The sequence below is a fragment of the Pseudomonas sp. NPDC099000 genome (assembly GCF_044759925.1).
Classification (GTDB): domain Bacteria; phylum Pseudomonadota; class Gammaproteobacteria; order Pseudomonadales; family Pseudomonadaceae; genus Aquipseudomonas.
Genome location: NZ_JBIWAF010000023.1, coordinates 1 through 56,880, shown reverse-complemented (window position 1 = coordinate 56,880; position 56,880 = coordinate 1). Strand labels below are relative to the sequence as shown.

At 60.3% G+C, this 56,880-nt stretch carries 53 protein-coding genes and 1 pseudogene (1 of these 54 only partly in view); 22 read left to right on the top strand and 32 right to left on the bottom strand.

All coding sequences use genetic code 11. The annotated features are described in order from the left end of the window. The 3 genes from ACIQV9_RS22400 to xopAW form a co-directional block, all read left to right on the top strand. Positions 1-497 carry the 3' portion of a response regulator gene (locus ACIQV9_RS22400; RefSeq protein ID WP_403106047.1) on the top strand. The gene continues 262 nt to the left of window position 1, outside the view, so the window shows 497 of its 759 coding nt (coding positions 263-759); the start codon falls outside the window, past its left edge; it ends in the stop codon at positions 495-497. Then, the gene (locus ACIQV9_RS22395) at positions 497-1,546 is read left to right on the top strand and encodes a sensor histidine kinase (RefSeq protein ID WP_403106045.1); all 1,050 of its coding nucleotides are present in this window, start codon (positions 497-499) and stop codon (positions 1,544-1,546) included. Before ACIQV9_RS22400 ends, ACIQV9_RS22395 begins: the two co-directional genes overlap by 1 nt. 277 nt (positions 1,547-1,823) lie before the next feature. After that, a complete protein-coding gene (gene xopAW, locus ACIQV9_RS22390; protein ID WP_403106042.1) occupies positions 1,824-2,672 on the top strand; it encodes a XopAW family type III secretion system calcium-binding effector in 849 nt (282 codons plus the stop codon). Between the two features lie 126 nt (positions 2,673-2,798). Here xopAW and ACIQV9_RS22385 read toward each other — a convergent pair whose 3' ends face one another. The 10 genes from ACIQV9_RS22385 to ACIQV9_RS22340 form a co-directional block, all read right to left on the bottom strand. Then, positions 2,799-3,854, bottom strand: a complete 1,056-nt coding sequence (locus tag ACIQV9_RS22385; protein WP_403106039.1) for an AI-2E family transporter — start codon at positions 3,852-3,854, stop codon at positions 2,799-2,801. 68 nt (positions 3,855-3,922) lie between these two features. Then, positions 3,923-4,729: a DUF4892 domain-containing protein gene (locus tag ACIQV9_RS22380; RefSeq protein WP_403106036.1), complete on the bottom strand. Its 807-nt coding sequence runs from the start codon at positions 4,727-4,729 to the stop codon at positions 3,923-3,925. 8 nt (positions 4,730-4,737) lie between these two features. Continuing rightward, positions 4,738-5,397, bottom strand: coding sequence for a glutathione S-transferase family protein (locus ACIQV9_RS22375; RefSeq protein ID WP_403106033.1), 660 nt, complete (start codon positions 5,395-5,397; stop codon positions 4,738-4,740). A gap of 50 nt (positions 5,398-5,447) precedes the next feature. Continuing rightward, the gene (locus ACIQV9_RS22370) at positions 5,448-6,302 is read right to left on the bottom strand and encodes an alpha/beta hydrolase (RefSeq protein ID WP_403106031.1); all 855 of its coding nucleotides are present in this window, start codon (positions 6,300-6,302) and stop codon (positions 5,448-5,450) included. Then, entirely contained in the window at positions 6,299-7,105 is an 807-nt protein-coding gene (locus ACIQV9_RS22365; protein ID WP_403106028.1) for an alpha/beta fold hydrolase, read from the bottom strand. The genes ACIQV9_RS22370 and ACIQV9_RS22365 overlap by 4 nt, the downstream gene beginning before the upstream one ends. A gap of 199 nt (positions 7,106-7,304) precedes the next feature. Beyond that, positions 7,305-7,748: a hotdog fold thioesterase gene (locus ACIQV9_RS22360; protein ID WP_403106026.1), complete on the bottom strand. Its 444-nt coding sequence runs from the start codon at positions 7,746-7,748 to the stop codon at positions 7,305-7,307. Positions 7,749-7,779: 31 nt separating this feature from the next. Continuing rightward, a complete protein-coding gene (locus ACIQV9_RS22355; RefSeq protein ID WP_403106023.1) occupies positions 7,780-9,447 on the bottom strand; it encodes an AMP-binding protein in 1,668 nt (555 codons plus the stop codon). A 192-nt stretch (positions 9,448-9,639) separates the two neighbouring features. After that, on the bottom strand, positions 9,640-10,095 hold the full coding sequence (gene sixA / locus ACIQV9_RS22350; RefSeq protein WP_403106021.1) for a phosphohistidine phosphatase SixA: 456 nt from the start codon (positions 10,093-10,095) through the stop codon (positions 9,640-9,642). Continuing rightward, positions 10,092-10,439 carry a DUF4389 domain-containing protein gene (locus ACIQV9_RS22345; protein WP_403106018.1) on the bottom strand — a complete coding sequence of 116 codons (348 nt, stop codon included), beginning with the start codon at positions 10,437-10,439 and terminating at the stop codon, positions 10,092-10,094. Before ACIQV9_RS22345 ends, sixA begins: the two co-directional genes overlap by 4 nt. Positions 10,440-10,462: 23 nt before the next feature. Continuing rightward, positions 10,463-11,488: an NAD(P)H-dependent glycerol-3-phosphate dehydrogenase gene (locus tag ACIQV9_RS22340; protein ID WP_403106015.1), complete on the bottom strand. Its 1,026-nt coding sequence runs from the start codon at positions 11,486-11,488 to the stop codon at positions 10,463-10,465. Between the two features lie 196 nt (positions 11,489-11,684). Between ACIQV9_RS22340 and ACIQV9_RS22335 the strand changes: the two genes are divergently transcribed. The 6 genes from ACIQV9_RS22335 (at position 11,685) to ACIQV9_RS22310 (ending at position 19,204) form a co-directional block, all read left to right on the top strand. Next, the gene (locus ACIQV9_RS22335; RefSeq protein WP_403106012.1) at positions 11,685-13,808 is read left to right on the top strand and encodes a TonB-dependent receptor plug domain-containing protein; all 2,124 of its coding nucleotides are present in this window, start codon (positions 11,685-11,687) and stop codon (positions 13,806-13,808) included. Next, on the top strand, positions 13,809-14,741 hold the full coding sequence (locus ACIQV9_RS22330) for an ABC transporter substrate-binding protein (protein ID WP_403106009.1): 933 nt from the start codon (positions 13,809-13,811) through the stop codon (positions 14,739-14,741). It abuts the gene before it with no gap. After that, complete coding sequence (locus ACIQV9_RS22325; RefSeq protein WP_403106007.1) at positions 14,738-16,639, top strand: ATP-binding protein; 1,902 nt, start codon at positions 14,738-14,740, stop codon at positions 16,637-16,639. The genes ACIQV9_RS22330 and ACIQV9_RS22325 overlap by 4 nt, the downstream gene beginning before the upstream one ends. Before the next feature lie 248 nt (positions 16,640-16,887). Beyond that, on the top strand, positions 16,888-17,403 hold the full coding sequence (gene fabA, locus ACIQV9_RS22320; RefSeq protein WP_008148022.1) for a 3-hydroxyacyl-[acyl-carrier-protein] dehydratase FabA: 516 nt from the start codon (positions 16,888-16,890) through the stop codon (positions 17,401-17,403). A gap of 11 nt (positions 17,404-17,414) precedes the next feature. Then, on the top strand, positions 17,415-18,635 hold the full coding sequence (fabB, locus tag ACIQV9_RS22315; protein ID WP_134419046.1) for a beta-ketoacyl-ACP synthase I: 1,221 nt from the start codon (positions 17,415-17,417) through the stop codon (positions 18,633-18,635). Between the two features lie 380 nt (positions 18,636-19,015). Continuing rightward, positions 19,016-19,204 carry a hypothetical protein gene (locus ACIQV9_RS22310; RefSeq protein WP_010457086.1) on the top strand — a complete coding sequence of 63 codons (189 nt, stop codon included), beginning with the start codon at positions 19,016-19,018 and terminating at the stop codon, positions 19,202-19,204. Between the two features lie 70 nt (positions 19,205-19,274). Here ACIQV9_RS22310 and ACIQV9_RS22305 read toward each other — a convergent pair whose 3' ends face one another. The 7 genes from ACIQV9_RS22305 to ACIQV9_RS22275 all read right to left on the bottom strand — a co-directional run bounded on the left by ACIQV9_RS22305 (position 19,275) and on the right by ACIQV9_RS22275 (position 27,709). After that, entirely contained in the window at positions 19,275-19,817 is a 543-nt protein-coding gene (locus ACIQV9_RS22305; RefSeq protein ID WP_403106002.1) for a DUF2058 domain-containing protein, read from the bottom strand. Between the two features lie 28 nt (positions 19,818-19,845). Beyond that, positions 19,846-20,679, bottom strand: a complete 834-nt coding sequence (gene mazG / locus ACIQV9_RS22300; RefSeq protein ID WP_403105999.1) for a nucleoside triphosphate pyrophosphohydrolase — start codon at positions 20,677-20,679, stop codon at positions 19,846-19,848. A 132-nt stretch (positions 20,680-20,811) separates the two neighbouring features. After that, positions 20,812-23,055, bottom strand: coding sequence for a GTP diphosphokinase (gene relA / locus ACIQV9_RS22295; protein WP_403105997.1), 2,244 nt, complete (start codon positions 23,053-23,055; stop codon positions 20,812-20,814). Between the two features lie 122 nt (positions 23,056-23,177). Beyond that, positions 23,178-24,530, bottom strand: a complete 1,353-nt coding sequence (rlmD, locus tag ACIQV9_RS22290; protein WP_403105994.1) for a 23S rRNA (uracil(1939)-C(5))-methyltransferase RlmD — start codon at positions 24,528-24,530, stop codon at positions 23,178-23,180. Further along, on the bottom strand, positions 24,530-25,432 hold the full coding sequence (gene cysM / locus ACIQV9_RS22285; protein ID WP_403105992.1) for a cysteine synthase CysM: 903 nt from the start codon (positions 25,430-25,432) through the stop codon (positions 24,530-24,532). Before cysM ends, rlmD begins: the two co-directional genes overlap by 1 nt. Positions 25,433-25,512: 80 nt before the next feature. Beyond that, positions 25,513-27,000 (bottom strand): histidine kinase sensor domain-containing protein, encoded by a 1,488-nt coding sequence (locus ACIQV9_RS22280; RefSeq protein ID WP_403105989.1) that lies wholly within the window; start codon positions 26,998-27,000, stop codon positions 25,513-25,515. Further along, on the bottom strand, positions 26,987-27,709 hold the full coding sequence (locus ACIQV9_RS22275; protein ID WP_403105987.1) for a response regulator transcription factor: 723 nt from the start codon (positions 27,707-27,709) through the stop codon (positions 26,987-26,989). The genes ACIQV9_RS22280 and ACIQV9_RS22275 overlap by 14 nt, the downstream gene beginning before the upstream one ends. Positions 27,710-27,923: 214 nt before the next feature. Here ACIQV9_RS22275 and ACIQV9_RS22270 point away from each other — a divergent pair, with 214 nt between their 5' ends. Next, entirely contained in the window at positions 27,924-30,677 is a 2,754-nt protein-coding gene (locus ACIQV9_RS22270; RefSeq protein WP_403105984.1) for a response regulator, read from the top strand. Between the two features lie 254 nt (positions 30,678-30,931). Continuing rightward, positions 30,932-31,921 carry a 2-hydroxyacid dehydrogenase gene (locus ACIQV9_RS22265; RefSeq protein WP_403105982.1) on the top strand — a complete coding sequence of 330 codons (990 nt, stop codon included), beginning with the start codon at positions 30,932-30,934 and terminating at the stop codon, positions 31,919-31,921. Between the two features lie 5 nt (positions 31,922-31,926). On the opposite strand, the gene ACIQV9_RS22260 is transcribed toward ACIQV9_RS22265, so the two are convergent. Further along, positions 31,927-32,328: a hypothetical protein gene (locus ACIQV9_RS22260; RefSeq protein ID WP_403105979.1), complete on the bottom strand. Its 402-nt coding sequence runs from the start codon at positions 32,326-32,328 to the stop codon at positions 31,927-31,929. Positions 32,329-32,462: 134 nt separating this feature from the next. On the opposite strand from ACIQV9_RS22260, the gene ACIQV9_RS22255 reads away from it, so the two are divergent. Next, positions 32,463-32,897: a hypothetical protein gene (locus ACIQV9_RS22255; protein WP_403105976.1), complete on the top strand. Its 435-nt coding sequence runs from the start codon at positions 32,463-32,465 to the stop codon at positions 32,895-32,897. Next, positions 32,897-33,301: an META domain-containing protein gene (locus ACIQV9_RS22250; RefSeq protein WP_010457111.1), complete on the top strand. Its 405-nt coding sequence runs from the start codon at positions 32,897-32,899 to the stop codon at positions 33,299-33,301. The genes ACIQV9_RS22255 and ACIQV9_RS22250 overlap by 1 nt, the downstream gene beginning before the upstream one ends. A 196-nt stretch (positions 33,302-33,497) precedes the next feature. On the opposite strand, the gene ACIQV9_RS22245 is transcribed toward ACIQV9_RS22250, so the two are convergent. Further along, positions 33,498-33,965 (bottom strand): TlpA disulfide reductase family protein, encoded by a 468-nt coding sequence (locus ACIQV9_RS22245; protein ID WP_403105973.1) that lies wholly within the window; start codon positions 33,963-33,965, stop codon positions 33,498-33,500. A gap of 114 nt (positions 33,966-34,079) precedes the next feature. On the opposite strand from ACIQV9_RS22245, the gene arsC reads away from it, so the two are divergent. From arsC to ACIQV9_RS22230, 3 genes are read left to right on the top strand one after another with little or no spacing between them, the layout of a single operon-like run. After that, positions 34,080-34,433 carry an arsenate reductase (glutaredoxin) gene (gene arsC, locus ACIQV9_RS22240; protein ID WP_403105971.1) on the top strand — a complete coding sequence of 118 codons (354 nt, stop codon included), beginning with the start codon at positions 34,080-34,082 and terminating at the stop codon, positions 34,431-34,433. After that, entirely contained in the window at positions 34,430-35,026 is a 597-nt protein-coding gene (gene wrbA, locus ACIQV9_RS22235) for an NAD(P)H:quinone oxidoreductase (RefSeq protein WP_403105968.1), read from the top strand. Before arsC ends, wrbA begins: the two co-directional genes overlap by 4 nt. Before the next feature lies 1 nt (position 35,027). Next, complete coding sequence (locus ACIQV9_RS22230; RefSeq protein ID WP_010457118.1) at positions 35,028-35,453, top strand: DUF2069 domain-containing protein; 426 nt, start codon at positions 35,028-35,030, stop codon at positions 35,451-35,453. A gap of 90 nt (positions 35,454-35,543) precedes the next feature. Here the strand turns inward: ACIQV9_RS22230 and ACIQV9_RS22225 are convergent, their stop codons facing one another. Then, positions 35,544-36,218 carry a DNA-3-methyladenine glycosylase I gene (locus ACIQV9_RS22225; RefSeq protein ID WP_403105965.1) on the bottom strand — a complete coding sequence of 225 codons (675 nt, stop codon included), beginning with the start codon at positions 36,216-36,218 and terminating at the stop codon, positions 35,544-35,546. A gap of 69 nt (positions 36,219-36,287) precedes the next feature. Further along, a complete protein-coding gene (gene ttcA / locus ACIQV9_RS22220; RefSeq protein WP_403105963.1) occupies positions 36,288-37,112 on the bottom strand; it encodes a tRNA 2-thiocytidine(32) synthetase TtcA in 825 nt (274 codons plus the stop codon). A gap of 440 nt (positions 37,113-37,552) precedes the next feature. Between ttcA and ACIQV9_RS22215 the strand changes: the two genes are divergently transcribed. Together ACIQV9_RS22215 and ACIQV9_RS22210 are read left to right on the top strand one after the other, a co-directional pair. After that, positions 37,553-38,155 carry a Yip1 family protein gene (locus ACIQV9_RS22215; protein WP_010457124.1) on the top strand — a complete coding sequence of 201 codons (603 nt, stop codon included), beginning with the start codon at positions 37,553-37,555 and terminating at the stop codon, positions 38,153-38,155. Positions 38,156-38,304: 149 nt separating this feature from the next. Then, positions 38,305-38,799: a SprT family zinc-dependent metalloprotease gene (locus ACIQV9_RS22210; RefSeq protein ID WP_403105959.1), complete on the top strand. Its 495-nt coding sequence runs from the start codon at positions 38,305-38,307 to the stop codon at positions 38,797-38,799. 121 nt (positions 38,800-38,920) lie between these two features. Here ACIQV9_RS22210 and ACIQV9_RS22205 read toward each other — a convergent pair whose 3' ends face one another. Together ACIQV9_RS22205 and ACIQV9_RS22200 are read right to left on the bottom strand one after the other, a co-directional pair. Further along, a complete protein-coding gene (locus ACIQV9_RS22205; protein WP_403105955.1) occupies positions 38,921-40,102 on the bottom strand; it encodes a CaiB/BaiF CoA transferase family protein in 1,182 nt (393 codons plus the stop codon). Between the two features lie 144 nt (positions 40,103-40,246). Further along, positions 40,247-41,581, bottom strand: coding sequence for a dicarboxylate/amino acid:cation symporter (locus ACIQV9_RS22200; RefSeq protein WP_403105952.1), 1,335 nt, complete (start codon positions 41,579-41,581; stop codon positions 40,247-40,249). A 339-nt stretch (positions 41,582-41,920) separates the two neighbouring features. Here ACIQV9_RS22200 and ACIQV9_RS22195 point away from each other — a divergent pair, with 339 nt between their 5' ends. Beyond that, positions 41,921-42,919 carry an AraC family transcriptional regulator gene (locus ACIQV9_RS22195; RefSeq protein ID WP_403105949.1) on the top strand — a complete coding sequence of 333 codons (999 nt, stop codon included), beginning with the start codon at positions 41,921-41,923 and terminating at the stop codon, positions 42,917-42,919. Positions 42,920-43,048: 129 nt separating this feature from the next. On the opposite strand, the gene ACIQV9_RS22190 is transcribed toward ACIQV9_RS22195, so the two are convergent. The 6 genes and pseudogenes from ACIQV9_RS22190 to ACIQV9_RS22165 all read right to left on the bottom strand — a co-directional run bounded on the left by ACIQV9_RS22190 (position 43,049) and on the right by ACIQV9_RS22165 (position 50,164). Continuing rightward, entirely contained in the window at positions 43,049-43,408 is a 360-nt protein-coding gene (locus tag ACIQV9_RS22190) for a DUF6124 family protein (protein WP_403105946.1), read from the bottom strand. Between the two features lie 599 nt (positions 43,409-44,007). Further along, positions 44,008-44,359: pseudogene (locus tag ACIQV9_RS22185) on the bottom strand (DUF6124 family protein). Positions 44,360-45,027: 668 nt separating this feature from the next. After that, positions 45,028-47,064, bottom strand: coding sequence for a hypothetical protein (locus ACIQV9_RS22180; protein ID WP_403105943.1), 2,037 nt, complete (start codon positions 47,062-47,064; stop codon positions 45,028-45,030). A gap of 312 nt (positions 47,065-47,376) precedes the next feature. Then, entirely contained in the window at positions 47,377-48,723 is a 1,347-nt protein-coding gene (locus tag ACIQV9_RS22175; RefSeq protein ID WP_403105941.1) for an ATP-binding protein, read from the bottom strand. Next, the gene (locus ACIQV9_RS22170; RefSeq protein WP_403105938.1) at positions 48,720-49,397 is read right to left on the bottom strand and encodes a response regulator; all 678 of its coding nucleotides are present in this window, start codon (positions 49,395-49,397) and stop codon (positions 48,720-48,722) included. Before ACIQV9_RS22170 ends, ACIQV9_RS22175 begins: the two co-directional genes overlap by 4 nt. A gap of 164 nt (positions 49,398-49,561) precedes the next feature. Beyond that, positions 49,562-50,164, bottom strand: a complete 603-nt coding sequence (locus ACIQV9_RS22165) for a hypothetical protein (protein WP_403105936.1) — start codon at positions 50,162-50,164, stop codon at positions 49,562-49,564. Positions 50,165-50,311: 147 nt separating this feature from the next. Here ACIQV9_RS22165 and ACIQV9_RS22160 point away from each other — a divergent pair, with 147 nt between their 5' ends. Together ACIQV9_RS22160 and ACIQV9_RS22155 are read left to right on the top strand one after the other, a co-directional pair. Then, positions 50,312-51,103, top strand: coding sequence for a dienelactone hydrolase family protein (locus ACIQV9_RS22160; RefSeq protein ID WP_403105933.1), 792 nt, complete (start codon positions 50,312-50,314; stop codon positions 51,101-51,103). Positions 51,104-51,260: 157 nt separating this feature from the next. Further along, complete coding sequence (locus ACIQV9_RS22155) at positions 51,261-51,986, top strand: 4'-phosphopantetheinyl transferase (protein WP_403105930.1); 726 nt, start codon at positions 51,261-51,263, stop codon at positions 51,984-51,986. 126 nt (positions 51,987-52,112) lie between these two features. Here ACIQV9_RS22155 and ACIQV9_RS22150 read toward each other — a convergent pair whose 3' ends face one another. From ACIQV9_RS22150 to ACIQV9_RS22140, 3 genes are all read right to left on the bottom strand, one after another. Beyond that, positions 52,113-53,723: an ATP-binding protein gene (locus tag ACIQV9_RS22150; RefSeq protein ID WP_403105927.1), complete on the bottom strand. Its 1,611-nt coding sequence runs from the start codon at positions 53,721-53,723 to the stop codon at positions 52,113-52,115. Further along, positions 53,720-54,433: a response regulator gene (locus tag ACIQV9_RS22145; protein WP_403105924.1), complete on the bottom strand. Its 714-nt coding sequence runs from the start codon at positions 54,431-54,433 to the stop codon at positions 53,720-53,722. The genes ACIQV9_RS22150 and ACIQV9_RS22145 overlap by 4 nt, the downstream gene beginning before the upstream one ends. 398 nt (positions 54,434-54,831) lie before the next feature. Then, positions 54,832-54,966, bottom strand: coding sequence for a hypothetical protein (locus tag ACIQV9_RS22140; protein ID WP_403105921.1), 135 nt, complete (start codon positions 54,964-54,966; stop codon positions 54,832-54,834). Between the two features lie 198 nt (positions 54,967-55,164). On the opposite strand from ACIQV9_RS22140, the gene ACIQV9_RS22135 reads away from it, so the two are divergent. Continuing rightward, positions 55,165-56,880 (top strand): ribonucleoside-diphosphate reductase subunit alpha (locus ACIQV9_RS22135; protein ID WP_403105918.1); only part of this gene is annotated, 1,716 nt, incomplete at its 3' end.

The window sequence follows — 56,880 nt, the reverse complement described above, 5'->3', positions numbered from 1 at the left end:
TGCGGGCCGAATCGGACATTCCGATCCTGATGCTCACCGCGCGCTGTGAACCCACCGACCGGATCATCGGTCTGGAACTGGGCGCCGACGACTACATGGCCAAGCCGTTCGAACCAAGGGAACTGGTGGCGCGGATACAGACCATTCTGCGTCGAGTGCGCGATGATCGCACCGAACAGCGTGGGAATATTCGCTTCGACAACTGGCGCCTGAACAGCGTGCTGCGCCAATTGATCGCCGCCGATGGTTTGGTGGTGCCGTTGTCGAACGCGGAATTCCGCCTGCTCTGGGTGTTCATCGAACGTCCGCGTCGGGTGCTCAGCCGTGAACAACTGCTGGACGCCGCCCGTGGTCGTTCGATCGAAGCGTTTGATCGCAGCATTGACCTGCTGGTCTCGCGCCTGCGCCAGAAGCTCGGTGATGACCCGAAAGCCCCGCAGTTGATCAAGACCGTTCGCGGCGAGGGTTATCTATTCGACGCAAGAGACATCGGCTGATGCGGGCGCGCTTCGATACGCTGTTCGGCCGCCTGTTTGGCGTGCTGCTGCTGGCGATCATCCTGGCGCACTTGTTGGCGTTTGCCTGGTTTCACCATTACGGCCCACCGCCTCCGCCGCCGCCACCGGAGTTTTCCGAAGGCATGGACGGACAGCGTCCGCCGATGGACCCGCGTTTCGAAAACCGGCCGCCGCGACCGTGGTTTGGCGGACCGTTGGTGCCGCTGACGTTCCAGTTTGTCTCGCTGATCATCGCCGCCTGGTATGGCGCCAAGCTGCTCAGCCGGCCGATCCAGCGGCTGAGCGACGCCGCCGAACGCTTGAGCGAAAACCTCGACAGCCCGCCGCTGGATGAGTCCGGCCCACGGGAAGCCCGGCAAGCGGCCTACACCTTCAATTTGATGCAGAAGCGAATTATCGAGCAGGTGCAGCAGCGCTCGCGGATGCTCGGCGCGGTGTCCCACGACCTGCGCACGCCGCTCTCTCGCCTCAAGCTGCGGCTGGAGCAGATTGAGGACGACAAGCTGCAAGGTCAGATGCGCCAGGATCTGGACGACATGATCAGCATGCTCGACGCCACCCTCACCTACTTGCACGAACAGCGCACCAGCGAAGCCGGGCAATGGATGGATGTGCAAGCACTGGTGGAATCCTTGAGCGAAAACGCCCAGGACCAGGGGGCCGACGTCCAGGCCAGCGGCCACTGCGCGCCGCTGCAAGTGCAGCCGATGGCTTTGCGCTCATGCATCAATAACCTGCTGGACAATGCCCTGCGCTATGCCGGGCACGCGCTGATCACCCTCGAAGACAACCGTGAGCAACTGGTGATCCGGGTCATCGACCACGGGCCGGGTATTGCGGCGGACAAACGTGAGGCGGTGTTCGAGCCGTTCTTTCGGCTGGAAGGTTCGCGTAATCGCAATTCGGGCGGCGTCGGGCTCGGTATGACTATCGCCCGCGAGGCGGCGGAACGATTGGGTGGGCAGTTGAGCCTGGAAGAAACGCCCGGCGGCGGCCTCACCGCCGTCATCCGCCTGCCCCGCACCTGAGCCACACACCAATCCCTGAGTGAGCCTTTGTGGCGAGGGGGCTTGCCCCCGTTGGGCAGCGAAGCGGCCCCGGCATTTTACTTGCAAACTGCATTTACAGATTTTGCGACTGCTTCGCAGCCGAACGGGGGCAAGCCCCCTCGCCACAAAAGCAACCTTTGCACTTCCTGCACATGTGTACCGAACGGTACAAACCTCACACACCCACGACACCTTGCTCCTTGACGCTGCATAAGCCGGTGCACCCGCCGGTTTTCCATTCCAGGGAGTGAGCCCAATGATTGGTAGCGTCAGCAACTACACGAGCTATACCAGCACCAACAGCACCTCGACCAACAGCGCCCGCAGCCAGCAATTCCAGAAAGAACTGTTCGCCAAGCTCGACAGCAACAGCGACGGCGCGGTGGATCAGGACGAGCTGAAGAGCGCTCTGTCGCAGAAAACCGATGATGGTCTCCTGGTCAGCCTGAGCAAGAACTTTGGCGACCTGGACAGCGACGACAGTGGCAGCCTGAGCAGTGATGAAATGGCCGCAATGGCACCGCCGCCACCGCCGCATGACCAGGCACCCAACACCGAACTGGCCGACGCGCTGATCAACGCCCTGGACGCTGACGGTGACGGCGCCATCAGCAGCGACGAATTGAGCAACGGCCTGACTAATGCCGGCAACAGTGCCGACAGCACAGAAATCTTCTCGGCCCTGGACAAGAACGAAGACGGCATCGTCAGCAAGGACGAACTCGCCGCCAGCCTCACCCCTCCGCCACCGCCACCACAGCAGGTATCCAGCGAAGAACTGTTCAGCCAGCTCGATACGGACAGCGATGGCAGCGTGACCGCTACCGAATTGAGCAGCGCGCTGCAGGCCAGCAACAGCACCTCATCAACCAGCACCGACACCAGCGCTGCGTTGCTCAAAGTGCTGGACAGTGACAGCAGCGGTGGCGTCAGCAGTGATGAACTGAACGCGGCGCTGCAAGCGGGTCGCGAAAAATCCAGCGACAGCTCCACCGACCAGTTCAACGTCAATGAAGCGCTGAACAAAATGATCGCCAACCTGAGCAAGCAGTATTCGCTCGATAACGTGGCGAGCGTGGGCAAGTACCTGAACGTATCGACCTAAGTCAAAAGCTTCGCGGGCAAGCCTCGCTCCTACAGGTCATATGCCGTCCACTAATCCGTGTACAACATCAAACCTGTAGGAGCGAGGCTTGCCCGCGAAGAGGCCCTAAGCCTCAACCAAAAAACCTCAGGGCCGGCGATCTTCTACCCGCGCATGACTCTTGCTCCAGTCCGTCAACAGACTGTACGCAACCGCCAGCAACGTCGGCCCGATAAACAAGCCGATAAACCCAAACGCAATCAACCCGCCAAACACGCCCAGCAACACGATCACCAACGGTAGATTCCCGCCACGGCTGATCAGGTACGGCTTAAGCACGTTGTCGACGCCGCTGATGATGAATGTGCCCCAGATCCCGAGAAACACCGCCATCCCGTACTCGCCTTTCCAGGCCAGCCACGCGGTGGCCGGAATCCACACCAACGGTGGCCCCATCGGAATCAGGCTGAGCATGAAGGTCACGATGCCAAGCACCAGTGCTCCGGGCACCCCGGCAATCAAGAACCCGATCAGCGCCAGGACTGCCTGCGCCGCCGCTGTGCCGATCACTCCGTTCACCACCCGCTGCACCGTCCCGGCCACAAGTTCGCTGTAGTACCCGGCGCGATCACCGATCAGGCGCTCCAGCAACCCATGGACAAACGCCGCCAACCGAGGCCCGTCGCGATAAAAAAAGAACACAAAGACAATGCTCAGTGTCAGCTCGAGAATGCCGCCGCCAATCTGCGCGCTGCGTGCCAGCAGCCAGTTACCGACCTGACCCAGATAAGGTTTGACCGCCACCATCATCGCCGCGCCTTGCTGGTCGATGCTGTTCCAGATCACCACCAACCGCTCGCCCACCAAGGGAACACCGCCCAGCCAGGTCGGCGCTTCCGGCAAACCATCCATCTGCACATCCTTGATCAACGCCGTGGCGTCACGCACGTGGTCCGCCAGGTTGAACCCGAGCCATACCAATGGCACCGCCACCAGCAACATCCAGCCCAGTGTCAGCACCAGCGCGGCCAGGGATTCGCGGCCATTGAGCCAGCGGGTCAACAACCGCATCAGCGGCCAACTGGCGAACGCCAGCACCGCGCCCCAGAACAAGGCCGACCAGAACGGCGCCATCACCCAGAGGCTCGCGCCAAACAGCACCAGGAGCAGGATCTGCACCAACAGCCGATCGTTATTGAGCATGTAGGTTCTCGAAAAAATCAGTCAACAAAGAACAGGCAAACGCAAAAGACGCGTTTGCCTGATGAAGCTTATCGCAACAGTTCGATGTGCAGGCCAGGGCTTGCAGCGCTGCCGGCTTCCATCCGTGCGGAGCGTACACCCTGCCCGATCAGTGCCTGGCGCCAGGCTTCGGCATTCGGCCCGGAAACACTGACCCGCAAGGTTGTGTCGAGGTTCAAGCCGCGAGAAATCAGGCGCAGCCAGGTTGCATCAGGTTCGGTGCTCAATTTGGGGAAATCGAGTTCACCCGTACTTTTCAGCTCTCGCAACAAGGTCGCCGACGTCGGCAGCAAATCACCCAGCGGCGCAGCGGCGTCGAACTGCTCGACGTGCAGATAGGCTTTGCGATTGCCGCGAGTGATGCTGTAAAGCGCGACGAGCGTGTTGTCCTTTGGCGCCGCCAGTCGCAGCAGCAGGTACGCCTGCTGATCATCGGCGCCATAGAGCTTGGCGTTAGTGAACACTTCATTGGCCCACAGGCTGCTTTCACCGCAATCTCGCGCCTGGCACCAGAACAGTAACTCGGCGCCCTGCTCCTGCAACGCTTCACGTGCAGCGGTAAAGGCGTCGGTTGACGAATGCTCCGGCGGCAATTCATAGGTCACCGATGTCGCCGTTCCCCGGGCGCTGACCTGGCCATCGAAACGCAACTGGCCGCTGATTTTACGGATCGAACCCAGAGGATAAATCCGCTCAAGCTCAACGCCGGGGCGATAGTCGACGATCTGCGCATCGGCCATGCGCGGCACGATCGGCAAATCCTGACTGCCAGGGACATCGGCGGCAAACAACAAGGGACTGAAACAACACAGCGCCAACACACTGAATGAACGCATGGATAGACTCATCGGATCAGCATGGCCTGGGCACCCTTGACGACACTGGCATCATCGATGCGCTCAGGCACCAGCAGACCACGCTGGACCGCCGGACGCGCTTCCATGGTTGCCATCCAGCGTTGCAAGGCCGGCAAGCCGTCCACCTCGACACCGGACCACTCATGGCCACGCACCCACGGATAGGTGGCAATGTCGGCAATGCTGTACTCGTCCGCCAGAAACTCCACGGCTTGCAGACGCGTGTCGAGCACTTCATAGAGGCGACGGGTTTCATGTTGATAGCGGTCGATGGCGCCCTGGAGTTTTTCCGGGAAGTAGCGGAAGAACACGTTGGCCTGGCCCTGCATCGGCCCGATCCCACCCATCTGGAACATCAGCCATTGCAGGACGACCGAGCGTCCCTTGGGGTCCTTGGGCAGCAGTTTGCCGCTCAGTTCAGCGAGGTAAATCAGGATGGCGCCGGATTCGAACACGGCGAAATCGCCGTTGGCGCGGTCGACAATCGCCGGAATCCGGCCATTGGGATTGATCTTGAGGAAGTCCGGTGACTTCTGTTCCTTTTTGTCGAAACTCAAGGCGTGCACCGTGTAGGGCAGGCCGAGTTCCTCGAGCACGATAGAGACCTTGTGGCCATTCGGGGTCGCAGCGGTGTAGAGATCTATCATGGTTGTCTCCCATTTCAACCCGCCCAGCCTCGACAGTTGCCCGGCGCAAGTCAAGGAACGGCGAAGAACCGATTGAAACAGTCTGCGACAAGGTCGGCGCCGGGTTCGTCATTCAGGTGCAAATGATGGCCGCCAGGCAGCTGTTCACGGCTAAAGGGTAGACGCTCCAGCAACTCGGAATGTTTGGCGAGCATGCCGTCAGCTGCAACCACCAATAACGCAGGGCAACTGATCCGCTGGACGAAGGCCATCGCCTGCTCGGTTGTAAGACGCAGGGGCGATGGCAGTGTGAGGCGGTTGTCGGTGCGCCAGGTATAACCGCCTGGCACCGGCATGAGTCCACGTTGGGCCAACAGCTCGGCGGCTTCGCGACTGACCGCCACCAGACCTTTCATGCGCGCCTCGATGGCTCGATCCAGGGTGTTGTAGACCGGTTTGCGTTTTTCCCGCAAATCCAGTTGCGCTTGCAGGGCCATGCCCATGCGTTCGGCGGCATTTTCGCCTTTGTCTGTAGGAGGAATGATGCCGTCAATCAACGCCAGATGCGTGACGCGCTCCGGCATCGACCCGGCAACAATCAACGAAGCGATCGCCCCCATCGAGTGCCCCATCAGTGCAAAACGCTTCAGGCCCAACTGCTCGGCGACTTGCAGCACGTCGTGGGCGTAGTCCCACATCGCGTAACCGGCACCGATCGGGCGATGCCCGGAGTGACCGTGACCGGCCATGTCCAGGGCGATGATGCGCAGGCCTTTGAGCTTCGGCGCCAGCCGGGCGAAGCTGTTGGCGTTGTCCAGCCAGCCGTGCAAAGCGATCACAGGCAAGCCGTCTTCGGGGCCGAACAGGTGCGCGGCCAGCTCGATGTGCGGCAGGCTCAGGCGAACTTCCTCGACGACGTGGCTCATGCGCAATCCTGCTGGCGACGACCTTCCCAGCGGCTGAACAGGTTTTTCAGCAGCGTGGCGGTGTCTTGCGGACGTTCGAGGGGAAACATGTGGCCGCCGGGCATGGTCAGGGATTCACCCAGCGGCATACGCCCGACGGAGCTTGCGTGATGACGCATCACCACTCGGCTCTTGTGCCCGCGCACCACCGCCAGTGGCACTTTCAACTGCCGTGCCAGGCCTGGACTGGTGTGCGGGACGCCACGGTAGATGCTGATTTCCGTCGCCGGGTCGAAACGCAGGCGCAGCTTGTCGCCGACTTTTTGCAAACCGTGTTGCAGGTAAGCGTCGAAGCACTCGGGATCGAAGCTGCGGAACAGGGTTTTGCCGGCGAAATAGAGGCGCGCCGCTTCCAGATCGGCGAACTCTTCCCGGCGTCCCAATGTACGGCCGGCGGGGGTCAGGCGGTCGATGAAACCGAAACGCTTGGCCGCACGGATCACCCACTGATCGGCGCGGGTCAGCACCGGCGAATCGAGCATCACCACGCCGCGGTACAACTCAGGGCAACGCAACGCCGCGTGCAGGTGCAGCACGCCACCGAAGGAATGGCCGACGCCCCAGACCGGTTCCGGTTGCTGTTTGAGGTGATGGATCAGCTCATCCACCAGATTGCGCCAATTGTCGTCCGCCGGAAAACGCGGATCGTGGGCGTGCTGTTCCAGATGCGTCACCTGATACTCGGGCGCCAGCGCCGCGAACAACTTGCCGTAGGTGCCCGAAGGAAAGCCATTGGCGTGGGCGAAAAATATCTGTTGCGACATACCGGCAAATCCATGAGCGAGAACAGGGGTTGATTGTCCGCAAGACGCGAGGCTGCGGCAATGACTGTAAGTGCCAGGAATGATGACAGTCCGGTCAGGGGCATGTCGCAAGACGTGCACCTGATGAAGTTCCCTGTAGCAGCTGTCGAGCCCCGGACGCAGCCTCACCGGGGCTCGACAGCTGCTACAGGGGGGCGTTTCAGCGAGTCGGTGGATTCTCGCCCAGCGGCACGACCGCCATGGTCAACCGCGACACACAGCTGGCCTTGCCCTCGTCACTGCTCAAACGGATATCCCAGACATGGGTCGTGCGACCAAGGTGAATCGGCTTGGCCACCGCCGTCACCCGCCCGCTGCGCAGTCCGCGCAAGTGGTTGGCGTTGATTTCCAGACCCACGCAATAGAATTTGCTGGCATCGATGCACAGGTAACTGGCCATGGAGCCGACCGTCTCGGCCAGCACCACCGAGGCGCCGCCGTGCAGTAAACCGTAAGGCTGGTGGGTGCGGTGGTCGATGGCCATGCTCGCGGTCAGGGACTCGTCATCAAAGGCTTCGAAGCGAATATCCAGTACTTCGCCGATGGTGTTTTTCTGGATTGCGTTCAACTGCTCGACGTTGGGAGTGGTACGCCACAGACTCATCTTGCTTTCCTTTGTTGGTTTTATTCGCGGCTCAATCCTGCCACAGCACCGCCTCGCTGCGCTCGCTCCATTCTTCGAAGCGCGCGCCGTAAGCCGCTTCGATCACGTTGCGCTTGATCTTCAGGGTCGGCGTCAGGAAGCCGTTTTCCACCGCCCAACTGTCCTTGACCACCACCAACCGACGCAACCGTTCATGTTTGTCGAGCACGCCATTGACCTCCTCCAGCAGTTTTTCCAGGCTTGAATGCAGCCCTGCCCGCGCCGCGCCCCCAGCGTCCTGCTGCCCGGCCGCCGACAGCACGCACAACCCCAACGGCGCACTCAAACCATCGCCGACCACGCACACCTGTTCGATCCGCGAATGCACCGCCAGACGGTTTTCGATCGGTGCCGGGGCGACGTATTTGCCTTTGCTGGTCTTGAAGATTTCCTTCAGCCGCCCGGTCAGGCGCAGGTTGCCTTCGGCATCTTGCTCGCCCTTGTCACCGGTGCGCAGGAAGCCGTCCTCGGTGATGGTTTCTGCGGTTTTCTCGGGCTCCTTGAAATAGCCGAGCATGGTTGCACCGCTGCGCACCATGACTTCGCCGTTATCGGCGATCCGCACTTCAACTTCCGGGCAAGGCTTGCCGATCCAGCCGGGTTTGTTCTCGCCAGGCCGGCCGATGTGGGAGTAACCGCAGCTTTCGGTCATGCCATAGACCTCCAGCACATCCAGCCCCAACTTGCGGTACCACAGGAGCAATGACTGCGGCACAGGCGCCGCGCCGGACAACGCCACGCGCAACGCATCCAGCCCTAACCCTGCGAGCACTTTGTGCCCGACTCGCTTGCCGATGAAGGGCAGGCCGAGCAGAAAATCGAGGCGTTTTGCCGGGATCTTGCTGTACACGCCCATCTGGAATTTGGTCCAGATCCGCGGCACGCCAAACAACGCAGTGGGTCGCGCACGCTGCAAATCCGTGAGGAAGGTGTCGAGGCTTTCGGCAAAGAACACGGTTTGCCCGGTATAGATCGACGCCAGCTCGACGAACATCCGCTCGGCAACATGGCACAGCGGCAGGTAAGACAGCAGTCGATCCGACTCGTTGAGGCCAAACAGCTGGGTGCCGCGGGTGGTAGCGAACCCCAGATTGCCGAAACTGTGCATCACGCCTTTGGGCAGCCCGGTGGTGCCGGAGGTGTAAATGATGGTCGCCAACTGATCGGCGGCGGGTTTGGGGTCGTCCTGGATCGGTGAGCTGCGTTGGAGGTCGGCCCAACTGAAATCGAAGGTGCCGGGTGGATGCAGTGGCAGGCTGATGGTCGGCAGATCGGCGCTGACCCCGCGAGACATGCCCGGCCAGTCATCGAGCTTGCCGATGAATGCCAGTGCCGCTTCTGAATGTTCAAGCACCTGTGCAACGGACTCGGCGGTGAGGTTCGGGTACAGCGGCACCGAAACGTGCCCGGCCATCCAGATCGCCAGGTCGGCAATGATCCAGTGGGCGCAGTTTTTCGAGATCAGGGCGATGTGACTGCCTTGGGGCAATTCGCGGGCCCGCAGCCAGTGCGCGGCGCAGCGAGCCTGGTGGCCGACATCGGCCCAGGTCAGGGTCTCGACTTGTCCGCCGCCGGTAGGCTGGACCAGATACCGCTGGCGGGGATGACGGGCTTCGCGCTCGTAAAAGACGTCCAGCGGCAAACGAAAAGCAGCAGACATGCGACTCGCTCCTTTATTTTTGGTCTGGAGCAAGCGTAGTCAACCAAGCGGTTGCTTGGTTGACTATTTCACACAAAAAAACAGGAACGCCGCCCACCTTGTAGGAGCGAGGCTGCCCGCGAAGGGGCCTTCAAATTCGCCAAAAGCTTCGCGGGCAAGCCTCGCTCCTACAAAAAGCCAAAGCCAACGCAGCTACGGGTGTTTGATTCCGTTGAGCTTCATCGAACCTATCAGCAGTTCAGCGCTCTCGAGCTCGGCCAGGCCAGCGGTGCTGACCCTCTCTGGCGGATAGCCGGCGCCATGCTGCAAGTAACTCAACAAGTTCCCCACCAACGGGTTGTGACTGACCAGAAGGACGTCACTTACCGACACGAGTTGGTCGGCCACCTTGTCTGGATCAGTGTCCGGAGTCAGCCACTCGACAGTGCGTATTTCCGGTTCGAAACCCAGTGCTTCTCGCACCAGCTGAGCGGTTTCCTGCGCTCTCAGATAGGGGCTGGCATAGATCGCTGTGAGCGGCTTGCCGATTAACCGGGCAGCACTGGTCAGCACTTCCTTGCGACCATGTTCCGTCAGTGCGCGCTCCGAATCGTGTGGCTTGGAACCGTGTGGCTCGGCTTCACCATGACGCAATACCCAGAGTTTCATAGTTTCGGCTCCTCATCTCGGGCCGGATGTGGCGCTGGCGGCACGGCGTGCGGCGCTTCGCCTTCCGGTGTACGCGGCGTCGGCCAGTCGGCGAACGGCCAGGGTTTCTGGTCGCTGTGGAAGGTGCCGAAACGACCGATCTGCGCCAGGAACTGGCTCAGGCTGTCGCCGAAGTTCATCAGGCTGGCGCTCGGGGCGCCATAAATCAAACGATAGATCAGTTGCACCAACACCACCGCGCCGAGGATGAACTGCGCCACTTGCCAGACCAGCAAGAAGACGATCATCCATAACACCCGCATCAGAATGGACTCGTAGGTGGCCTCTGTTTTCGGATCGTTCATGTGCATCTCCCTGAAAAGCGTGATCAGTTGAAACCGCTGGTGGAAATGAAGTCGACATCAGTTTTGGGTTCGCCGCGCATCAACAGTTCAATCACTTGGTTGAGCGTGCGCCCTTCGAACAGGATCGCGTGCAGCCCGGCGACCAGCGGCATATAGACGCCCACTTCCTGAGCCTTGGCCTTGAGCACTTTGAGCGTGTTCACGCCTTCGGCGACTTCGCCCAGACGGGTCACCGCGTCTTCCAGGCTCAACCCCTGGCCAAGGGCGAACCCGACCTGATAGTTGCGGCTTTTCGGCGATGAGCACGTGACGATCAAGTCGCCAACGCCCGCCAGCCCCAGGAAGGTCATCGGGTTCGCGCCCTGATTCACCGCGAAGCGAGTCATTTCCGCCAACGCCCGGGTGATCAGCATGCTCTTGGTGTTTTCGCCCATGCCCAGCGCCACCGCCATGCCGGCGATGATCGCGTACACATTTTTCAGCGCCCCGCCCAGCTCCACGCCAAAACGGTCGGCGCTGGCGTAAACGCGAAAGGTGCGGCCATGCAGCGCTTCCTGAACCCGTTGGCAGAGTTCTTCGTCTTCGCTGGCGACCACGGTGGCGGTCAGCGCGTGTTCGGCGATTTCACGGGCCAGGTTCGGCCCGGACAGTACGCCGATGCGCGCTTGCGGGGCGATTTCTTCGAGGATCTCGCTCATCAGCTTGAACGTGTGGGCTTCGATGCCTTTGGTCAGGCTGACCAGCAATTTGCCGCTCAACCGTTCGGCGTGCGGGACCAATACCGAGCGCAGCGCGCTGGACGGCAGCGCGACAAAGCACAGGTCGCAAGCGTCCAGCGTCGCTTGCAGATCGGTCACCGGCTCTACCGCCGGAAGAATCTTGATGCCTTTGAGGTAACGCGGGTTCTCGCGATTGACCCGAATGGACTCGGCCTGTTCGGGGTCACGCATCCACTGCCGGACCTGATGCCCGTTCTCGGCCAGCAGATTAGCCACGGCGGTACCAAAACTTCCGCCTCCCAGGACCGCAATTGGGCGCTGTTCAGTCATATGCAATCCGTTAATCCATACCAGTGGCGATGTCGGCATTATACGGAGCGTCCCAGTGGCGGCCAGCCCCCGCATCAATTACCGACACTTGTAGGAAGAAGACCAATAAATCCTAGGAAAATGCCGGCATCGTGAATGGAAAAGTCGACGAGCTCGGTTAACATGCGCGCCAACTGATCGTTATCAAGGACGTTTCGTGTCGTTTGGCTCCCCATCACCCCGCTCGCCGCTGGTTCTGGCACTGCTTTTCAGCTCGCCATTGCTGGCCGACGACTTGTTCCTCGACAACGAAGCGCTACCGCAAGTGCTCACGGCCACCCGTCTCAAGCAGTCGCCGGCCGCCGTCCCGGGAAGCATGACGGTGATCGACAGCGAACTGATCAACGCCAGTGGCGCGCGGGACATCAGCGAATTGCTGCGCCTGGTGCCGGGCATGATGGTCGGCAATATCAGCGGCAATCAGGCGGCGGTGAACTACCACGGCACTAACGCCACGGAAGCGCGGCGCATGCAGGTGCTGATCGACGGCCGTTCGGTGTACCGCGCCGGCCTGGCCACGGTGGACTGGAGTGATATTCCGGTGGCCATGGAAGACATCGAGCGCATCGAGGTTTTCCGCGGGCCCAACACCGTCAGCTATGGCGCCAATGCGCTGATGGCGGTGGTTAACATCATCACCCGCAACCCGGCCGACAGCCACGGCACGCGGATGAAAGTCACCCGTGGTCAGCGCGGCATCAATGACTTTTATGCCAGCCAGGGCCTGGGCTGGGACGGCGGCGACCTGCGCCTGTCGCTGTCCGGCCAAGAAGATGATGGCTTCGACACCGACCGCAATGGTGCGGATTATCGCGACAGTCGCCGCTTGAACCGCTTCAACCTTGCCGTCAGCCAGACGCTGAATGAAAACCAGAGCATCGACTGGCAATTGAACGCCAAGGACGGGACCAACCAGCGGCCTTATACCTACAGGCCAGTGTTCTCCGGGATTACCGCGGCCGGGAACAATTCCGACGTCGTTGCCAAGGACTACGCCGGCTCGTTGCGCTGGAACCTGGATATCAATCCTGATCACAGCCTTTATATCCAAGGCTCGGCCCAGCACTGGGACCGTCAGCAGACCTGGCGCGCCTGCGATGCGGAAGTTTCGTTCAGCCCGGAGCTGACCGAACTCTGGCAGCTCAACCCGAACTACACCGAACGCCTGGCGCGCAACATGGAACGCTTTACCGGGCCTGGCGCACCGGCTGGCACAGCGACCGAACGGGCGCTGGGCAATCAAGTGCTGGCGCAATGGCGCAACGGTGCACGGCAAACCCTCTGTGGCGACATCGACCAGAGCGCCCGGGAATCGCGCTACGACCTCGAACTGCAAGACACCCTCAGCCTGTCCGACAGTCTGCGACTGGTCAGCGGCATGAACTATCGTTACGACCGGGCAGATTCCGAGACCTACTTCAATGGCACGCTCGACGACACCACCTGGCGGGCATTCGGCCAACTCGAGTGGCGTGCCACCGAGCACTGGTTGCTTCAGGGTGGAGCCATGTTCGAAGACACGCAATTGACCGGCAGTTCGCTGACCCCGAGGGTGGCGGTCAATTACTTGATCAACCCGCGTCACGGCCTGCGCGCGGTGTACTCGGAAGCCGTCCGCTCACCGGACATGTTCGAGAACAACGTCAACTGGAGTTACCAGGTGACCAACCTGCGACCCAGTGCCTACGGCCAGACCAGCGCCCGCTATTTCGTCAAGACCCGCGGCCCCGGCGACCTCGAACAAGAACGCATGCGCTCGCGCGAGCTGGGCTACAACGGCTACTTCGCGGAGCTTGGGCTGACGGTCGATGTGAAGCTGTTCTACGACGAAATCAGCGGCATGATCAGCGAACCGCTGCGCAACAATCAGTACATCGCCAGCAATTCCAACAGCTCGCGTTTCAAGGGCACGGAAACCCAACTGGACTGGCGCCTGAGCAGCGCCGACCGGCTGCGCCTGACTTACGCCTACGTCGATGCCGAGGCGAGCAACCCGCAAGATGAGCAACTGACGGCGCGCAACAGCGGTTCCGCCGGTTGGCTGCGCAATTGGGGTCACGGCTGGAACAGCGCCCTCTTCTATTACGGTAACGACGCCCTCAACGGCTACCGCTTTGAACGCGTCGACACGCGCATCGCCAAACGCATCGGCCTGGGCAAGGCCAGCCTGGAACTGGCCGGTGTGCTCCAGCAACGCCTCGACCATCAACCCACCACCTTCGTCGACAACAACTACGACGAGCGTCGGGTGCTCTACTTCAGCGCGGAGCTGACGTTTTAAATGCTGCATCGCCGGTCGCGGAAGTCGCCAAGCCTTGGCCGCCTGCTGGCAGGGTTGTGCCTGGCGTTTGCCGGCCTGCTCGGCAGCCTGTCGGCACAAGCCGCCGACATTCTGCTGACCGGCGCCGAAGACAGTCCCGGCGTGCAATCCTTTGTGCAGGCGCTGAGCGGCATGCGCCCTGCCGACAGCGTGCGTTTCCAGGCACTGGACAGTTTGCCGAAGCCGGGCAAACTACCCGCCGATACCCGTTTGATCCTGCTCGATCTGCCGAGTCTCGACTGGCGCCTGCAAGAGACACAAGGTCCGCCGACGCTGGTGCTGCGCATCAGTCGTCTGCAAGCCCACCAACGTTTCGGCGCTGACTTTCCATCGCACCTCAGTCTGCTCTGGAGCGATCCGCCGCTGGATCGGCAATTGCGCCTGACCCGGCTCATCCTGCCCGAGGCCCGACGCATCGGCGTGCTGTACGACAGTCACAGCGAATTCCTGCTCAAAGAATTGCGTCTGTCGGCGCAAGCGTTGGGCCTTGAAGTGATCGCCGAGCGATGGGACAACACCAACGACAGCCGCCCCTTACAGGATTTGCTGAGGAACTGCGATGTGCTGCTGGGCCTCGACGACTCCGATTTGTACAACCCCAAGACCGCAAAAAACCTGCTGTTGAGCAGCTACTCGCGACAACTTGCGCTGGTCGGCCCTAACGCCGCGTTCGTCAAGGCCGGTAGCCTGGCCAGCACCTACAGCGATCAGAACGATTGGCTGGAAGTGCTCGACCAATTGCTCGATCGCCCGCCCACTGGCTGGCCGCGTGCGTTGTATCCGCAACACTTCAAAGTGTTAAGTAACCCGCAGGTGGCTCGTTCATTGGGTATTGAACAGGTGACTGAAGCGTTTGTCGCAGCACAGTTGGCCGAAGGAGAACGCCGCCCATGACCTTCCGTCGCGGTTGGGACATCAATACCCGCACGCAGATCATCAGCCTCGGCCCTGCCCTGTTGCTGACGTTGCTGCTGATCAGTTTCTTCACCTTCGTGCGGATCCAGGACCTGCGCCAAGAGCTCAACCACACCGGCCAACTGATCGCCAACCAATTGGCCCCCGCCACGGAATACGGTGTGATCTCGGGCAACAACGAGGTGCTCGAAAGCTTGCTCAAGGCCACGCTGGCCACACCCAACGTGCGCTTTCTCGAAGTCCAGGACAGCGCCAACCGGATTCTGGTGTACGTCGAGCAACCGTCGGAAACCCATGCCCGCTCGCATCAGGTCGAAGTGTTCCAGGCGCCGGTGCGGCTGCAACGGATCGCCCTGAACAATGATTTCTTCCAGGGCAGCAAAACCGTCAACACAGCCCCGCCTGAGGACTATCTGGGCCGGGTGATCGTCGGTTTGTCCAATGACGCCTTCAGCCAGCGTCAGCAGGAAATCCTGTTCAAGGCCGGGATTCTCGCCTTGTTCGCGCTGCTGTTTACCTTTCTGGTGGCCCGGCGCCTGGCCGGCAGTCTGTCGCAGCCGATCCGCGACATCGGCCACGCCGTGAAGGCAATCCAGGACGGCGACTACAAAACGCCGCTGCCGATCGTCGATGACACTGAGTTGGGCGCGTTGTCGCAGCACATCAATAACCTTGCGCAGGGCCTCGAGCAAGCCAGCCGTGAGCAGCATCAGGCGATGGCGCAATTGATCCAGACCCGCGAAGAAGCGGAAAAGGCCAACAACGCCAAATCCGACTTCCTGGCGATGATGAGCCATGAACTGCGCACGCCGATGAATGGTGTGCTGGGCATGCTGCAACTGCTGGAAACCACCGACATGACCGAGGAGCAGATCGAGTATGCGGCGCTGGCTTCGGAGTCCACCGAACACCTGCTCAAAGTCATCAACGACATTCTCGACTTCTCGCGCATCGAGCGTTCGGAACTGGAGCTTGAACACATTCCGTTTAACCTCGCGGATCTGATCAGCAGCTGCGCCCAGTCGTTCCAGCACAGCGCGGCGCAACGCCGGCTCGATCTGGCCCTGGAGATTCCCGAGGACATGCGCGCGTTGCAGGTTCAGGGCGACCCGACGCGAATCCGGCAGATTCTGGTCAACCTGGTCGGCAATGCACTGAAGTTCACCGAGCAAGGCCACGTCAGCATCGAACCGCAATGGCAGTCACTGGATCACGAACTGCTGTGGTTCACCTGCACCGTGCGCGACAGCGGGATTGGCATCTCGGCCGAAAGCCTGGAATTGATGTTCAATGCGTTCCAGCAGGCCGACAGTTCTATTTCAAGGCGTTACGGCGGCACTGGGTTGGGATTGCCGATTGCCCGCACCCTGGCCGAACGGATGGGCGGCACCTTGCGCGCGCAGAGCGAAGAAGGCCGGGGCTCGGTGTTCACCCTGGAAATTCCGCTGGCCCTCTATAAGCAGTCGCTACCGGAATTGAAGCCACGAACACAGGCCGGCGACGGCCATGGCGAAGGGCGCAATGTGCTGCTGGTGGAGGACAACCCGGTCAACCAGACCGTCATCGAAGCAATGTTGCGCAGTCTGGGCTTTACTGTCAGCGTTGCGACGGATGGCGCGCAGGCGGTGCGAAGTGCCGAGAGCCTGATTTTTGAAGCGATTCTGATGGATTGCCGACTGCCGATTATCGACGGCTACGAAGCGACCCGCCAGATCCGCCAGTTACCCGGCTGCGCGGACTTGCCGATCATCGCCCTGACCGCCAATGCGTTGCAGGGCGATCGTGAAGCGTGTTTATCGGCTGGAATGAACGATTACCTGGCCAAGCCCTTCAAACGCACTGATCTGCAGCAAATTCTGCAGCGCTGGGTGCAGTAGTGCAGGCCTTTCGACCATCTGCGACTGGCGTGAAAGGCGAAAGTGCGGCAGTCTTAGGCACCCGAACAGGCCCGAAAAGGGGCTTGAATAATAATTTCAGTGCACAAGTGTACATTCATGTCCTTGGTGCTGTGACTTTCACCACAACGCAATAGTCTATGAGTAGGCTGCTGACTCGAGGCATGAACGCCTCGGTCGGCCGGGAAGATTTGCCCCACCCTGCCGCATGGGACTATTGAGGAGCTCGCATGACCCAACAAAACGCCTTTACTCGGGAAGACCTGCTGCGCTGCAGTCGCGGTGAGCTGTTCGGCCCAGGTAACGCACAACTGCCCGCCCCGAACATGCTGATGGTGGATCGCATCACCCATATCAGTGCCGAGGGTGGCAAGTACGGCAAAGGTGAATTGGTCGCCGAGCTGGATATCACTCCGGACCTGTGGTTTTTCGCCTGCCACTTCGAAGGCGATCCGGTGATGCCAGGCTGCCTGGGCCTCGACGCCATGTGGCAACTGGTCGGTTTCTTCCTCGGCTGGCAAGGTCTGCCGGGCCGTGGCCGTGCGCTGGGTTCGGGCGAAGTGAAATTCTTTGGTCAGGTCCTGCCGACCGCCAAGAAAGTCACCTATAACATTCAGATCAAGCGCGTGTTGAAGGGCAAGCTGAACCTGGCCATCGCCGATGGTTCGGTCAGTGTCGACGGCCGCGAGATCTACACCGCCGAAGGCCTTCGGGTCGGCGTTTTCACCTCCACTGACAACTTCTAAGGGTTATCCGCATGCGCCGCGTCGTTATCACTGGTCTGGGCATCGTATCGTGCCTGGGCAATGACAAAGAGACCGTCTCCGCTAACCTGCGTGCAAGCCGCCCTGGCATCCGGTTCAACCCGGAATATGCCGAAATGGGTCTGCGTAGCCAGGTTTCCGGCTCCATTGACCTTCCCCTCGAAGAGCTGATCGATCGCAAGATCTATCGCTTCGTCGGCCACGCGGCGGCGTACGCCTATCTGGCCATGAAAGACGCCATCGCTGACTCCGGCCTGACCGATGAGCAAGTCTCCAACCCGCGTACCGGCCTGATCGCCGGTTCCGGTGGCGCCTCCACGCTGAACCAGATGGAAGCGCTGGACATCCTGCGCGAGAAAGGCGTGAAGCGCGTTGGCCCGTACCGCGTCACGCGGACCATGAGCAGCACCGTTTCCGCTTGCCTGGCGACGCCGTTCAAGATCAAGGGCCTGAACTACTCCATCGCGTCTGCCTGCGCCACCAGTGCTCACTGCATCGGTACCGCCATGGAACAGATCCAGATGGGCAAGCAGGACATCGTGTTCGCCGGCGGCGGTGAAGAAGAGCATTGGAGCCAGTCGTTCCTGTTCGACGCCATGGGCGCACTGTCCAGCCAGTACAACGAAACCCCGGAAAAAGCTTCCCGTGCCTACGATGCCAAGCGTGACGGTTTCGTCATCGCCGGCGGTGGCGGCATGGTCGTGGTCGAAGAGCTGGAACACGCTCTGGCCCGCGGCGCGAAGATCTACGCGGAAATCGTTGGCTACGGCGCGACCTCCGACGGCTACGACATGGTCGCCCCAAGCGGCGAAGGCGCCATCCGCTGCATGCAGATGGCCATGTCCACCGTTGACGCTCCGATCGACTACCTGAACACCCACGGCACCTCGACTCCGGTCGGCGACGTCATGGAAATGAAAGGTGTGCGTGAAGTGTTCGGCGACAAGGCTCCGGCCATCAGCTCCACCAAGAGCCTGTCGGGTCACTCCCTGGGCGCCGCCGGCGTTCACGAAGCGATCTACTGCATGCTGATGATGGAAGGCAACTTCATGGCGGGCTCCGCCAACATTGACGAACTGGACCCGGAAGTGGCAGACATGCCAATCCTGACCAAGACGCGCGAAGATGCCACCATCAACACCGTGATGAGCAACAGCTTCGGCTTCGGTGGCACCAACGCCACCCTGGTACTGAAGCGCTGGCAGGGTAAGTAATACCCCGTCGCTTCGCTGCACACAAAAACGCCCCGACTGGTTCGGGGCGTTTTTTTTGTGCCTGGAAAAATATGCACTGCAATGCTTTTTGTAGGAGCCAGGCTTGCCGGCGAAGGCGCATTCAAGGACGCCTTCGCCGGCAAGCCTGGCTCCTACAGGTAGCGCGCTCTACCCGCGATATAGTCACGGCGAACATGAAGCTTTTGTCATGAAACTCAATGCCCTGCGACCGAATGCCGTGTGTTTGGCGGGCTGCAGGACTTTTGCCGATTTCGCGAAAATTCGTTGCCGAACTCAGTCGTTTACTTAGCAAGCTACCAAAATATATAACTGAGTCCTGCACACGTCTTGCTGCAGATAACAGAGATTGGAGCTAGCAGATGACTGTAAAAGTAACTGAACGCGACGATTCACATAAATCCCATGAAGGCATCGCCGCCGGTATCCGGATCTGGGATGTACATCAACAAGACATGCTGGTGGGGATGTTTCATTCCGAAACCGACGCCCACAGCTACAAGGCCGAACTGGAAAAACAGGAGCAGCAACGAGCGCTCCGATCCGCATAAGCAATGACAGCATTGAAAACGACAAACCCCGCCATGAGCGGGGTTTGTCGTTGTTGCAGCCGTTAAAGACTTACCACATCAGATCGTCAGGGATCTGGTAGGCCGCGTACGGATCGTCCTCGGCAGCGACTTCTTCCGTCTTGACGTTCAGCTGCACGATCCGCTGCGGATCGCGCTCCTGGATCTTCAGGGCCGCTTCACGCGGGATTACTTCGTAGCCGCCGGCATGGTGCACGATCGCCAGGAAGCCATTGCTCAGCTGGTTGCGCATCAGCGTGTTGACGGAGATGCGCTTGACCTTCTTGTCGTCAACAAAGTTGTAGTAGTCCTCGGTGGTCAGCTTCGGCAGGCGCGAGACTTCGATCAATTGCTTGATCTGCGCTGCGCGGGCCTTGGCCTCGACTTTCTCCTGTTGCTGACGGTTCAGCTCCTGGTCGCGCTTGACCTTCTCGGCCATGGCTTCCTGAGCCGCACGCTGCTGCGAGTCATCGAGTTCAATCTGGCCTTTGTGGGCCAGGCGTTGCTGCTTCTGCTTCTCTTTGCCGACCTGTTTGGCCTGCTTTTGGTTGACCAGCCCTGCTTTGAGCAACTGGTCGCGAAGGGAAATGCTCATGGTGCTTATTTCTCACTTAGGCAACTGCTCAACCGCAGCTGGGCAAATTCTTTTCCTGACGTTTGGCTTCGCCCCACAAGGCGTCCAACTCTTCGAGGGTGCAATCTTCCATGGGACGGTGGGTGTCGCGCAATGCCTGTTCGATAAAACGGAAGCGTCTTTCAAACTTGCTGTTGGCGCCACGCAGTGCGGTTTCCGGATCAACCTTCAAATGACGCGCCAGATTGACCACGGAAAACAGCAGGTCACCGACTTCATCGGCAATCGCTGCCGAGTCATTGTCGGCCATGGCTTCGAGCACTTCATCGAGTTCTTCACGAACCTTGTCCAGCACCGGCAAGGCGTCGGGCCAGTCGAAACCGACCTGCCCTGCGCGCTTCTGCAACTTCGCTGAGCGGGACAACGCCGGCAGTGCGGCGGGTACGTCATCGAGCAAGGACAGTTGTTCAGGTGCGGCAGATTTCTCGGCACGCTCTTCAGCCTTGATCTCTTCCCAGCGTTGCTTGACCTGTTCTTCACTCAGACGCGGAACATCCAGCGGCGCGTACAGATCGCCCGTGGGAAACACGTGAGGATGACGACGGATCAGCTTGCGGGTGATGCTGTCGATCACGCCGGCAAATTCGAAGCGCCCTTCTTCCCGGGCCAACTGGCTGTAATAAACCACCTGGAACAGCAAATCGCCCAACTCACCCTGCAAGTGATCGAAGTCACCGCGCTCGATCGCGTCGGCGACTTCGTAGGCTTCCTCGAGGGTGTGCGGGACGATGGTGGCGTAGGTTTGCTTGATGTCCCACGGGCAGCCGAACTGCGGGTCGCGCAGACGGCTCATCAGGTGCAGCAAGTCTTCAAGTGAATACATCAATTAGTCTCTACATCTGCAACGCGGTGCGTCGGGCAAACTACAAACCTGTAGGAGCGAGGCTTGCCCGCGAAGGCGGTGTGACAGGTATGACGCCTTCGCGGGCAAGCCTCGCTCCTACAGGGAACATCGTCACGGAGTACGGTTACGCCGGGTTTCGATGATGTTTGGCAACTGGGAAATTCGCCCCAGCAACCGCCCCAGTGCATCCAGCCCAGGAATCTCGATGGTCAGGGACATCAGCGCGGTGTTGTCCTCTTTGTTCGAGCGGGTGTTGACCGCCAGCACGTTGATCCGCTCGTTGAGCAGCACTTGCGACACGTCACGCAGCAAACCGGAACGGTCGTAGGCGCGGATGATGATGTCCACCGGGTAGGTGAGCACCGGCACCGGGCCCCAGCTGACCTGGATGATCCGCTCCGGCTCGCGCCCGCCCAGTTGCAGCACCGAGGCGCAGTCCTGACGGTGAATGCTCACGCCACGGCCCTGGGTGATGTAACCGACGATGGCATCCCCCGGCAACGGCTGGCAGCAACCGGCCATTTGCGTCATGAGGTTGCCGACGCCCTGGATCTGAATGTCGCCGCGCTTGCCCGGTTTGTAGCCGGTGGCTTTGCGCGGGATCAGTTCCAGCTGCTCGTTGCCGCGTTCCGGCTCGACCAGTTGCTGCGCCAGGTTCACCAGTTGCGCCAGGCGCAAATCGCCGGCACCCAACGCGGCGTACATGTCCTCGGCGGTCTTCATGTTGGCCTTGTCGGCCAGCTTGTCAAAGTCCACCGCTGGCAAGCCAAGGCGACTGAGCTCACGTTCGAGCAAGGTTTTACCGGCCGCGACGTTCTGATCACGTGCCTGCAACTTGAACCAGTGAACGATCTTCGCCCGTGCCCGCGAGGTGGTGATGTAACCCAGGTTCGGGTTCAGCCAGTCGCGGCTCGGGGTGCCGTGCTTGCTGGTGATGATCTCGACCTGTTCACCGGTTTGCAGACTGTAGTTGAGCGGTACGATGCGCCCGTTGATCTTTGCGCCACGGCAGTTGTGACCGATTTCGGTGTGCACGCGGTAGGCGAAGTCCAGCGGCGTCGCGCCCTTCGGCAGGTCGATGGCATGACCGTCCGGGGTGAAGATGTAGACCCGGTCCGGCTCGATATCCACCCGCAGTTGTTCGGCCAGGCCGCCGATATCGCCCAGCTCTTCATGCCACTCGAGTACCTGACGCAGCCAGGATATTTTCTCTTCGTAGTGATTGGAGCCGGACTTGACGTCGGTGCCCTTGTACTTCCAGTGCGCGCACACGCCCAGCTCGGCTTCTTCGTGCATGGCATGCGTGCGGATCTGCACTTCCAGCACCTTGCCCTCGGGGCCGATCACCGCGGTGTGCAGCGAGCGGTAGCCGTTCTCTTTCGGGTTGGCGATGTAGTCGTCGAATTCCTTCGGGATGTGCCGCCACAACGTGTGGACGATGCCCAGCGCGGTGTAGCAGTCGCGCATTTCCGGCACCAGCACGCGCACGGCACGCACGTCGTAGATCTGGCTGAACTCCAGACCCTTGCGCTGCATTTTGCGCCAGATCGAATAGATGTGTTTGGCCCGGCCACTGATGTCGGCATCGACGCCGGTGGCCTGCAATTCGTCCTTGAGCTGGGTCATCACGTCGGCGATGAAGCGCTCGCGATCCAGACGCCGCTCGTGGAGCAACTTGGCGATCTGCTTGTACTGATCGGGCTCGAGGTAACGGAAGGACAAATCCTCCAGTTCCCATTTGATATGACCGATACCGAGACGGTGAGCCAGCGGCGCGTAAATGTCGAAGACTTCACGGGCTACGCGATTACGCTTTTCGTCGTCGGCGGTTTTCACCGCACGGATCGCGCAGGTGCGTTCAGCCAGCTTGATCAGCGCGACACGAACGTCGTCGACCATGGCCACGAGCATTTTGCGCAGGTTTTCGACCTGCCCCTGAGTGCCCAGCACCAACGATTGACGGGGGCTCAGACTGGCGCTGATCGCCGCCATGCGCAACACGCCGTCGATGAGTTTGGCGACCACCGGACCGAAGCGCTGGCTGACCGCCGGCAGTTCGATCTGGCCTTCGCGCACGCCGCGGTACAGGACCGCTGCGACCAACGAATCCTGATCCAGTTTGAGGTCGGCGAGAATCTCGGCGATCTCAAGGCCCGTGCGGAAACTCGAGGTCCCTTCGGACCATAGATTTTTCGCCGCATTGGCCTGTTGCTCAGACGCGCGAGCGAACTCGCACGCTTCCTTCAAGGCTTCGCGATCCAGTGCCAGATCGACACTGACCGCATGATCGAGCCAAGCCTCGAGATTGATACTGCCGTCGGTGTTGATCGGCTGGTGTGCTCTCACCTGTACCATCTTGCTTACCTTCCCTACGACGCAGATTCAATGCGTCAATTCGCTGACCTTCATTGCCCGATTGCCCTCACGGGGCTAATGCGAGAGCTGCACGGGCGGCCAGTCGGACCAGACGAGCCGTCCTAGCTCGCTTCAAATAACGCCATGGCCTCGACATGTGCCGTCTGAGGAAACATATCGAGAATCCCGGCACGTTTTAACCGGTAGCCCTGCTTGATCAATTCGACCGTATCGCGCGCCAGCGTTGCCGGGTTACACGAGACGTACACCAACCGCTTGGCGCCCAGGGACGCCAGCTTGCGCACGACCTCGAAAGCACCGTCACGCGGTGGGTCCAAGAGTACCGCACAAAAGCCTTCGCGCGCCCATTCGGCATCGGTCAAAGGCTGGGATAAATCGGCCTGAAAAAACCGGGCGTTATGCAGATTATTGCTAGCCGCATTTTCGGCGGCGCGCTCGACCATTGCCTGCACACCTTCCACCGCCACCACTTCGCGAACGGCCTTGGCCAGTGGCAGTGCAAAGTTACCCAGACCGCAGAACAGATCAAGAACCCGCTCATCCGCTGTCGGCTTCAACCAGTCCAGCGCCTGGGCAATCATCGCTTCGTTGACCCCGGCGTTGACCTGGATGAAATCCCCTGGCCGATACGCCAGGTTCAGATCCCACGCCTCAAGTCGATAACCCAGCGACTGATCGGCCTCGACCGGTTGCGGCTCGCCGTCACCGTGCAGCCACAACTGGGCTTCATGGAACGCGCAGAAATCCTTGAGGATGGTCAGGTCAGCGTCGGACAACGGCGCCATGTGCCGCAGCAAAACCGCCAATGACGATCCGGCGAACAATTCCACATGACCCAGCGCCTGAGGTTTGCTCAAGCGTCGAAGCATCTCCGGCAAGCGGGTCATAATCGGCTGCAAGGGTTGTACCAGCACCATGCATTCGTTGATCGCAACGATGTCCTGACTGCCCGCCGCGCGGAAACCGACTTCGAGTTTTTTAGCTTTCATGTCCCAGCGCACCGCCACTCGGGCGCGACGACGGTAACCGAATTCCGGACCGCTCAACGGCGCTGCCCACACTTGGGGTTCGACACCGGCCACCTTGGACAGTTGCTCGGCGAGCATGCGCTGTTTCAGGGCGAGTTGTTCGTTGTGCGGCAGATGTTGCACGCTGCAACCGCCGCAGCGACCGGCATGCGGACACGGTGCCGGGCGACGCAATTCGCTGGCCTGGAACACCCGTTCGGTGCGCGCCTCGACCACTTTGCCGTGAGCGCCCAACACGCGCGCCTCGACTTCTTCACCGGCCAATGCGCCGATGACGAACCAGGTGCGACCTTCGAAAAACGCGATACCGCGACCGTCATTGGCCAGGCGCTCGATGCTCAAGCGCTGCTTTTTGCCGGTGGGAATTTGCGGGGCCTTGCTGCCACCGGTGGGTTGGAAGCGCAGGCCTCTCTCTTGCTTGGCCATCAGTTGGGCGCGTCGAAAATGCCGGTCGACAAGTAACGGTCGCCACGGTCGCAAATGATCGCGACGATCACCGCGTTTTCAACTTCTTTGGACAGGCGCAGCATCGCTGCCACGGCACCGCCCGAGGACACGCCGCAGAAAATGCCTTCTTCACGGGCCAGGCGGCGGGTCACGTCTTCGGCTTCGCTTTGCGCCATGTCGACGATGCGGTCCACGCGATCGGCCTGGTAGATCTTCGGCAGGTATTCCTGCGGCCAGCGACGGATGCCCGGAATCGCCGAACCTTCCATCGGTTGCAGGCCGATGATCTGCACGTTGTCGTTCTGCTCTTTCAAGTAGCGCGAGACACCCATGATGGTGCCGGTGGTGCCCATCGAACTGACGAAATGGGTGATGGTGCCCTCGGTCTGGCGCCAGATTTCCGGGCCGGTGGTGGTGTAGTGCGCTTCAGGGTTATCGCCGTTGGCGAACTGATCCAGCACCTTGCCACGGCCTTCGGCTTCCATTCGCTGAGCGAGGTCGCGCGCGCCTTCCATGCCTTCTTCCTGGGTGACCAGAATCAGCTCGGCGCCATAGGCCGTCATCGCGGCCTTACGTTCGGCGCTCGAGTTGTCCGGCATGATCAGGATCATCTTGTAACCCTTGATCGCGGCAGCCATGGCCAGCGCAATCCCGGTGTTACCCGAGGTCGCTTCGATCAGCGTATCGCCGGCGTGGATCTGCCCGCGCAGTTCAGCGCGGGTAATCATCGACAGCGCCGGCCGGTCCTTGACCGAACCCGCCGGGTTATTCCCTTCGAGCTTGAGTAAAAGGGTATTGCTGGTGACGCCAGGCAGGCGCTGCAAACGGACCAGCGGGGTGTTGCCGACGCAATCGGCGATGGTTGGGTACTGCAAGGTCATGGCGTATTCGCAATCCAGACTGCGGGGGCGCCTATCATACCGGCAAACCTGCGCAGGCCATATCACGCAAAGTGCGGTGCTTATGGCTTATGGGAATAAGAAACGATGATCAGGTTGTTCGACCTGGGAATTGTCGCACCGGTGGCGAGACTTTTTCGTGATGGTGACCCGACGGGCCTAATCGCGGGCAAGTCGAAGGCGTCATCACTGACGCCATCCATCTCAGCCACCAACCGAATATTCAGCCGCAACCCCGCCCCGGCATTCTCAGCCCAAAGACTCCCACCCTGACGCTGCACCGCATTCTTCGCAATGCTCAACCCCAACCCGAACCCTCCATCCCCCGGCCGCGAACCGTCGAGTCGAATGAACGGGCAGAAGATCCGCTCCAGATCCGCCTCAGCCACTCCTCCACCCTCATCCTCCAGCCACAAATGCCAGAAGTCGCCGTCACGTTGCCCGCCAAAACGAACGATGCCGCCGCTCGGTGAATGACGAATGGCATTGCGCAGAATGTTTTCCAGCGCCTGGGCGAGGGTATTGAGATTGCCCCGGACCCAGCACGATGAATCCACCGCACACTGCAACTGGCTCGCCGGCCAGCCGCTTTCATAGCAGGCGTTTTCCGTGAGCATTTCCCACAGCGCCTGGACCTGAATCGCTTCGTCGGGTAACGGCGCGCGCTCGGTGTCGAGCCAGGCCAGTTGCAGCGTGTCTTCCACCAGGCGCTGCATGCCATCGACTTCTCGCCCGATGCGCTCGCGCAGTTGCGCCAGCCCCTGCTCGCTTTCACTGGCGACCCGCAGTCGGCTCAGCGGCGTACGCAGTTCGTGGGACAAGTCGCGCAGCAGTTGCTGTTGCAGGGCCACGGTGCTTTGCAGCCGCTCGGCCATGTGATCGAACGCCCGGCCCAGTTCACCGAGTTCATCCGACCGATTGGTGGTGTGTCTCGACAGACGCACGTTCAACTGGTCGGCGCGCCAGGCGTTGGCCTGTTCGCGTAAATGGTTCAGCGGCACGACCAGCAATCGATAAAGACCGACGCACAATAAAAGGGTGAACAGGCCGGGGATCACGCCGTTGGTGATCACGCGCCAGAACACCCGGTATTGGCCGGGCATGAAGCGCTGGGGCAGTTCGATGACCAGACTGCCGGCGGTCGGATCGCCGGGAAACGGCACCCGCAGCCACGGCAGGCGTTTCTTGTGTATGGGCCAATCCAGGCCGCGCAGAAAGGTCAGACGCTCGATCTCCTTGTCCGTCAGCGCCTGGCTGCCCAACGACTGTAGATCACCGCCAATCACACCGGCCCAGCCTGTTTCCCGCTGTCGCATGGCGTGCAGCCAGCGATCCACACCCGCACGCTGGTCCTGGCGCCACGCCTGTTCGGCTTCGGTGGCATAACCCGTCAGCGTGCCTCGAGCCTCATCCGACAGGAACTGGTTTCGCTGCTCCATGTAGCGGCCCCAGGACCAGCTCAGCCAGATCATCAGCAGACAGAACGCCACCAACAGACACGCCAGTTTCCAGAACAGCGAGTGCCGGCCCGGCAGGTCAGACCATTTCATCGCCGGCACTCAACACGTAACCCTTGCCCCAGACCGTGCGCACTTCGCGCTCGGTGTAGCCGATGCCTTTGAGTTTGCGGCGGATCTGACTGATGTGCATGTCGAGGCTGCGGTCATGGGCCGCAAAACCGCGTTGCAGCACGTGCTGATAAAGGAAGGCTTTGCTCAACACTTCATCGCCGTTGCGATTCAGGGTGTCGAGCAATCGATACTCGCTGCGGGTCAGGCCGGCGGCGTGTTCACCATAGGAAACGTCGCAGAGTTCGTCATCGAAACGCAGGCTGTCGACCGGGGCCGCGACCACTGCCGGCTCCGGTCGACGGTCGAGCGCCACCCGGCGCAGGATCGCTTCGATGCGCACCCGCAACTCGGCCATGCTGAAGGGTTTGGGCAGGTAATCGTCAGCCCCCAGGCGAAAACCGCTGATGCGGTCCGCCTCGGCGCCCAGCGCCGACATCAGCACCACCGGGGTCGAATGGCTCTGACGCAATTGCGTCAGCACGTTCAACCCGTTCAGGCCTGGCAGCAAAATATCCATCAACACCACGTCAAAGGGCCGCTGACGGGCAATGTCCAGGCCTTCCTGTCCGTTCTGGCACCAGGTCACCTGAAAACCGCAACGGCCCAGATGCTCGTGCACGTAGGCGCCGAGGACGAGGTCGTCTTCGATGGACAGGATGCGCGGATGGCCAACAGAGATGGGAGTCATGAGTATCTGCAAATAATTCTCAGTTGGCGATTATTCAAGATTGCCTGACGATGGGCAACCCAAGGTTTGCCCGCGGCGCAAAAGCGGCGATCCGGCCGACGAATGACGACATCAATTTTACGAAGATTGCCTGCCTGCAAATCGCTACACTGGCCCGGTGGCGCGTGCCGGACGCACGTGCAGGTCAATCAATCGCTGGATGCAGGAGAGATGCGTGCTCAAGAAACTGGGAATTAAAGGCCGCGTGCTGTTGCTGACCCTGTTGCCGACCACCCTGATGGCGCTGCTCCTGGGCGGCTATTTCACCTGGACGCAGCAATCCGACCTGCAAACCCAATTGATGCAGCGCGGTGAGATGATCGCCGAACAGCTCGCGCCCTTGGTGGCCCCAGCCATGGGTCACAAAGACAACGAGTTGCTGGAGCGTATCGCCACCCAGTCGCTGGAAACGCCGGACGTACGCGCCGTAACCTTCCTCGCCCCCGACCGCACGCTCGTGGCTCACGCCGGCCCGACCATGCTCAACCCGGCACCAATGGGCAATGGCTCGCAGATGCTGCGCCGCAGTGGCAACGATGCGACTCGTTACCTGCTGCCGGTGTTCGGCAAGCACCGCAACCTCGCCGGCGACCTGATACCCGATGAAGCCGAACGCCTGCTGGGCTGGGTCGAGCTCGAACTGTCCCACAGCGGCATGCTGCTGCGCGGTTACCGCAGCCTGTTCGCCAGCCTGCTGCTGATCGGCGCGGGCCTGGCCGGTGCAGCGCTGCTTGCCTTGCGCATGGGCCGGACCATCAATCGGCCGATCAGCCAGATCAAACTGGCGGTGGCGCAACTCAAGGACGGTCACCTGGAAACCCGCCTGCCACCCCTTGGCAGTCAGGAACTGGATGAGCTCGCGTCCGGCATCAACCGCATGGCCGGCACGTTGCAAAACGCTCAGGAAGAGTTGCAGAACAGTGTCGACCAGGCCACCGAAGACGTGCGCCAGAACCTGGAGACCATCGAGATCCAGAACATCGAACTGGACCTGGCGCGCAAGGAAGCCCTGGAAGCGAGCCGGATCAAATCCGAATTCCTGGCCAACATGAGCCATGAAATCCGCACGCCGCTCAACGGTATTCTCGGCTTCACGCACCTGCTGCAAAAAAGCGAGCTGACCCCGCGCCAGCTCGACTATCTGGGCACCATCGAAAAGTCCGCCGACAGCCTGCTGGGGATCATCAACGAGATCCTCGACTTCTCTAAAATCGAGGCCGGCAAACTGGTGCTCGACAATATTCCGTTCAACCTGCGCGACCTGCTGCAAGACACCCTGACCATCCTCGCCCCGGCCGCCCACGCCAAACAGCTTGAGTTGGTGAGCCTGGTTTATCGCGACACGCCGTTGTCGCTGGTGGGCGATCCGCTGCGACTCAAGCAGATCCTCACGAACCTGGTGAGCAACGCGATCAAGTTCACCCGCGAAGGCACCATCGTCGCCCGGGCCATGCTCGAAGAAGAGCACGAAGACAGTGTGCAACTGCGCATCAGCATTCAGGACACCGGCATCGGCCTGTCGAACCAGGACGTGCGCGCCCTGTTCCAGGCGTTCAGCCAGGCTGACAACTCGCTGTCCCGCCAGCCCGGCGGTACCGGTTTGGGGTTGGTGATTTCCAAGCGCCTGATCGAACAGATGGGCGGCGAGATCGGTGTCGACAGTACGCCGGGCGAAGGCTCGGAATTCTGGATCAGCCTCAGCCTGCCCAAGACCCGCGACGACGCCGAAGACCTGCCCGGCCCACCGCTGCTCGGGCGCCGCGTGGCGGTGCTGGAAAACCATGAACTGGCCCGTCAGGCCTTGCAGCATCAGCTGGAAGATTGCGGCCTCGTCGTGACGCCGTTCAATACCCTGGAAAGCCTGGCCAATGGCGTGACCGGCGCGCATCAGACCGATCAGGCGATCGATCTGGCGGTCCTCGGCATCACCAGCAACGACATGCCACCGGAGCGCCTCAACCAGCACATCTGGGACCTTGAGCACCTGGGCTGCAAAGTGCTGGTGCTGTGCCCGACCACTGAACAGACGCTGTTCCACCTCTCGGTGCCCAACCCGCACAGTCAGCTTCAGTCCAAGCCGGCCTGCACCCGCAAGTTGCGTCGGGCGTTGTCCGATCTGGTCAACCCGCGCCAGCAGCGCAGCGAACCCGGCGAACCGGTATCGAGCCGCGCGCCGAAGGTGCTGTGCGTCGACGACAACCCGGCCAACCTTCTGCTGGTGCAAACCCTGCTCGAAGACATGGGCGCCAAGGTGCTCGCGGTCGAAAGCGGTTACGCGGCGGTCAAGGCGGTGCAAAGCGAGACCTTTGACCTGGTGTTGATGGACGTGCAAATGCCCGGCATGGACGGGCGTCAAAGCACCGAGGCGATTCGTCAGTGGGAAAGCGAGCGGCATTGCACGCCGCTGCCGATCGTCGCCCTCACCGCCCACGCCATGGCCAACGAAAAACGCGCGCTGCTGCAAAGCGGCATGGACGACTACCTGACCAAACCGATCAGCGAACGGCAACTGGCGCAGGTGGTGTTGAAGTGGACCGGCCTGGCGTTGCGCAATCACGGGCCAGAGCGCTCCAGCGACAGCCATGGCGGCGCCCATGAATTGCAGGTGCTCGACCACGACGAAGGCTTGCGCCTGGCCGCCGGCAAAGCCGATCTGGCCGCGGACATGCTGGCGATGTTGCTGGCCTCCCTCGAAGCCGACCGCGAGGCGATTCGTCTGGCCCGGGAAACCAATGACCACAACGCGCTGATCGAACGCGTCCACCGCCTGCATGGCGCGACCCGTTATTGCGGCGTCCCGCAACTGCGTGCCGCCTGCCAGCGCAGCGAAACCCTGCTCAAGCAACAGGACCCCAAAGCCCCCGGCGCACTGGAAGAACTCGACCGGGCGATCAATCGCCTGGCCGCCCACGCCCGGATAAACGCTTGATGCAGCGCAATGGCACCGAACGCCCTCGGCGCTAAGCTAACCGGTCCCTGTAGCAGCTGGCGAAGCCCTGTGGCGAGGGGATTTATCCCCGTCCGGCTGCGCAGCAGTCGTAAACCCGGTGTGCACAGTTTTCCTGAAACACCGTGGTTGAATGGTTTCACGACTGCTTCGCAGCCGAACGGGGATAAATCCCCTCGCCACAGGGCTTCGCCAGCTCCTACATAAAGCGTGATCGAGTTTTTCAGGAGGACCGCATGCGCACGATTCTTTTCAGCAGCCAGACCTACGACCGCGACAGTTTTCTCGGCGCCGAACTGCCCGCCGGTATCGAGCTGCACTTTCAATCGGCGCGGCTGAGCCTCGATACGGTGGCGTTGGCGGAATATCACGAGGTGGTCTGCGCATTCATCAATGATGACTTGAGCGCTCCGGTGCTGGAACGCCTGGCAGCGGGCGGTACTCGCTTGATCGCCCTGCGCTCGGCCGGCTACAACCATGTCGACCTGGCGGTGGCGAAGCTGTTGGGGCTGTCGATTGTGCGGGTCCCGGCCTACTCGCCGCACGCGGTGGCCGAGCACGCGGTGGCGTTGATCCTGGCGCTCAACCGCCGGCTGCACCGCGCCTACAACCGCACCCGCGAAGGGGATTTCAGCCTGCATGGCCTGACCGGTTTCGATTTGGTGGGCAAGACCGTCGGCGTGGTCGGTACCGGGCAGATCGGCGCGACCTTCGCGAAAATCATGAATGGTTTCGGTTGCCGGTTGCTCGCCTACGACCCCTACCCCAACCCGCAGGTCGAAGCCCTCGGTGCTCGTTACCTGAGCTTGCCCGAGCTGCTGGCCGAATCGCAGATCATCAGCCTGCACTGCCCGCTCAACGAGCAGAGCAAACACCTGATCAACCGCGAGTCACTGGCGCACATGCAGCCCGGTGCGATGTTGATCAACACCGGGCGTGGCGGTCTGGTGGACACCCCGGCGCTGATTGATGCACTGAAAGACGGCCAATTGGGGTATCTGGGGCTGGATGTCTATGAAGAGGAGGCGCAGCTGTTCTTCGAAGACCGCTCCGACCTGCCGCTGCAGGATGATGTGCTGGCGCGGTTGCTGACCTTTCCCAACGTGATCATCACCGCGCACCAGGCCTTCCTGACCCGCGAAGCCCTGGACGCGATTGCCACGACGACCCTGCAGAACATCGCGGCCTGGGCCGCTGGCGCACCGCAGAATCAGGTCGAAGGCTGAGCCGATCAGGCTTTGGACAAGAGAATCATCAGGCCCAGCCAGCCGAACCCCAGCAAGCGTTGCCCTACTGAATGCCCGCGACGCAGCAGGAACCAGACAAAAAACGGCGGCAGAAAGAAAATCATCAGCTTCAGCCACAGTTCCACCGGACGCACGCCGTTGGAGGCGGGCATCGGTGCCACCACCTCGGCTTCGACTGCGGTCTTTCGCTTACGTCCGAACGCGGCCGGGGTCACCCTGGCGACTTTCTCATCGGCCGGCAAACGCCCGAAAGAAAGGGGGGCCTGCACAGGCGATTCCGTCGAAGTGGCCGCTTGCACCGCTCCCGCCGGTGCACCGCAATGAATGCAAGCAGGCGCCGTGGAGCTGATGCGTTGCTTGCACTCAAAACATTCGATTAACGCCATGTCCGTTCCTTAGAAATGCAAAAGCGGCAGTGTGCCATGAGTCAGCAGGTAATTTGAACCAGATCGAAGGTCATCTGCCCGCGCCATGCTGCGTGCAGGCCCGTGATAGCATACCGCGCATATTTGGAGGACCCATGGTCGAACACGATTTCCGCTACAGCCTGATGAACCCGCAACACACCCTCACCGAATGCCGCGCCCTTGTGCCGGGGCGTTATCAAGTCACCGGCAACGGCGGCTCGATTCGTAATAATGACGTGCTGGTCGTGACCCTCAAAGGTGCCAAGGACCTGTCCATGCGCCTGACCGTGGAAACGGTTCGCCACTTGATCAACCCGCCGGGCCAATGGGTCGCGGTGGCCAGTGGTCCGGTGTTCGGCGAATTGGCGATCCACACCTGGAAAGTCAACTGCGACAGCTGCGCCAAAGCGCTGAGCTTTGAGTTTGCGGTCGACGCCAAACTGGGCAACAAGGCTGAAAAACCTGCTGCCACCGCGCGGATTGGCGAGTTGGGCTGGTCCACCGTTGGCGAGAAGCACCTGTGCCCGACATGCCAGGAGCCCGCGTGATGAAACGCCTCGCCCTGACCGCTCTGGTCGGTGCCAGCCTGCTGGGCTGCGCCGCCGAGCCGGTGAAATTGCAACAAAATCGCAGCTACATCCTGGAATGGATCGGCGAACGTCCGTTGATGGACTACAGCCACCTGACCATCACTCTGGGTGAAGACGGCCGGGCTTACGGCAATGGCGGCTGCAACCACTGGTTTGCGCCGTACACGCTGGAAGGCGACAAGCTGAGCTTCGGCAAGATCGGCAGCACCCGCAAAATGTGCGCGCCGGCCGTGATGGAGCAGGAAAAGCGCTTCATGCAGGCCCTGGAAAACGTGCAGCGCTGGGATGTTTCGCCGATCGAGCAGATGCGCTTCTGGCCGGCGGAAGGCAAGCCGTTGCGTTGGTGGCTTGAAGAGGGTTGATCCCTTCCTCACTGCGGACACGTGACCTCTGTGGCGAGGGGGTTTACCCCCGTTCGGCTGCGAAGCAGTCGCAAAACCGTTGAATGCAGTAATCCTGAATCAATGCGTTGGCTTTGTCTGGGGCTGCTACGCAGCCCAACGGGGGCAAGCCCCCTCGCCACAAAAGCCCCTCGCCACAGGTGGAGCGATCAGCCACTCAATTCTTCGCCTGCAACGCCTTAAGCTTCTCCATCACCCCCGCCGCCGTCTGCTCGCCCATCAACTGCTCGCGCACCTTGCCCTTGTTATCGATGATGTAGGTCACCGGCAGCGCCTCGCTGCGGGGCAACTCAAAAAGATCCGCCGGGTCCGACGCCAGCACGGTGAACTTGATCCCCAGTTTCTCACTGGCGCTTTTCAGCTCTTCCCCCTGCACGTTGTCGAAATTGACCCCGAATACACCAATCTTCCTGTCCTTCAGTTGATCGGCCAGAGCGTTCAACTCCGGGATCTCGGTACGGCACGGGCCACACCATTCGGCCCAGTAGTTGAGCACCACCCATTGTTTATCCAGACGTTCGGCGGCGACTTTCTGGCCGTTCTGGTCGATGCCATAGTCGTTGCCACAGCCCCCCAGCATCAACGTACCGATGATCGCCAATGCTGCTGCCAGTCGTCTTGTCATGTCGTAATCCTTGTTCAAGATTGAATGCGCCTGCGACCCATCGCCTCCCGAGGTTCTGGATTACGCGCTGCACAGTTAGAATAGCCGCCACCTTACGCAAGATGCGACCCGCACATGACCGATCTGACGCTTTATCACAATCCGCGCTGCTCGAAATCCCGCGGTGCGCTCGAACTGCTGGAAGCCCGTGGCCTGACGCCGACCGTGGTCCGCTACCTGGAAACGCCGCTGGACGCCGCGCAAATCCAGAGCCTGCTGAGCAAGCTCGGCATGAGCGCCCGGCAACTGCTGCGCACCGGCGAGGACGAGTACAAAACCCTCAACCTGGCCGATAGCAATCTGAGCGAGGCGCAACTGATCGCCGCCATCGCCGCCCACCCGAAACTCATGGAGCGACCGATTCTCGAGGTCGGCGACAAGGCCATCATCGGCCGTCCGCCGGAGAGTGTGCTGGAGTTGCTGCCGTGAGCGCGCCGTACATTCTGGTTCTGTATTACAGCCGCAGCGGCTCGACCAACGAAATGGCCCGGCAGATTGCCCGCGGCGTCGAGCAGGCCGGGATAGAAGCGCGCTTGCGCACGGTGCCGCCGATCTCCACCGAATGCGAAGCCGTGTCGCCGGACATCCCCGACGAGGGCGCGCTGTACGCCAGCCTCGACGACCTGAAGAACTGCGCCGGTCTGGCCATGGGCAGCCCGACCCGGTTCGGCAACATGGCGGCGCCGCTCAAGTACTTCCTCGACGGCACCAGCAATCTTTGGCTGACAGGCGCGCTGGTGGGCAAACCGGCCGGGGTGTTCACCTCCACCGCGAGCCTGCACGGCGGTCAGGAAACCACGCTGCTGTCGATGATGTTGCCATTGCTGCACCACGGCATGCTGATCACCGGCCTGCCTTACAGCGAATCGGCGCTGCTGGAAACCCGTGGCGGCGGCACACCGTATGGCGCCAGTCATCACGCCGGGGCCGATGGCAAAAGCGGTTTGAATGAACATGAAGTCGCGCTGTGCCGGGCCTTGGGCCTGCGTCTGGCGAAGACAGCGCAAAAACTGGGGAACTGACGTGGCGAAAAAGCCGAAGATTCTGCCCTCGATCGAATGGCTCGAACCGCGGGTCCGGGCGATGCGCGCGATCAGCCTGCTGTGCTTTTTCGGGCTGGTGGGGCTGCTGTGCGCCTATTACCTGGTGTTTGCCGACCTGCATGGCGCCCGGCCGTGGGTGATTTTGCTGATCGAACTGGTGCCCCTGCTATTGCTCGCGCCAGGGATGATCATCGGCAGCGCGCGCGGGCATTCGTGGATGTGTTTTGTGGTGAATCTGTATTTCATCAAGGGCGCACTGGCCGCGTATGACCCCAACCGGCAGCTGTTTGGCTTGCTGGAGATGGGCGCGAGCCTGGCGGTGTTCTGTTCGGCGCTGTTGTATGTGCGGTGGCGGTTTCAGTTGAATCGCAAGCTCGCGGGTGAAGGCGAGATCTCCGCCGCCTGATCTGACGGCTTCGCGGGCAAGCCTCGCTCCTACAACGGCACCACCGTACCTGTAGGAGCGAGGCTTGCCCGCGAAGGGATCGACTCGGTCTCAATGATTGACGGTATACGCCAGCATCATCGAAATCTGGCTCATCGCCCGCCCGCCACTCTGTTCATGCCACTGGTTGAACACATCCTGCACCAACGCCAGGTCCCGCTGGCTGGTCGGCACCTTGTCGACGATTTTCTGCGCGTTCAACCCCGCCACCACGTCGTAGCTCGGCACAAACGTGTCCTTGCCGACCATGCGCAAGAAGCGCGGCGCCGACAACCCGCCCAATTGATGGCCGCGCTTTTTCAGGCAGGTCCACAGCCCGACGATATCCGTCACCGGCCAATCGGCGATCAATGCGCCGAAGCTGCCCTGCTCATGCGCCACGTCCAGCACGAACTGCGCGTTGCGCGGCACGCTCTTGAGCTTGCCCAAGTGACGGATGATCCGCGCGTCCTGCATCAGGCGCTCAAGGTGTTCGGCGCTCATCAGCACGACCTTTTCCGGGTCGAACTTGAAGAACACTTCTTCGAACGACGGCCACTTGGCGTCCACCAGGCTGTGCTTGAGCCCGGCGCGGAACACGCGCAGGGCCATGGTCGAGAGGTAACGATCGTTGCTGATCTTGCGCAATTGCGCCGGGGTCTTGGGAACGGGCAGATGGGCTTCCAGTTCAGCTGCTGAGCCGAAGCGGTTCAGACAGTATTCGTGCAGCCACTTGTAATCGCGCATGCCCTCTCCTGAGGATTGAAAATGACCTGTGGGAGCGCCTGTGGTGAGGGGGCTCCCACACAATGTGTGTCAGAGGTTCACTACGTTGACGAACCGCGACATGGCCGTTTCGTCGATCTTGAGGCTGGTGAAGTCGAACAGGTTACGGTCCGCCAGTTGCGACGGCTGAACGTTTTGCAAACTGCGGAAAATGCTTTCGGTACGGCCCGGGGTCTTGCGTTCCCACTCTTGCAGCATGTCCTTGACCACCTGACGTTGCAGGTTTTCCTGGGAACCGCAGAGGTTGCACGGGATGATCGGGAATTGCTTGAAGTCCGAGTAGGCCTGAATGTCTTTCTCGTTGCAGTAGGCCAGCGGCCGGATCACCACGTTGCGGCCGTCGTCGGCGCGCAGTTTTGGCGGCATGGCCTTGAGCGAACCGTTGAAGAACATGTTGAGGAAGAACGTCTCGACGATGTCGTCGCGGTGGTGACCGAGGGCCATTTTGGTCGCGCCGATTTCGTCGGCGAAGGTGTAGAGCGTGCCGCGGCGCAGGCGCGAGCACAGCGAGCAGGTGGTCTTGCCTTCCGGGATCAATTCCTTGACCACCGAGTAGGTGTCTTTCTCGACGATGTGGTACTCGATGCCCAGCTCTTTCAGATAGGCCGGCAGCACGTGCTCAGGGAAGCCGGGCTGTTTCTGGTCCATGTTCACGGCCACGATCTCGAACTTGATCGGAGCGACCTTCTGCAAGTGCAAGAGCACGTCGAGCAGGGTGTAGCTGTCCTTGCCACCGGACAGGCAGACCATGACCTTGTCGCCGTCTTCAATCATGTTGAAATCGGCAACAGCCTCACCCGCCTGACGGCGAAGGCGCTTTTGCAGTTTGTTCTGGTTGACCGTGAGAGTGCCCATGACGCGAAATCCGTGAGGTGTGACGAAAGGCCGGCATTTTACGCAAAAACCTTGCACTTGTGGCGAGGGTGCTTGTCGGGCCGCCGCATCGCCCCGTTGGGCTACGAAGTAGCCCCCTACAATCTACTGATTCTTACAGATATTACGCGGCGCTCGGTTAAGCGACTGCTGCGCAGCCGAACGGGGCGATGCGGCGGCCCGACAAGCCCCCTCGCCACAAAGGCTCGCTCCCACAAGGGATTGTGGTGACAGACCCTGCGGCGATTAACAGCAGTGTTTACAGCGCAATTTGCTCTAACGCCCTGCAACCTGCGCCGTTAAGACCTTTCTATACTGCGACATAAGGTCGCATACATATTCAGACCTATTACTTACTTGGCCACTTTGGCCTGTAGGCGCTCCACTGGGGGGCGACGGTAAAAACAAGAGGAGTGACTGGCATGATCCATCACGTAGTGGGGCTCTTCACCCACCCCGACCAGGAATGGAAAGAAATCCGTGGCGACCAAGAGGAAAGCATCAGCCACATGTACCTGACTCACACGCTGATTCTGGCGGCGATTCCCGCTGTGTCGGCGTTTATCGGCACCACTCAGGTCGGCTGGGTCATCGGCAATCGAGCGCCGGTCATGTTGACCCAGGAAAGCGCGCTATGGATGACGATCATGTCGTACCTGGCGATGCTCGGCGGTGTCGCGGTCATGGGCGCATTCATCCACTGGATGGCCCGTACCTATGACGCCAATCCAAGTCTGGCCCGCTGCGTTGCATTTGCGACCTATACCGCGACCCCGCTGTTCATCGGCGGTCTGGCGGCGCTGTACCCACACATGTGGCTGGGGATGATCGTCGGGACGGCGGCCATCTGCTACACGGTGTACTTGCTGTATGTGGGGCTACCCACTTTCATGAACATTCCATCAGACGAGGGATTTCTGTTTTCCAGTTCGGTACTTGCCGTAGGCCTGGTGGTGCTGGTCGCCATCATGGCGTTTACAGTGATTGTCTGGGGACTCGGCGTGGGGCCGGTCTACACCAATTAGCAACTCACCACCCAAAAACAAGATCTGCCAACACAGGCCGCCGCAAGGCGGCCTTCTAATGTGTGAGGGGTAACGACCATTCGGCGCCTCGGCGATTCGCAAGGCCCCAGGGTTGCGGCATACTCGACGTCTCTGGAGATCCATCAAGCATGCCCGAGCAACTCAATACCCGCGTCGAAGACTGTTACCAACTGGCCGAATCCTTTTTCAAACGAACTTTCAAACGCCCCGTGGTGAGCCTCAAGCTGCGCGGTCAAAAAGCCGGTGTCGCGCATTTGCACGAGAACCTGCTGCGCTTCAACCCGCAGCTGTACCGGGAAAACACTGAAGACTTCCTCAAGCAGACCGTGGCCCACGAAGTGGCGCACCTGATCGCCCATCAACTGTTCGGCGACCGCATTCAGCCGCACGGTGAAGAGTGGCAATTGATCATGCGCGGCGTGTACGAACTGCCGCCCAATCGCTGCCACACCTACGACGTCAAACGCCGTCGCGTGACCCGCTACATCTACAAATGCCCGTGCGTCGACAGCGACTTCCCGTTTTCGGCACAGCGCCATGGTCTGGTCCGGCAGGGGCGGCGGTATTTGTGCCGGCGGTGCCGGAGCACGTTGGTGTTCAGTGGGGAGATGCGGGTCGAGTAAGTTGAATGGGGGGTGTCTGATCGTTCCCACGCTCCGCGTGGGAATGCCGCCATGGACGCTCCGCGTCCACTGTGACGCGGAGCGTCACGGGATGCATTCCCACGCGGAGCATGGGAACGATCTATGTAACGACCTTGGCACGCCGTAACGCTTCGATCCGCTCAGCACTCAACCCCAACTCTCCCAACACCTGATCCGTATGCTGCCCCAACACCGCACCAATATGCCGTGGCTTTGGCAATCCCTCTGAGAACTTCAAAGGGCAGGCCATTTGCGCCTGCGTAGAACCATCCCCCCGCGGCACCTGCGTCACCAACTTCCGCGCCTGCAACTGCGGATGCTGTACCGCCTCGTCCAAACTCAGCACCGGCTCGACACACGCATCGACCCCGGCAAACAACTCGCACAGTTGCGCAAAGTCATGCTTCTCGAATTCGGCTTTCAACTCATTTTTCAGCGCCTGTTGCTCGGCGGGTTTGGGCGACAGGCCCTTTGCCGCCAGTTCCGGCCGCTCCAGCGCGCTGCACAGTTGCTGCATGAAGGCCGGTTCCAGACTGCCCACCGATAACCAGCGCCCGTCCCGCGAACGGTAATAGTCGTAAAAGCTGCCGCCATTGAGCATCTGATCCTCCCTGCCCGGCTCCACGCCACAGGCCAGGTACCCGGCGCCGGCCATGGCGTTCAGGCTGAAGGCGCAGTCAGTCATGCTCACATCCAGATGCTGCCCGACTCCGCTTTGCTGTCGAGCGATCACCGCCGCCAGCAACCCGATCACTCCGTGCAGCGAGCCACCGGCGATATCCGCCACCTGCATGCCCAACGGCAGCGGCCCGCTTTCGGCGCGGCCGGTGTAACTGGCCAGCCCCGCCAGCGCCAGGTAGTTGATGTCGTGGCCTGCGCGGTCCTTGTAGGGGCCGGTCTGACCGTAACCGGTAATCGACACGTAAATCAGCTTCGGATTGATCGCCTTCAACGCTTCATAGCCCAGACCCAGGCGTTCCATCACACCGGGGCGGAACTGCTCCAGCACGATGTCGTGGTCCGCCAGCAACTGCTTGATCACCTCCAGCGCCTCGGGCTGCTTGAGGTCCAGCGCCAGGCTGCGCTTGTTGCGATTGAGGTAGGCGTGGCTGGCCGATACCCCGTGATCGTGCGGCGGCAAGACCCGCAGCAAATCCATGCGGGTCGGCGATTCGATGCGCAAGACTTCCGCGCCCATGTCCGCCAGCAACAACGAGGCAAACGGCCCCGGCAGCAGTGTCGAGAAATCCAGAACCTTGAGTGATGCCAGTGGACCGGGCATGAGCGACCTCCGTGAACGATGCTTCCAGCCTAGGCAGCGAATGGCATTGCAGCAATCACCCGATGTGTCAGCAAAGGTGACCGTTACGCTCAAAACCCGGACAAGAAAAAACCCGCCGAAGCGGGTTTTTCATTACAGCCAGTCTTACTTGACGTTAGTCGGGGTTGGGCCTTCAGCCACACCCAGATCGTCTTCTTCACGGGTGTCGGAGATACCGCGACCACCGGAAGCCAGCTCGACTTGCAGCTTGTCTTCATCCAGCTCTTTCACCCACTTGGCCACGACCAGGGTCGCAACAGCGTTACCAACGAGGTTGGTCAGTGCACGGGCTTCGGACATGAAGCGGTCGATACCGAGGATCAGCGCCAGGCCGGCAACCGGCAGAGTACCCACAGCCGACAAGGTGGCCGCCAGCACGATGAAGCCACTGCCGGTCACACCGGCCGCACCTTTGGAGGACAACAGCAGCACCAGCAGCAATGTGATCTGGTGAGTGAGGTCCATCGGGGTATCAGTCGCCTGAGCGATGAACACAGCGGCCATGGTCAGGTAGATCGAAGTACCGTCGAGGTTGAACGAGTAGCCGGTCGGAATCACGAGGCCGACAACGGACTTCTGTGCACCCAGGCGTTCCATTTTAATCAGCATGCGCGGCAGCGCGGACTCCGAAGAGGAAGTGCCCAGTACGATCAGCAGTTCTTCACGGATGTAGCGAATCAATTTGATTACGCTGAAGCCGTGCGCGCGGCAGATGCCGCCCAGTACCAAGAGCACGAACAGGATGCAGGTGATGTAGAAGCAGATCATCAACTGACCCAGCTGCACCAGCGAGCCGACACCGTAGGCACCGATGGTGAACGCCATGGCGCCGAAGGCACCGACTGGCGCGAGCTTCATGATCATGTTGATGATGTTGAACATCACGTGGGCAAAGCGATCGATGAAGTCCAGCACCGGCTTGCCGTACGCACCCAGGCGATGCAGGGCGAAACCGAAGATCACCGAGAACATCAGCACTTGCAGGATATCGCCGTTGGCGAACGCGCCGACGATGGTGTTCGGGATCACATTGAGGATAAAGGCGATGATGCTCTGGTCTTTACCGGCCGAGATGAAGCCAGCAATTTTGCTGGTATCCAGGGTGGTCACGTCGATGTGCATGCCGGCACCCGGTTGCACGACGTTAACCACGACCAGGCCGATCAACAGCGCGATGGTGGAAACAATTTCGAAGTACAGCAGCGCATAGCCGCCGGTCTTGCCCACCGATTTCATGTTCTGCATGCCCGCGATACCGCTGACGACGGTGCAGAAGATGATCGGTGCAATGACCATTTTGATCAGTTTGATGAACCCGTCACCCAGCGGCTTGAGGGCCACACCGGTCTGCGGGTAGAAGTGACCGAGCAGGATGCCGATGGCAATAGCAACGATCACCTGGAAATACAGGGATTTGTACAGTGGCTGACGAGTCGTCATTGCAAAGTTCCTCAAGAGTGCCCGGTGACAACATCCATCTGTTGCCCAAGACACTTCAATTGCGAACCCTCCTGCACTGGAGGGATTTGTTTTGTCGAGCTGCGCAATGGCAGGCATCTGCTCGATGTATCGCAAGGCCCGTGCCACCTTTCAAAAAATGCCTGCAAGCCTTTTGACATCAAGGGTTACAGGTTCAACCTTGCCACTGACCGGTTACAACAACGTGGCGGATTTCCGCCCATCCGCCAGACCTCGTCCTACAATTTGGCGGATATCCGCCTGTTCATCATCAGGAGCGACAGCTACCATCCGTCGTTCAATGGGTCGGACCTGCCTGCTATGCGTGAACGCACCATCGCCAGTCATTTCGCCCGTGCCGTCCTCGGTGGCGCGCGCCGGGTGGGTTATGACTATTCAACTCTTCTGCAACAACTCGGCATCAGCCCCGAGTTGCTGGATGAGCCGCGGGCGCGGATTGCGCCGGAGCAGTTCACGCGATTGATTCAAGGGTTGTGGCTGGCCCTCGACGACGAATACCTCGGTTTCGGGCCGACACCCAGTAAAACCGGGACCTTCGCGATGATGTGCCACGCCGTGATTCACTGCCGCAACCTCGATAAGGCGCTGCATCGCGGCCTAATGTTTTACAGCCTGTTCCCCGAGGGTCCGCGCCTGACCCTGACCCGCGAAGACGAAATGATCCGCCTGAGCCTCGATGACTCGAAATTCCAGGACCCGGACCATTTCCTCACTGAAAGCCAGTTAGTGGTGTGGCATCGCCTCGGCAGCTGGCTGATCGGCCAGCGCATTCGGCTGGAGCAGGCGACGTTCAGTTATCCACGGCCCGAGCACGGCGCCGAATATGACTTGCTGTTCCCCTGCCCCATGGTGTTTTCCTCGGCGCAGAGCAGCCTGCTGTTCCACAGCCGCTACTTGAACATGCCGTTGTTGCAGGACGAACGCACCCTCAAGCATTTCCTCCAACACTCCCCCGCCGACCTGCTGTCGCGTCCAGATGACGGCGACAGTCTGAGCAGCCAGTTGCGCCGTTTGCTCAGCCGCGACAGTACACGCTGGCCGGACCTGGAAGCGGTGGCCGCGCACCTGCACATCAGCCCGCAGACCTTGCGCCGGCATTTGCGTGAGGAAGGGTCGAGTTTTCAGGAATTGAAGGATCAGTTGCGACGGGACATCGCGATTTATCACCTGGGGCGGGCGGATTTGTCGTTGCAGCAGATTGCCGAGCAGTTGGGGTTCTCCGAGCCTTCGGCGTTTCACCGGGCGTTCAAAAAGTGGACCGGGTTGACGCCTGGGGCCTATCGCGCGCAAGAAAACTGAAGGCCCACTGATCGTTCCCACGCTCTGCGTGGGAATGCCTCAAGGGACGCTCCGCGTTCCAGCTCTGGAAAGGGACGCGGAGCGTCCCGGGCTGCATTCCCACGCAGAGCGTGGGAACGATCATTCCGACTAACCCTGCGGATCAAAATTATCCAGCATCCGGTTCACTGCCAGCTCACCCAACATGACGGAGTGTTGGATGCCGAGCAGGGTGTGGCGCTGTGGGCCGTCCAGCTGTCCCGCGAAATCACTCAACATCACACTCGCTGACGCCAAAGTCTCGCAGGCGTTGACCAGCAGGGTTTCGTTATCGGTGTCGGGCCCGACGAAGTAAATCGTGCTGGGTTTACGTGGCGTGTCTTTGGGAATGACCGGTTTGAGGTAGTAATCGAGGGCGCGGTCGGCGGCTTCGTTGAGTTTTTTGGGGTCGGTGGAATCGTAGGGCGAAACGTCGTCGGTTTCGGGTGGGTTGGGCGTAATTTTGAACATGTGAAGCTCCGTGGTTGGTTGAGCCGCCACGACCTATCGCTAAACAAGTAAAGGTGGCGGCTGTACGCAGGTTAGCGATCCGGGTCACAGAAACCCCGGGTAGACTCGAAGGTCTCCCACGCACAGCCACCATTACGCGAATTGCAGGCACTAAAAACTGCAATCAACTCTTGGGCGCTTTTACGTCTGTGATGGGATCGGATCGCTAAACCCGATCGCTGATTCGTCAGCGACCCGCAAACGATAGAACCCACGCCCCAGGCGCACAAGCCGGCGGATTCTGGCGTAGTCGTAGGCAGCGGCGCAAGGATGTGTAGCCTGAGTGAGTGTCTAGAGATGTCTTTTAAACATCTCTGTTTATTGCTTGATCAGATGCCAGTAGAAAGGCAGGGACGAACAAATAAATGCGTCCCCTTTTCCCCCCGTCCCCTTTTCCCCCTATCGCGCGCAGGAGAATTGATTTTTGCGTTGATGATCGTTCCCACGCTCCGCGTGGGAATGCAGCCGGGGACGCTCCGCGTCCATGCCGAAGCGGACGCAGAGCGTCCATTGAGGCATTCCCACGCAGAGCGTGGGAACGATCGGCATCTGAAGGGTGACTACGGCGGATCAAGCCTGTCCAGCATCCGATTCACCGCCAACTCCTCCAACAACCTGCGCAATCCCCAGCACCGTGTTGCGCTGTGTCCCCTCCACCACCCCCGCAAATTCACTGAGCATCACACTCGCCGACGCCATGGATTCACAGGCGCTGACCAGCAGGGTTTCATCATTGGTGTCAGGGCCGACGAAGTAGATCGTGCTGGGTTTGCGCGGGGTATCTTTGGGAATGACCGGTTTGAGGTAGTAATCGAGGGCGCGGTCGGCAGCCTTGTTGAGTTTTTTGGAGTCGGGGGTTTCGTAGGGGGAGACGTCGTCGGTTTCTGGTGGGTTGGGCGTGATCTTGAACATGGTGAAGCTCCTAGAGTTATGGAGCCGCTACTCATCGCTGCTAAACGAAAAACGGGTGGCGGCTATGCGCGGGTTAGCAGACCAGGACTCTAGAACCCGGCGCACCGAAGTGCCCCACGCAAAGCCGCCATAAAATCGACGACTGACGTTGTACGTTTAGAGATGACCCAGGCTGCTAAACCCGATCGCTGATTGGTCAGCGACGGGGTAACGATAGGACCCGGGCCTTAGACGCACAAGCCGGCGGATTCTGGCGTAGTCGTAGGCAGCGGCGCAAGGATGTGTAGCCTGAGTGAGTGTCTGGAGATGTCTTTTAAACATCTCCGTTTATTGCTTGATCAGATACCAGTAGGAAGGCAGGGACGAACAAATAAATGCGTCCCCTTTTCCCTATTAAACATCCCCGTTTATTGCGCACTCAGGGCTGAGTAAAGGATAAATAAAGATAAATCCGTCCCCTTAACTACGAAGCGCCCATTCAGGCATTCCCACGCAGAGCTTGGGAACGATCAGTCAACGCCGGATAAATAATTGCACCCCCTTTTCCACGCACCCTTTTCCACCCACAAATATTTCCTATTTGTAGTTTAACGGAATGATCGCAAATGCTTTCGCGCTGGTAACGTATGGCAATCCGTTAACAGATGCGTTGACAGGCAGCGTACTTATTATTGCAATAGATCGCTGCGTTGACCCGTCCGAGCGAAACCATTCGCAAATACACGTAATCCAGCTTCGACCAACACTTCCAAAGCGAGTTGTCGACACCATCCTCTTCGAACATACCCATCATTACCTACTTGAGTAATTGATGGGTATTCTGGAAGGTTATCTACCTTATATTTGTTATACCTAATATTCATAGGTAAAACAAAAGCATTAAGCGCAATTGAATCTCCCACTTGGCCTTGCTCCCTAGCCCAGACCCCTGCTTGCTGTGGCGTTAGCATTGTGGAACTAAATACAACCTCATGAATATTTGATACTGCTACCGGATACCTCCCGATGCTGCCGTTAGCATCTTTAACCTCAACATATGTTTCCCCGTTCATTCGCCCAGTAACTACACCCTCTTGAGTAACGACCGCAATATTAGAATTACCTGATGTATAAGATATTGGTAGTACACCGGAAGTAGGTCGTCTCGTAGCGTTGTTATTTTCTATGGGGTCATTGGTCTCTTCCCACCCGCCAACATAAACCGCGAGTCCATTCAAAATCATTTTTGAAGTGTCGATGTCTAGCGGGCGAATAATCTTGATGCTCCAAGGATGAGAAACCTTTTCACTGCCATACAATGCTTTTGCGGTGAAGTTACGAATACCGTCACTCGGCCTTGCATCCAAAAAGCTCCAGCTTCCGTCGGATAGATTGACATTAACGGGTTGCCCTATAGCTGTAATACCGTCGTAAATCTGAACATTCCGCCCCTTGGTCGCGGTGCCTTTTAAGGTCACGTTCTTATCAACGGTGGTACCTCCTGGGGCAATTTCATTACCTTTAGAGTCTGTCACAGCGGTGATAACGGGCTGTTCATCGGATACAGGCTCACCAATCACCTGCGCCTCGGCCGCTTTGGAACGACCAATGACATTGCCCCCCCGAACCAACTCATAAACTGCCAACACCTTACTCTTCGGTAAAACCTTGGCCACCGGCACCTGCAATCTATGAGTAAATGGTAGTCGCCCCACTCCAACCTCAACGGTATGAGTTACCGCAGATCCAATCTGGGGCGTGCAGATATAACTCAGCCGGACCGTATCGCCCACGGCCCAAAGCGGTGAAAACACATGAACCAGGACATAGAGATAGTCCCTGACGTTTTCCAGCTTGATAGTTGACGGGTCATCCGAAGGGTCATCCGGATCCTCAGCTATATCTGGTGCAGTCAACGTAACTCGTTCGGTATCGACATTGGCCTTGAGAGTTTGAGACCAACGCCGGTTGTGAGTCGGGTTGTTTACCTGATCCTTCGCTGTGTACGAGATCGGAAATTCAGGATGACTACCGGCCCGTTCAAACATGCTTCGGGTGACGGTGATCACGAATGGCTTGCCCTCTTCACCCGGTTGCACCGTGAAGGTGAAACGTTCGCGATTAAGCTCCAGGGTGATGACGTCGTAGGCTTTCATGAAGGGATAAGACAGCCTGACAGCTACACCTCGATCCACCTCGTCCTTACCGATCTGAGGCGGGTTGCCCAGTTCGGGCGGCAGGCTGATGCGCAGATCGGGGTGATCCCCTGTACCGGGAACGTCGTTCCCGCCGGGAAGGTCGCGGTGGTAGAGCGCCCACGACTCCGTTGACGGGCCACTATTGCCACTGGTGCGCTCCACCTCGTAAGTGAAAACATGCACGCCGTCATTCAGCAACGACTGGAAGACGTTGAAGTACACAGGATCATTCTGATCGGCCGGGGCCACCGGTTTGCGCTCTATCAACTGCCGCTGCGTATCCCGAGGCCCCTTCACGTACAGCGCAATGTTGAGATAATTCCCCCCCAATGGCGGATCCACCACAGCCTGTACCGCCCCTTCCCGACTGCCATCCCGCTTGATGACCTCCCTGAAACTCGCCTGCGGCAGGCCCTCTACCGGCACGCCGGCGGGAGGCTGAGGTGTGACTTTCACGTCAGGTGTAGCACCCGCAAATTTCACCGGGGCGTTAACCAGTACACCGGGGTTTGATTCATTGGCTGTCATGGGACCTCCTTCCTTGTCGATGAGGCCGCGCACGAGTGGCCTTTGATGGGTGATGAGACACCCTTGGAGGGAAGGTTGGCTACTGTCAGAAATAGCAGGTAAGCGGTGTTTTGCGACGAATGGTCAGCTCACTACCCGTCTTGATACAGGGCTTGTCGGGCTCAGGAGAACTAATTTTTGTGTTGATTTGAATGGCCCCATCGCGAGCAAGCTCGCTCCCACAGGGATCTTCAGTGAACACAAAATTGTGTGAACTCAGGAGATCAAATGTGGGAGCGAGCTTGCTCGCTATGACGCCAGTAAAGCCAACCACTAAACCACCGGAAAATGAATCCGGAACGCCGCCCCGCCCATCGGCGAATCCCCCAGCGTCAGCTTCGCGCTGTAGCTCTCGATGATGTCCTTGACCACCGCCAGCCCGATCCCCTGCCCCGGATGCTGGCGATCCAGCCGCTCGCCCCGTTGCAGAATCCGCGCGCGCTGATCCGGCGGCACGCCCGGCCCGTCGTCTTCAACGCACAACTCAATCCCGCTCAGGGTTTCGCGCACGCTGATGCGCACTTCGCTCAGGCACAGGCGATAGGCGTTTTCCAGCAGGTTACCCATCATTTCCAGCAAGGCGCCCTGTTCGATCGGCACGTAACACTGATCCGGCAAATCGAAAGCAACGCGCACGCGTTTGTCGCGGTAGACCTTGTCCAGCGTGTCGCACAGGCTTTGCAACACCGGACGCAGGCGCACCTGGTGGCGTACCAGACCGCTTTTGCGCAGGCTGGCGCGTTGCAGTTGATAGCCGATCTGCTGGCTCATGCGTTCGATCTGGGTTTGCAGCACCCAGGCCTGATCGCGGTCTTCCGGGCGTTGGGCCATGTCTTCGCTGACGCCTTGCAGCACGGTCAGCGGGGTTTTCAGGCTGTGGGCCAGGTCGTCGAGGGAGTCGCGGTAGCGGCTGCGCTGTTCGCGTTCGCTGTGCAGCAAGCGGTTAAGGGAACCGGTCAGGCGCAACAGTTCGCGCGGGTGTTGTTCGCTGAGGCTTTCGCGGGCGCCGCTTTCGATTTCATCGAGTTCCTGACTGAGCCGGCGCAAGGCCTGCAAGCCCCAGGTCAGACCGATCCAGAGCAGCGCCAGCAGCACCAGCAACGCGGCGCCGAAACCGAGGTAGAGGTTTTCGCGCAGGCCTTCGAGGGTGACTTCGTATTCGCGCACCGGTTGCAGGGCGACGATGCTGAACGCCGCGCTTTTGCCGCCGAGCAGTTTGACTTCGACGTCGTAGACGAAGAATTCCTGACCGTCGGCTTCGCTAATGCGCGCGAATTCATTGCCGCGTCCGTCGTAACGCGGTTTGTAGTTGATCTTCTCTTCCCGGGTGGCCTTCGAGCGCCAGACCAAATGACCTTCGCGGTCATAGATGTAGCCGAGCAAGCGGCTGTCGGTCAGGTTGAAGCGCTCATCGGGCAACTGCGCCGGCATCTGCAGGGAGTTGTTATCAACCCGCGCAGCGGAAATCAACGTGGTCACGTCCGATGCCAGGCGTTGCTCGATGGAATCCTGCAACGCCAGGCTGAACGCGCCCTGCATCGCTGGCAGTAACGCCAGCATGAACAGCACCGCCAGGGTGGCGGCGGCAAGCATCAAGCGGACACGAAGGGAGCGAATCAAGTGCAGCGCTCATTGAACAGGTAGCCGAGGCCGCGCACGGTGTCGATCGGCTTGAAACCGGCCGGGCCTTCGAGTTTGCGGCGCAGACGGCCGACCAGCACTTCGATGACGTTCGGATCGCGCTCGTCGTCGTCCGGGTACAGTTGCTCCATCAAGCGGTCCTTGGCCACCACTTGCTGGTGATGCCGCATCAGGTACTCGAGGATTCGGTACTCGTAGGCGGTCAGCGCCAGCGGTTGTTCATCGAGGGTCGCCTGTTTGCGATTGAGGTCCAGCAGCAGCGGCCCGGCGACGATGGTCGACTGGGTGAAACCACTGGAGCGGCGCAGCAAGGCATTCAGGCGCGCGTCGAGTTCTTCGAACTGGAACGGCTTGACCACGTAATCGTCGGCGCCGGCGGCGAGGCCTTCGACCTTGTCCTGCCAGTTGCCACGCGCGGTGAGGATCAGGATCGGGAAGGTCTTGCCGCGCGAGCGCAGGTGACGGATCAGGTCGAGCCCGCCCATGCCTGGCAGGCCGAGGTCAATCACCGCCAGGTCGTGGTTGAACTGCTCGGCCTGGTATAGCGCCTCCTCGGCGTTGGCCACGGACTCGACCACGTGGCCGCTGTCCGTCAGGCGGGTTTGCAGGTGATGGCGCAACAGCGCTTCATCTTCGACGACCAGCAGCTTCATAACACTCTCCTAGGCAAATCGTTATCTCCAGCAGCACAGTTTTCAGTCAGCTCGTGAAACCTGTGGGAGTGAGCCTGCTCGCGATAGCGGTGTGTCAGTCGACATCAATGTCGAATGAGCTGGCGCCATCGCGAGCAGGCTCGCTCCTACAAGGGTTGCGCTTATCAGAAAGCGTAGTTCGCCGACAGGTACGTCTGGGCGCTGCTGGTCAGGTCCAGCGAACCCTGTTTGCTGCCACCGCGCTCGCTCATCTCGGTGCTGGCGTTGCTGCGCAGGTAGCGGTAACCCAGCTCGACCGAGGTGTTTTGCGACACTTGCTGCAACACGCCAACCTGGCCGCCAATGGCGTAACCGATGTTGCTGTCGCGGCTGAAACCTGGGGATTGCTGGGTCATTTTGGTCAGACCGGCCGTGGCACCGCCGAACAATTTGGTGCTGCCGCCCACCGGGTAGAACAGATCGTAGCTGCCCAACAGGTTTTCCTGACGCAGTTTAATGCCATTGTGCGAGCCCGACACGTTGTCGTAAGTGGCGTAGTAGCGACCCTGGCTGTTTTGCTGGCCCAGACGCACACCCCAGGTGGTGTCCTTGCCGATCACGCCGTCGGCGTTCGGGCTGTTGAGGTTGTCGTTCAGGGCGTGGGACTTTTTGACCTTGTCGCTGGTCTGTCCAAGAGTAAGGCTGGCGAAATTATCGTTGGAAGCGTAAGCCGCGGTGCTCGCGCCCAGGACGGTGAAAGCCAGAAGCAGTTTTTTGAAGTGAGTCATTGGAGAATTTCCTCATGCGCTATGTGCTTTTTGGGTACAGGGCAAGGTTACGCACCCACCCCTGAACTCCCCCTGAACGCACTCTGAACCTGAGCTGAACCAACTCCACCCGGCTGTTTTGATGACTTTTATGCAGGAGATCCGACCATGCGCGTTTTCCTCGCCCTCGTATTACTGGCCTTGAGCGGGCTTAGCCACGCCGCGATCAAGACTCAGGAAATCCCCTATCAGAGCCCCGACGGCACCAAGCTGATCGGCTATTACGCCTACGACGATGCTATTAAAGGTCAACGTCCAGGCGTGGTGGTGGTGCACGAATGGTGGGGACTCAACGATTACACCAAGCGCCGCGCCCGCGACCTGGCGGGCCTGGGTTACAGCGCGCTGGCCATCGACATGTATGGCGACGGCAAGAACACCGAGCATCCGAAGGACGCCATGGCGTTCATGCAAGCGGCGTTGAAAGACAGTGCCGCGTCCAGCGCTCGCTTCCAGGCCGGGCTCGATCTGCTGAAGAAACAGCCACAGACCAATCCGGATAAAGTCGCCGCCATCGGTTACTGCTTCGGTGGTGCCGTGGTGCTGAATGCCGCACGTCAGGGTGTGCCGCTGGCGGGGGTGGTGAGTTTCCACGGCGCGCTGGCGACCAAAACACCCGCAACGCCGGGCAGCGTGAAAGCGAAAATCCTGGTGGAGCATGGCGCGCTGGACAGCATGATTACGTCGGATAACGTCGCGGCGTTCAAGGCTGAGATGGACAAGGCCGGGGCCGACTATCAATTCGTCAGCCTTGAGGGCGCCAAGCACGGGTTCAGCAACCCGGATGCGGATCGGCTGGGCCATGGCGACCATGGTGGGCCGGATATCGGGTACAGCAAGGAGGCGGATGAAAAGTCCTGGGCGGATATGCAGGCGTTCTTCAAGAAGATCTTTGGCTGACACAGTGATCGTTCCCACGGTCCCCGTGGGAATGCAGCCCGGGACGCTCCGCGTCCCATTGGAACGCGGAGCGTCCCTTGAGGCATTCCCACGCAGAGCGTGGGAACGATCAGTGTGGGGCTACCCAGCCACAAGGCAACCCGGCAAAATGCCCGACATGAATTCCACCCCCGCCCTACCCGCCTGCTGCACCCCGCTCGACGCCCATTGGCCGCTGCCGTTTGTGCTGCCTGATACGGTGCTGTTGAGCACGCACTTCGATACCTCGCAACTGGCCATCGATGATTTCCAGCGCAGTGCCATCGAGCCGCCAGCGAGCATCCAGCGCTCGGTCGCCAAGCGTCAGGCCGAATTTCTCGCCGGGCGGGTCTGCGCCCGGGCGGCGTTGCGGCAGCTCGAAGGGTTGAGTTTTACCCCGGCCATCGGTGAAGACCGGGCGCCGGTGTGGCCCGCGCACATCAGCGGTTCAATCACCCACAGCACCGGCCGGGCCGCGGCGATTGTCGCGAACAAAACCCACTGGCGTGGATTGGGAATGGACCTGGAAAATATGCTCAACCCTGAACGGGCCGAGCGCCTGGCCGGGGAAATCCTCACCCCGCCGGAGTTGCAGCGCATGGCGGCAGGCTCTCGTGATCAGCTGGCCATGCTGGTCACGCTGACGTTTTCGGTGAAAGAAAGTCTGTTCAAGGCGCTGTATCCGATTGTTCAGCAGCGGTTCTATTTTGAACATGCTGAAGTGCTGGAATGGACCGAGGCGGGTGAAGTGCGGTTGCGCTTGCTGACGGACCTGTCCAGTGAATGGCGCAATGGCACCGAGCTGGAGGCGCAGTTCGGGGTGGTGGATGGGCAGTTGTTGAGCCTGGTCAGTATCAAGGCCTGAGGATTTGTGGTGTTGGTTCGGGCCTCATCGCGAGCAGGCTCACTCCCACATTGGATCTATGTCTGACGCAAATCCCCTGTAGGAGCGAGCCTGCTCGCGATGGCGGTGGATCATTCACCACACCCCTCACCGCTTCTCCTGATTCCGCGGCCAACTCAGGCTGAAACACGCCCCGCCCAGACTCTTGCTCTTGCTGATCAACGCCCGCCCATCGTGCCAATGGATAATCCGCCGCACGATCGACAATCCCAACCCATGCCCACCCGACGCGCGGGTCCGGCTGTCGTCAAGACGCAGGAACGGCGTGAAGATTTTCTCCCACGCCGACTCCGGTACGCCCGGCCCGTCATCTTCGATGTCCACCCGGCAACGCTGCTGCCCCACCTGATAACTGACGGTCACCCGTGACGTGGCATGGCGCATGGCGTTGCTCACCAGGTTCTGGATCGCCCGGTGTAAATAGCGCGGCTCGGCCTCGACCCAGGCGTCGTCACAATCGGCGGCGGACAGGCACAACCCGCGCTGCACCGTGACCTCGGCACGTAACGGCGCCAATTCCTCGATCACTTGATTGACCAACGCATCCAGATCGATCCGCTGGAAGTTCAGCGCGGGCGAGCCCTGCTCCAGCCGCGCGTAGGTCAGCATCTCGTCGACCAGTTTGTCGAGGTCCTCGATGTCGTGGTCCATGCCTTCGCGGTATTTCTCCAAGGCCTGTGGCGTGGTGGCCGAGCCGATCATCTCCAGGCCAAAACGCAGGCGCGCCACCGGGGTGCGCAATTCGTGGGACACCGCGCGCACCAGTTCACGCTGGATCGCCAGCAACTGCTGCAAGTGCTCGGCCATGCCGTTGAACGCCGAGGCCAGTCGCCCCACCGAATCCGCGCCGCGCGCCGGCACGCGGGTTTCCAGGCTGCCCTTGGCAATGCGCGTGGCGGCGGCTTCGAGGCCACGCAAGCGGCGTTCAAGTTGTCGCACCAATAGATAGACGATCAAACCGATCAGGCTCAAACCCAGGGCCGCAATCAGCACCAGCCACTCGGGCGGATAAGGATTCATCTGGTACAGCGGGCCGATTTCCAGGACCCACGGCGTGCCGACCATGCCGGCGAACACCCGGATCGAGTCACCGCCCTTGCCCAGCGCCATCACCGTGTCGCCTTCGGAGATCCGGCGGCTCTGGTCTTCGTCCATGTCCGCCTGGTCGACAGTGACCAGGCGCAAGTCGAAACCAAAGCCCTTGTCTTGTTTCAATTGCGCCAGACGCTTGGGCTGCTCGGCCACCGGCACGCGCACCAGTTCGTCGGCCAGCAGGTAAATAGTCGCTCGCGCCAGTTGCTCGCTGATCTGCTGGACTTCACCGGTCAGAACAAGTTGTTCCTTGTCGCTGACCAGTCGATACACCTTCGCCGCATGCGGGCCGGTCTGTTCCACCAGCGCCTGGCCGCGCAGGACGCGGGTGCGTTGCGTCAGGTCGAGGTCGGTCTGGGCAAAGGTCTTCAACGCCAACGGAATCCCGAGCAAACGCTCCCACACCAGCAAGGCCCGGTGGCGCTCGGTTTCGTTCATGGGGTTCAGGTTATCGGCCATCAGCGAGAACGTGCCGTGGGCCAGGCGTTCGCGGTATTGCTCGCTGCGCACCTGATTGAGCAGGTGCAAGGCCAGTACGCCGAGCACCGCGACCAGAATCAGCGCCGCGCACATGCCGCCGTAGATGCGCAGGAAGATCGAGTTCACAGCGTGCAAGCTTCCGGAACGAACAGATAACCTTTGCTGCGGATGGTCTTGATCAGCCGTGGATGCTCCGGGTCATCGCCGATTTTCGGGCGAATACGCGAGATGCGCACGTCGATGGAGCGATCCTGGCCGTCATAGCCGATGCCACGCAGCGCGGTGAAAATCTCTTCCCGAGACAGGATGCGTCCGGCGTTGGCCACCAGCAGCCACAGCAGGTCAAATTCGGCGCTGGTCAGTTCAATGCCGCTGTCATTCAACCAGGCCTCGCGCAATGCGTTGTCCACCACCAGCGGGCCGAACTGCAGGCGTCGTTGTTTTTCCGGGGCCACTTCCGGGGCTTCACTGCGGCGCAACAGCGCCTGGATGCGCGCCAGCAGCAGACGTGGACGCACCGGTTTGCACACGTAATCGTCGGCGCCCAGGTCCAGACCAAGAATTTGATCGGTATCGTCGGTGCGGGCAGTGAGCATCAGGATCGGGCCGTCATACTTGTCGCGGACCTTGCGGCAGATGCTCAGGCCGTCTTCGCCCGGCAGCATCAGGTCGAGGATCACCAGGTCCGGCTTTTCATTAATGATGCGGGCCGCGGCCAGGGCGCCATTGCCCTCGATCGATACGCGCAGGCCATTGGCTTCCAGGTAATCGCGGGTCAGTTCGGCCAGACGCTGGTCGTCCTCCACAATCAATATCTGCCAGGCTTCTTGCTCCACGGTGACCTCTGCTTGCCAACAACACTTATAAGGAAGGATCCGCCCGTCTTTTTGTAATGATTGGGGAGGATAAGAATGCGTACACACTGGCCGATTGTATAAACGCCGAACGCCGAGAACACAAGCCGGCAAATGCGTTCGGACAACGCGTTTTTTTGTGATAGGGTTCGCGCCCTTAAAAATCCGAATGACTGTTTTCAATCGCTGGAAATCAGTGAAAAACGGTCCGCTCCAGCTAGGTCGCGGCCTACACGCCTGTTCCCTGTTTCACACACAATTTACGCACAGGTTTATCCACAGGTAGTACGTTGCAACACCCTCCAAAACGCATTATCTTGTAGCACGGCGCCAAAAAAACCCTACATGTAGGGTTTTTGCTTAAAAAGCCCAACCACATTTCAGACCAGAAACTCAAGCGCTTTATTGCTGATTCCGGTTGAACCCAGCGTCATTTTGAAAGCCCAAACCGCACCTGCGGATGGCACCGTTTTTTGAGGCCAGAACAGCCAGAACGGTACGGGTGTTGCAGTCATTACTGTCACCCTGAATGGAATCCGGTTTCGGGCCCTGGCCCGCGACCACAGACTTCGGCAAGGAAGCGGCATCATTAGCCTTTTCCTACTGTCCCGAAGTTGTTATGCCCGACGCCCGTCGGTTGTAGTGCTTCAGGACAGAACGGTGGGCACCGTGATGGTGCCCAAACAAACATAGAGAATGTGGAGACAACCCCCATGCAAACCGACACAACTCGCGAGAACCCGCAGGGCACCTTGCCGCAGGCCGCTGATTCGACTTCGGATCTGTCCGCCACCGCGCCTGGCCAACTGCGCGTGATCAAGCGTAACGGCACTGTCGTTCCTTACACCGATGACAAGATCACCGTCGCTATCACCAAAGCGTTTCTCGCAGTTGAGGGTGGCACCGCTGCCGCCTCGTCGCGAATCCATGACACCGTTGCCCGCCTGACCGAACAAGTCACCGCGACCTTCAAGCGTCGCATGCCGTCGGGCGGCACCATCCACATCGAAGAAATCCAGGACCAGGTCGAACTGGCCCTGATGCGTGCCGGCGAGCAGAAAGTGGCCCGCGACTACGTGATCTACCGTGACGGTCGTTCGAAAGAACGCGCTGCCCACGCACCGGCCGAGGAAGCGGTCAACGCTCACCCCTCGATCCGTATCACCCGCGCCGACGGCACCTTTGCTCCTCTGGACATGGGCCGCCTGAACACCATCGTCACCGAAGCGTGCGAAGGGCTGGAAGAAGTCGACGGCGACCTGATCCAGCGCGAAACCCTGAAGAACCTGTACGACGGCGTGGCCCTGACCGACGTCAACACCGCCCTGGTGATGACCGCCCGTACCCTGGTCGAGCGTGAGCCGAACTACTCGTTCGTGACCGCCCGCCTGCTGATGGACACCCTGCGTGCCGAAGGCCTGAGCTTCCTGAACGTTGCCGAAAGCGCGACCCACCACGAGATGGTCGACCTGTACGCCAAGGCCTTGCCTGCGTACATCGCCAAGGGTATCGAATTCGAATTGCTGAACCCGGTCCTGGCCACCTTCGACCTGGAAAAACTCGGCAAGGCGATCAACCACGAGCGCGATCAGCAGTTCACCTACCTGGGCCTGCAAACCCTGTACGACCGTTACTTCATCCACAAGGACGGTATCCGCTTCGAACTGCCGCAGATCTTTTTCATGCGCGTGGCCATGGGCCTGGCGATCGAAGAGAAGCAGAAAGAAGACCGTGCGATCGAGTTCTACAACCTGTTGTCGTCCTTCGACTACATGTCGTCGACTCCGACCCTGTTCAACGCCGGCACCCTGCGTCCACAGCTGTCGAGCTGCTACCTGACCACCGTGCCGGATGACTTGTCGGGCATCTACCACGCGATCCACGACAACGCCATGTTGTCGAAATTCGCCGGCGGCCTGGGCAACGACTGGACGCCGGTTCGTGCACTGGGTTCGTACATCAAGGGCACCAATGGCAAATCCCAGGGCGTTGTTCCGTTCCTGAAAGTGGTGAACGACACCGCCGTCGCCGTCAACCAGGGTGGCAAGCGCAAAGGCGCTGTCTGTGCCTACCTGGAAACCTGGCACATGGACATCGAAGAGTTCATCGAACTGCGCAAGAACACCGGTGATGACCGACGTCGTACCAACGACATGAACACCGCCAACTGGATCCCTGACCTGTTCATGAAGCGCGTCTTCGATGACGGCAAGTGGACCCTGTTCTCGCCATCCGAAGTTCCGGACCTGCACGACCTGACCGGCAAGGCTTTCGAAGAGCGTTACGAGTACTACGAAGCCCTGACCGAGTACCCGGGCAAGGTCAAGCTGTTCAAGACCATCCAGGCCAAAGACCTGTGGCGCAAAATGCTGTCCATGCTGTTTGAAACCGGCCACCCATGGCTGACCTTCAATGACCCGTGCAACCAG

What these genes read in the sequence shown, in the direction of transcription:
- ACIQV9_RS22395 (WP_403106045.1), top strand. Translation starts at nt 497, where the DNA reads ATGCGGGCGCGCTTCGATACGCTGTTCGGCCGCCTGTTTGGCGTGCTG.
- xopAW (WP_403106042.1), top strand. Translation starts at nt 1,824, where the DNA reads ATGATTGGTAGCGTCAGCAACTACACGAGCTATACCAGCACCAACAGC.
- ACIQV9_RS22385 (WP_403106039.1), bottom strand. Translation starts at nt 3,854, where the DNA reads ATGCTCAATAACGATCGGCTGTTGGTGCAGATCCTGCTCCTGGTGCTG.
- ACIQV9_RS22380 (WP_403106036.1), bottom strand. Translation starts at nt 4,729, where the DNA reads ATGCGTTCATTCAGTGTGTTGGCGCTGTGTTGTTTCAGTCCCTTGTTG.
- ACIQV9_RS22375 (WP_403106033.1), bottom strand. Translation starts at nt 5,397, where the DNA reads ATGATAGATCTCTACACCGCTGCGACCCCGAATGGCCACAAGGTCTCT.
- ACIQV9_RS22370 (WP_403106031.1), bottom strand. Translation starts at nt 6,302, where the DNA reads ATGAGCCACGTCGTCGAGGAAGTTCGCCTGAGCCTGCCGCACATCGAG.
- ACIQV9_RS22365 (WP_403106028.1), bottom strand. Translation starts at nt 7,105, where the DNA reads ATGTCGCAACAGATATTTTTCGCCCACGCCAATGGCTTTCCTTCGGGC.
- ACIQV9_RS22360 (WP_403106026.1), bottom strand. Translation starts at nt 7,748, where the DNA reads ATGAGTCTGTGGCGTACCACTCCCAACGTCGAGCAGTTGAACGCAATC.
- ACIQV9_RS22355 (WP_403106023.1), bottom strand. Translation starts at nt 9,447, where the DNA reads ATGTCTGCTGCTTTTCGTTTGCCGCTGGACGTCTTTTACGAGCGCGAA.
- sixA (WP_403106021.1), bottom strand. Translation starts at nt 10,095, where the DNA reads ATGAAACTCTGGGTATTGCGTCATGGTGAAGCCGAGCCACACGGTTCC.
- ACIQV9_RS22345 (WP_403106018.1), bottom strand. Translation starts at nt 10,439, where the DNA reads ATGAACGATCCGAAAACAGAGGCCACCTACGAGTCCATTCTGATGCGG.
- ACIQV9_RS22340 (WP_403106015.1), bottom strand. Translation starts at nt 11,488, where the DNA reads ATGACTGAACAGCGCCCAATTGCGGTCCTGGGAGGCGGAAGTTTTGGT.
- ACIQV9_RS22330 (WP_403106009.1), top strand. Translation starts at nt 13,809, where the DNA reads ATGCTGCATCGCCGGTCGCGGAAGTCGCCAAGCCTTGGCCGCCTGCTG.
- ACIQV9_RS22325 (WP_403106007.1), top strand. Translation starts at nt 14,738, where the DNA reads ATGACCTTCCGTCGCGGTTGGGACATCAATACCCGCACGCAGATCATC.
- fabA (WP_008148022.1), top strand. Translation starts at nt 16,888, where the DNA reads ATGACCCAACAAAACGCCTTTACTCGGGAAGACCTGCTGCGCTGCAGT.
- fabB (WP_134419046.1), top strand. Translation starts at nt 17,415, where the DNA reads ATGCGCCGCGTCGTTATCACTGGTCTGGGCATCGTATCGTGCCTGGGC.
- ACIQV9_RS22310 (WP_010457086.1), top strand. Translation starts at nt 19,016, where the DNA reads ATGACTGTAAAAGTAACTGAACGCGACGATTCACATAAATCCCATGAA.
- ACIQV9_RS22305 (WP_403106002.1), bottom strand. Translation starts at nt 19,817, where the DNA reads ATGAGCATTTCCCTTCGCGACCAGTTGCTCAAAGCAGGGCTGGTCAAC.
- mazG (WP_403105999.1), bottom strand. Translation starts at nt 20,679, where the DNA reads ATGTATTCACTTGAAGACTTGCTGCACCTGATGAGCCGTCTGCGCGAC.
- relA (WP_403105997.1), bottom strand. Translation starts at nt 23,055, where the DNA reads ATGGTACAGGTGAGAGCACACCAGCCGATCAACACCGACGGCAGTATC.
- rlmD (WP_403105994.1), bottom strand. Translation starts at nt 24,530, where the DNA reads ATGGCCAAGCAAGAGAGAGGCCTGCGCTTCCAACCCACCGGTGGCAGC.
- cysM (WP_403105992.1), bottom strand. Translation starts at nt 25,432, where the DNA reads ATGACCTTGCAGTACCCAACCATCGCCGATTGCGTCGGCAACACCCCG.
- ACIQV9_RS22280 (WP_403105989.1), bottom strand. Translation starts at nt 27,000, where the DNA reads ATGAAATGGTCTGACCTGCCGGGCCGGCACTCGCTGTTCTGGAAACTG.
- ACIQV9_RS22275 (WP_403105987.1), bottom strand. Translation starts at nt 27,709, where the DNA reads ATGACTCCCATCTCTGTTGGCCATCCGCGCATCCTGTCCATCGAAGAC.
- ACIQV9_RS22265 (WP_403105982.1), top strand. Translation starts at nt 30,932, where the DNA reads ATGCGCACGATTCTTTTCAGCAGCCAGACCTACGACCGCGACAGTTTT.
- ACIQV9_RS22260 (WP_403105979.1), bottom strand. Translation starts at nt 32,328, where the DNA reads ATGGCGTTAATCGAATGTTTTGAGTGCAAGCAACGCATCAGCTCCACG.
- ACIQV9_RS22255 (WP_403105976.1), top strand. Translation starts at nt 32,463, where the DNA reads ATGGTCGAACACGATTTCCGCTACAGCCTGATGAACCCGCAACACACC.
- ACIQV9_RS22250 (WP_010457111.1), top strand. Translation starts at nt 32,897, where the DNA reads ATGAAACGCCTCGCCCTGACCGCTCTGGTCGGTGCCAGCCTGCTGGGC.
- ACIQV9_RS22245 (WP_403105973.1), bottom strand. Translation starts at nt 33,965, where the DNA reads ATGACAAGACGACTGGCAGCAGCATTGGCGATCATCGGTACGTTGATG.
- arsC (WP_403105971.1), top strand. Translation starts at nt 34,080, where the DNA reads ATGACCGATCTGACGCTTTATCACAATCCGCGCTGCTCGAAATCCCGC.
- ACIQV9_RS22225 (WP_403105965.1), bottom strand. Translation starts at nt 36,218, where the DNA reads ATGCGCGATTACAAGTGGCTGCACGAATACTGTCTGAACCGCTTCGGC.
- ttcA (WP_403105963.1), bottom strand. Translation starts at nt 37,112, where the DNA reads ATGGGCACTCTCACGGTCAACCAGAACAAACTGCAAAAGCGCCTTCGC.
- ACIQV9_RS22215 (WP_010457124.1), top strand. Translation starts at nt 37,553, where the DNA reads ATGATCCATCACGTAGTGGGGCTCTTCACCCACCCCGACCAGGAATGG.
- ACIQV9_RS22210 (WP_403105959.1), top strand. Translation starts at nt 38,305, where the DNA reads ATGCCCGAGCAACTCAATACCCGCGTCGAAGACTGTTACCAACTGGCC.
- ACIQV9_RS22205 (WP_403105955.1), bottom strand. Translation starts at nt 40,102, where the DNA reads ATGCCCGGTCCACTGGCATCACTCAAGGTTCTGGATTTCTCGACACTG.
- ACIQV9_RS22200 (WP_403105952.1), bottom strand. Translation starts at nt 41,581, where the DNA reads ATGACGACTCGTCAGCCACTGTACAAATCCCTGTATTTCCAGGTGATC.
- ACIQV9_RS22195 (WP_403105949.1), top strand. Translation starts at nt 41,921, where the DNA reads ATGCGTGAACGCACCATCGCCAGTCATTTCGCCCGTGCCGTCCTCGGT.
- ACIQV9_RS22190 (WP_403105946.1), bottom strand. Translation starts at nt 43,408, where the DNA reads ATGTTCAAAATTACGCCCAACCCACCCGAAACCGACGACGTTTCGCCC.
- ACIQV9_RS22180 (WP_403105943.1), bottom strand. Translation starts at nt 47,064, where the DNA reads ATGACAGCCAATGAATCAAACCCCGGTGTACTGGTTAACGCCCCGGTG.
- ACIQV9_RS22170 (WP_403105938.1), bottom strand. Translation starts at nt 49,397, where the DNA reads ATGAAGCTGCTGGTCGTCGAAGATGAAGCGCTGTTGCGCCATCACCTG.
- ACIQV9_RS22165 (WP_403105936.1), bottom strand. Translation starts at nt 50,164, where the DNA reads ATGACTCACTTCAAAAAACTGCTTCTGGCTTTCACCGTCCTGGGCGCG.
- ACIQV9_RS22160 (WP_403105933.1), top strand. Translation starts at nt 50,312, where the DNA reads ATGCGCGTTTTCCTCGCCCTCGTATTACTGGCCTTGAGCGGGCTTAGC.
- ACIQV9_RS22155 (WP_403105930.1), top strand. Translation starts at nt 51,261, where the DNA reads ATGAATTCCACCCCCGCCCTACCCGCCTGCTGCACCCCGCTCGACGCC.
- ACIQV9_RS22140 (WP_403105921.1), bottom strand. Translation starts at nt 54,966, where the DNA reads ATGACTGCAACACCCGTACCGTTCTGGCTGTTCTGGCCTCAAAAAACG.